This window comes from Promicromonospora sp. NPDC090134 (genome assembly GCF_044746965.1).
Classification (GTDB): domain Bacteria; phylum Actinomycetota; class Actinomycetes; order Actinomycetales; family Cellulomonadaceae; genus Promicromonospora.
Map to the genome: position 1 here is coordinate 56,079 of NZ_JBIVCZ010000015.1, position 55,960 is coordinate 112,038.

Sequence of the window (55,960 nt, forward strand, 5' to 3'; positions counted from 1 at the left end):
CGGCCACCGGCTTCGAGGAGGCCACGGGCGCGCAGGTGGAGGTGGTCCTGAAGAACTTCGAGGACATCCGCCCTGACTTCCTGGCCCAGGTGCCCACGGGCAAGGGCCCGGACATCACCGTCGGCGCCCACGACTGGCTGGGTGAGCTCACGACCAACGGCGTGGTGGCCCCGATCGAGCTCGGCGACACGGCCGACGCCTTCGAGCCGGTCTCCGTCTCGGCCTTCACGCAGGACGGCCAGGTCTACGGCCTGCCCTACGCCGTGGAGAACATCGCGCTGATCCGCAACACGGAGCTCGCGCCCGAGGCGCCCGCCACCTGGGACGACGCGATCGCGGCCGGCAAGGACGCCGGTACGAAGTACCCGCTGCTGATCCAGACCTCGACCGAGGGCGACCCCTACACGTTCTACCCGCTGCAGACGTCGTTCGGTGCCCCCGTGTTCGAGCAGAACGAGGACGGCTCGTACAAGCCGGAGCTCGCGCTGGGCGACGACGGCGGCACGGCGTTCGCCGAGTGGCTCGCGGAGCAGGGCGACGCCGGCAACCTGAGCACCGACGTCACCTACGACATCGCCGTGGCGGCCTTCGCCAAGGGCGAGTCGCCGTTCATCGTGGGCGGTCCGTGGATGCTGGAGCAGTTCGGCGACCTCGACCTGTCGATCGACCCGCTCCCGAGCGCCGGCGGCGAGCCCGCCCAGCCGTTCGTGGGCGTGGCCGGCTTCTACGTGAGCGCGCAGAGCGAGAACGCGCTGCTCGCCAACGACTTCCTGGTCAACTACATGGCCACGCCCGAGGCGCAGCTCGCGCTGTACGAGGCGGGCGACCGTCCGCCGGCCCTGATCGAGGCCGCCGACACCGCGTCCGAGGACCCGATCACCGCGGGCTTCCGCGCCGTCGGCGCCGACGCCGTCCCGATGCCGTCGCTGCCCGAGATGGGTGCCGTGTGGGCGTACTGGGGCGTGACCGAGGCCGCGATCATCTCCGGCAAGTCCGACCCGGCCAAGGCCTGGGACAAGATGGTCACCGACATCCAGGGCGAGATCGGTTGATGTACTCACCGGTGACCCGGGGCTCCGGCTGGAGCCCCGGGTTTCTCGTCAAGCTCGTCCTGATCGCCCTGGTCGACGCCCTGGGCGTCTACGCCGTGCTGGCCGCGTGGGGCGCCGAGTCCTGGGGCGTCCTCGCCGCGATGGTGGCGCTGCTGCTCGTGGCCAACTGGGCCTACTTCTCCAGGCGCGCGCTGCCGCTGAAGTACATCCTGCCGGGCCTGGCCTTCCTGCTCGTCTACCAGGTGTACGTGGTGGCCTACACCGGCTACGTCGCGTTCACCAACTACGGCGACGGGCACAACAGCACCAAGGAGCAGGCCGTCGAGGCCCTCCTGGTGCAGAACGAGCGCCGGGTCGAGGGCTCGCCCTCCTCGCCGCTGACGGTCGTGGCCGACGGCGACACGCTCGGCTTCGCCGTCGTCTCGCCCGACGGCGCCGTCCAGGCGGGCACCGCCGACCAGCCGCTGCAGTCCGTGGACGGCGCGACCGTCGACGCCGGCCGCGTCACGGCGCTGCCCGGCTACGACGTGCTGGAGTACGCCTCCGTCCTGGAGCGGCAGCAGGAGGTCACGGAGCTGCGCGTCCCCGTCTCGGACGACCCGAACGAGGGTTCGGTCCGCACGCAGGACGCCCGCACCGGCTACGTCTTCACGTCCACGCTCGAGTACGACGCGGCGTCCGACACGATGACCGACACGACCACCGGGGTGACGTACACCCCCAACGACGACGGCCAGTTCGAGGCCGCCGACGGCACCACGCTCCCCGTGGGCTGGCGCGTCCTGGTGGGGCTGGACAACTTCGTCACCGCGTTCGGCGACGACCGCTACGCCGGGCCGTTCGGCAAGATCCTGGTGTGGACGTTCGCGTTCGCCGTGCTCTCGGTCGCGTCCACGTTCCTGCTCGGCCTGTTCCTCGCGATCGCGTTCAACGACGCTCGCCTGCGCGGCCGCCGGATCTACCGGACGCTCGTGATCCTGCCGTACGCGATCCCGGGGTTCCTCGCGGCCCTGCTGTGGTCGGGCATGCTGAACCGGTCCTACGGGTTCGTCAACGAGGTGCTGCTGGGCGGGGCGTCGATCCCGTGGCTCACCGACCCGGTGCTCGCCAAGCTGGCGGTGCTGGGCGTGAACCTGTGGCTCGGCTTCCCGTACATGTTCCTGATCTGCACGGGCGCGCTGCAGTCGCTGCCGACCGACGTGCTGGAGGCCGCGAAGATCGACGGCGCCGGCCGCTGGCGCACGTGGCGGTCCATCACGCTGCCGCTGCTCCTGGTCGCGACGGCGCCGCTGCTCATCTCGTCGTTCGCGTTCAACTTCAACAACTTCACGCTGATCTACATGCTCACGGGCGGCGGCCCGCGGTTCGACGACGCCTCGGTGCCGCTGGGGCACACCGACATCCTCATCTCGATGGTGTACTCGGTCTCCGGGCTCGACGGCACGGCGGCCAAGGACTACGGCCTGGCCAGCGCCCTGTCGATCGTCATCTTCGTGGTGGTCGCGACCATCTCCGCCCTCGCGTTCCGGCGCACCCGATCGCTCGAGGAGATCGCCTGATGAACTCCAGGACAGCACACGTCGCCCGGCGTCCCGGACAGCGCGCCCGCTGGTTCTCCGAGATCGGCTGGCGCCACCTCGTGGGCATCCTCGCCGTGGCCTACGCGGGCTTCCCGCTGGTCTACGTCATCTCGGCCTCCCTGGCCGACGGCGGCACGCTCACCGGCTCGAACGAGCTGTTCGCGTCGGTGTCGGGGGCCAACTACGTGGCGCTCGGCGGCACGCGGTTCTGGACCTGGATGGCCAACACCCTGGTGGTGGCGGTCGCGACGGGCGCCGGGACGGTGCTCATGGGCGCGGCGGCCGCGTACGCCTTCTCGCGGTTCCGGTTCAGCGGACGGCGGGTGGGGCTCACCGCCCTGCTCGTGATCCAGATGTTCCCGCAGATGCTCGCCTTCGTGGCGATCTTCCTGCTGCTCATCTCGCTCGGGAACGTCGTGCCCGGCCTGGGCCTGGACTCCAAGCTCTCGCTGATCTGCGTGTACCTGGGCGGCGCGCTCGGCGTGAACACGTTCCTCATGTACGGGTTCTTCAACACCGTGCCGCGTGAGATCGACGAGGCCGCGAAGATCGACGGCGCCTCGCACGCCCAGATCTACTGGACCATCGTGCTGCGCCTGACCGCGCCGATCCTCGCCGTGGTGGGCCTGCTCAGCTTCATCAGCACGTTCGGCGAGTTCATCATCGCGCGCGTGCTGCTGCAGTCGGAGGACAACTGGACGCTCGCCGTGGGCCTCTACGGCTGGGTGTCGTCTCTCCAGGACGCCAACTGGGGCCTGTTCACCGCGGGCGCCGTCGTCTCGGCGCTGCCGGTGCTCGCGCTGTTCCTGTTCCTGCAGAAGTACATCGTGGGCGGGCTGACGGCGGGCTCCGTCAAGGGGTGACCAGCCGGCGGTGCAGGGCGATCGCCGACAGGTCCGTCAGCGAGGCGACCTGGTCCACCACCACGCGCAGGCGCGCGGCGTCGTCGGGCGCCGCGCGCCAGTCCGCGGCGAGCGGCGGCTCCAGCTCGTCCGGGCCGCGGTCGGCCAGCACACGCACCAGGTCGGTCAGGATCTCCCGCTCCCGCAGGTAGCGGGGCTCCTGGCCGCGCGGGGCCATCACGTAGGCCACCGCGATGCCCTTGAGCGCGAGGATCTCGTGCTCGGTCTCGTCGGGCACCACGAGCCGCGCGGCGTACCGCGTCAGCGCCCCGTCGCCGTACTCGGCGCGGGTGGCGTCGATCGCCGCGCCGATGAACCGGCCGATGAGCTGGCTCGTCATGTCCTTGAGCGAGGCCAGCGAGCCGCGCGAGCCGTCGAAGGCCCGCACCAGGTGGCCCTCGCCGCGCAGGTACTCCTGCAGCCGCCCGATCGCGGCGTCGACGGCGTCGGCCCGGTACCACTCGCCGTACCAGGACCGCACGAACTCGGCCACGCGCGCCCGCTCGTCGGCGTCCGCCATGAGGTCCAGGTCGATGCGGCCGGCCACCACGCCGTCCTCGACGTCGTGCACGGAGTAGCTGATGTCGTCGGCGAGGTCCATGACCTGCGCCTCCAGGCACTTCACGCCGTCCGGCGCGTCCTTGCGCAGCCACGTGAACACGGGCAGGTCGTCGGGGTAGACGCCGAACTTGCGGCTGGCCGTGCCGTCGGGCCGGGCGGGGCCGGCGCCGTACGCCCACGGGTACTTGACGCTCGCGTCGAGGCTGGCCCGGGTCAGGTTGAGGCCCGCGGGGACGCCGTCGAACCCGATCACCTTGGGCTCCAGCCGCGTGAGCAGGCGCAGGGTCTGGGCGTTGCCCTCGAAACCGCCGATCGGCTCGGCGATCTCGGCCAGCGCCGTCTCGCCGTTGTGCCCGAAGGGCGGGTGCCCCAGGTCGTGGGTGAGGCAGGCGGTGTCGACGACGTCGGGGTCGCAGCCCAGGGAGCGGCCCATGCCGCGGCCCACCTGGGCGACCTCCAGGGAGTGGGTCAGGCGGGTGCGCACGAAGTCGTCGTGCCCCGCGCCGAGCACCTGGGTCTTGGCGCCGAGCCGGCGCAGCGCGGAGGAGTGCACCACACGCCCGCGGTCGCGTTCGAAGGGGGTCCGGGCCTGCGACTTGGGCGGTTCGGTCACCCAGCGCTCGACGTCCTGCGCGCTGTACGACGGCGGGATGCTCTTCCCGAGGGCTTGCTCCACGCCCGCCACTCTAGTCACGCGGTCCGACATCCCGGAATCACGCGGTCCGCGGAGGTCCCGGGGGAGCGGCCGGTGCCGTCGCCGGCGGAGGCAGGTTCCTGCCTCCGCCGCGCAGCGCTACTTGTTGTTGCTGTACCAGCTCAGGCCACCGGGGAGGTTGATGGAGTGCTTCTTGGTCTTGGAGTTCCAGGTCCACGGACCCACCTTGAAGCTCATCGACGACAGGCCCCGCTGCGTGATGTTGAACTTGAGCGGTCCGAGCGCCAACCGCTTGCGATACCTGATTCCCATGATGCTTGTCTTCCTCCCTGAGTCGGGCAAAGCGTACCGAACCGCGCTAGTCCGGCAAACCAAACCAGGGAGTTGTCAGACGTACAGGTCCCTCGGGTGACCCGCACGTCTGACACGTCAGTCGCGGGCCGACATCCAGGCGTCGCTCGCGCGCTGGACGTCGTCCGGGGTGACCGACTCGGCGACCGTCACGAAGTACCAGCGGTGGCCGAACGGGCAGCGCACCGCGGCCTGTCGGAAGCCCTCGAACCAGTCGGCGGGCTCGGCCAGGCTGCTCGCGCCGGCCTCGATCGCGCGGGCGTACGCCGCGTCGGTGTCCTCGACCGGGATCGTGAAGCTCGCGTGCGTCGGTCCGCCCGGCTCGGGCGCCGCCGAGTCGGGCGGGAAGGCGCCCGCGACGGTGAAGGTCGACTCGCCCGCGGCGGACCGCAGGACCAGGTCGGAGTGGATCACGGCGTCGCCCGCCGTGATCACGTCGAGCGTCTCGGCCCCCAGCGCGGCCTCGTAGAAGGCGATGGCGGCGCGGGCGTCGGACACGGCGATGTTGGGGTGCAGGGCTGAGTTCCTCATGTGATCGATGCTGGCCCGGCCCGGATGTGCCAGTCTTGGAAGAATGCGACAGGTGTTCGACGGCGGCCCCGCCGTCACGCAGGCGCTCGAGACCGGCCCCACGCTCGGCATAGTGAACCCCACGGGGGCGCGCGACCGGTTCGCGCTGGCGCGCGTCGAGCCGGCCCCGGACCTCGCCGACCTCGTGGACTGGCACTGGGTGATCACCTGGGACCTGCCGCCCGGCGTCACGTTCACGCAGGCCGTGGTGCCCCACCCGGTGGGCCAGGTCGTCGCGGAGGACGTCGGGTTTCTCGCCTATGCCATGCCCGCCGTCGCCGTCGACCGGCGCACCCTGTCCGGCTCGGGCGGCGTCGTCGGCACCAAGCTGCGCCCCGGCGGCTACCGCGCCCTGCTGGGGCTCACCCACCCGGGCGAGCGCGGCGCCGTCGGGCCCGCCACGATCCTCGGCCCGACGGCGTCGCTCGCCTGCGAACAAGCCCTCGCCCAGGCGTCGGCCGGGCAGCCGGACGCCGCCGTCCGCACCGTCACCCCGCTGCTGCGGGCCGCGGCGGAGCGCACCCGCACGGCCCGCTCCGCGGCGGCGCTGACCGCCCTGCGCGAGGCGTTCGCCGTGATCGCCGACGCTGTCCCGGGAACGTCCGTCACGGCGCTCGCCGACCGGGTCGGCAGTACGCCGCGCTCCCTGCAGCGCCTGTTCGCCGACTGGGTGGGGGTGAGCCCCAAGTGGGTGCTGCAGCGGCACCGGGTGCACCTCGCCGCCGAGCTGCTGGGCCGCGACCCGGAGCTGGACCTGGCGGGGCTGGCCGCCGCCGTCGGCTACTACGACCAGGCGCACTTCACGGGAGACTTCGTCCGGGCCGTCGGCGTGCCGCCGGGGGAGTACGCCCGGACGTGCCGCGGGGGCGCCCGGCAGCGGGCATAGAATTCCGACGTGGCCGGGCTGATCAGACGCGAGGATGTGGACCAGGTCCGCGAGCGCGCGCGGATCGACGAGATCGTCTCGGCGCACGTGACCCTGAAGCCCGCGGGCGTGGGCGCGCTGGTGGGGCTGTGCCCCTTCCACGACGAGCGCAGCCCCAGCTTCAACGTGCGGCCCAGCGTGGGTCGGTACCACTGCTTCGGGTGCGGCGAGGGCGGCGACGTCATCGAGTTCGTCATGAAGATGGATGGGCTGAGCTTCACCGAGGCCATCGAGTACCTCGCGGGCAAGACCGGCGTGCAGCTGCGCTACGAGGAGGGCGGCGCCGCCCGCCCGCGCGAGGAGCCGGGCCGGCGTCAGCGGCTGCTGGACGCGCACCGCGTGGCCGCGGAGTTCTACGCCGAGCAGCTCATGGGGCCGGACGCGTCGGCGGCGCGCACGTTCCTCGCGGAGCGCAGCTTCGACCGGTCCGACGCCGAGCTGTTCGGTGTCGGGTTCGCGCCCAAGGGCTGGGACGCGTTGCAGCGGCACCTCCAGGGCCGGGGCTTCACGCAGGCGGAGCTGGTCGCGAGCGGGCTGATGTCCCAGGGGCATCGCGGCATCTACGACCGGTTCCGCGGCCGGGTCATGTGGCCCATCCGGGACGTGACGGGGGCCGTGATCGGGTTCGGCGCGCGGCGCCTGTTCGAGGACGACCAGGGCCCCAAGTACCTCAACACCCCCGAGACCAGCCTCTACAAGAAGTCGCACGTGCTGTACGGGATCGACCTCGCCAAGCGGGAGATCGCCAAGGGCAAGCGCGTGGTGGTGGTCGAGGGGTACACGGACGTCATGGCGGCGCACCTGTCGGGCGTGACGACGGCGGTCGCCACGTGTGGCACGGCCTTCGGCGCCGATCACGCCAAGGTGGTGCGGCGCCTGCTCGGCGACACGACGGCGGGTGGCGGCATGCAGCTCGCGTCCGGCGGGACCGTGGGCGGCGAGATCATCTTCACGTTCGACGGCGACGCCGCCGGGCAGAAGGCCGCCGAGCGCGCCTACGGCGAGGACCAGCGGTTCTTCGCGCAGACGTACGTGGCCGTCGCGGACGACGGCATGGACCCGTGCGACCTGCGCATGGCCAGGGGCCCGGAGGCGGTGCGCGCGCTGGTCGACGGCCGCAAGCCGCTGTTCGCCTTCGTGATCCAGGCCAAGATCAAGCAGTTCGACCTGAACACGGTGGAGGGCCGCGTGTCCGCCGTGCGGGCGGCGGCGCCCGAGATCGTGGGCATCCGCGACCGCAGCCAGCGCGACGGGTACATGCGCCAGGTCGCGGGCTGGATCGGCACGGAGATCGACGAGGTGCGCCGCGAGGTGGCCCGCGCGGCGTCGACGCCGTCCCAGCGGCGTCCGGCCGACGGCGCGCGGCCGGCCTCCGGCGCGACCCCGGTGGCCGACGGCGGCCGTCCGGCGTCGGGCGCCGCGCCGCGCCTGCCCGCCCCCGACCCGCGGGACCCCGTGGCGCGCGACGAGCGCCTCGCGCTCGTCGCGGTGCTGCAGTACCCGCAGCACGTGCCGGCGTCGTTCGACGACCTCGGCGAGGACGCGTTCGCGGTGCCGGCCTGGCGTGCGGTGCACGCCGCGATCCGGGCGGCCGGGGGAGCGGCCGCCGGGCGCGAGCTGTCCGCCGCGCAGTGGGTCGCCGCTGTGCTGGAGCAGTCGTCCGAGTCGGTGGCGATCGTCGTCACCCAGCTCTCCGTGGCGTCACTCCCGGAGGACCGGGAGGCGGCCGTCGCGGCGTTCGTGGAGGGCGTGGTGCGCCGCGTCGTCGACCTGGGTCTCAAGCGCCGGGTCGACGACGCGCGCAGCCGCCTGCAGCGGCTCGACCCCGCCGACGCCGAGACCTACAACTCCGCGTTCGCCGAGCTCCTGGCGATCGAGAGCGAGCGAAGGGCGCTCCGCGAGAGCGCGTAGGGCAGATCGTCAGGCCGCCTGCGGCGCCGGGTGGTCGCGGCCCAGCAGCTCGGCGTCCAGCGACACGGCGGCCATCTGGCCCGACGCCGCCGCCATGAGCACCGAGGCCAGCGGCCCCGGCATCGCCGACGTGTGCGCCATGTCGCCCGCCGCGAACACCCCGGGCAGGCTGGTGCGGGCCATCGCGTCGACCTCGACGGCGCCCGACGGCAGCAGGGTCAGGCCGAGCTGCTGCGCGAACGGCGCGCGCTGGCCGAACTCGGCGGCGACGAAGATGCCGCCCACCTCCTCGTCCGGGCCGTCGGCGAACCGGACGGTGGCGCCGTCCGCGCTGCGGACCAGCTCCTTGACGGGCTCGGGCCGCACGGCCACCCCGGCGTCGGCCAGCAGGGCGCGGGTGTCCGGGTCGAGGTCGCCGCCGTCGGCCAGGACGGTCAGGCGGTTCGCGATCCGCTCCAGCAGGAACGCGACCCGGGACACGTGCGGGCCGCTGCCGAGCACCGCGACCGGCTTGCCGCTCAGCTCGTGCCCGTGGCAGTAGGGGCAGACGGCCGCGACGGTGCCGAACAGGGGCTCCAGGCCGGGGACGGCGGGGAGGGTGTCACGCAGCCCGGTCGCGAGCACCACGGCGCGGGCCGGGACGGCGTCGGCGCCCAGCTCCACCCGGAACCCGTCGCCGTCCGGCACGACGGCGGTCGCGGCGTCCTCGCGAACGGTCACGGTCGCGTACGCGGCGAGCTCGGCGCGGGCCACGGCACGGAACTCGGCCGGGGGCCGGCCGTCGTTGGTCACCACGTTGTGCATGTGCTCGGCGGTGGCGTTGCGGTACTCGCCGGAGTCGAGGAGCAGCACGCGCCGGTGCATCCGGCCGAGCGTGAGCGCGGCCTGCAGGCCGGCGGGGCCGCCGCCGATCACGACGGCGTCGTAGGAGGTCAGGGGGTCTGTGGCGGACATGGCAGGGCTCCGTTTCCCGGTACGTCTTGCGGTACCACCCCAGGATGTGACTTCATGTCGACATGAAGTCAAGCGAGACCTGGTCGGTCGGCGAGACGGCCCGGCGGTTCGGCCTGGAGACCCACGTCCTGCGGTACTGGGAGGACGAGAACCTGCTGCGCCCGGTGCGCGACGGCGCCGGCCGCCGGCGTTACGGGCGCGACGACGTGGTGCGGGTGGGTGTCATCGTGCGCAGCAAGGCGGCGGGCATGACCCTGGAGCAGGTGCGCGTCATGCTCGACGCCGGGGCGGCCGACCGGCACCGCGTGCTGGAGGCGCACATCGCGGACCTCGACCGCCGGATGGCCGACATGGCGGCGTCCCGGGCGATGACCGAGCACGCGCTGCAGTGCCGGGCGCACGACATCGCCACCTGCCCCCGTTTCCGCGAGCACGTGCAGGACGTGCTCGACGGCGTGCGGGAGGGGTTCGTGGTCACGCGGACGGCGTGACCCGTCACGCGGGCTGCGTGAGCCTCGGGTTGTCGCGGGGGAGCAGCAGCACCGTCACGATCATCACCGCGGCGCAGGCCACGACGCACCAGAAGACCAGGTGCATGGCGTTCGCCAGCCCCGCCCCCTCGGGCGTGCCGTCCGCGCCGACGACGGTCAGGGCGTTGACGACCGCGCCGAGCGCGGCCACGCCGACGGCCTGCCCGATCGACCGGGCGAACATGTTGGTGGCGGTCACCGCGCCGCGCTCGCCCCAGCCCACGCTGTGCTGGGCGGCGAGCAGGGTGGGCACGGCCACCAGGCCCATGCCGAGCCCGATGACGAACACGGCGGCGGAGATCTGCCAGACGGCGGCGTCGGCGTCGAGCAGGAGCGTGAGCAGTGCCCCCGCCAGCACCACCACGGAGCCGATCGTGCTGGTCCAGCGGAACCCGATCGCCAGGTAGACGCGCCCCGACAGCGTGGCCGCGATGGGCCAGCCGAGCGTGAGCGCGGCCAGCGCGAACCCGGCCACCAGCGGCCCGACGCCGAGCACGCCCTGCGCGTAGATCGGGATGTAGGTGGACAGGCCGAGCGTGATGACGCCGACCATCAGCGACGCCGCCGTCGACGCGCCCACCACCCGGCGGCGCAGCAGCCGCAGGTCGAAGATCGGGTGGGCGGTGCGCCGGGCGGACACGGCGAACGCGACGAGCAGCGCCACGGCCGCGACGAAGATGACGATCGACTGCGCCGAGGCCCAGCCCCAGGCGTGGCCGCCCTCCAGCAGGCCAAGCACCAGCAGCGTGCTGCCGGCGGTGAGCAGCACGGCGCCCACGTAGTCGACGGGCTGGCGCTCGCCGTCGCGCTCCTTCTCGTGGAACTTGAGCCAGATCGCCAGGAGGGCCACGGCACCGATCGGCACGTTGACCCAGAAGATCCAGCGCCAGCTCACGAACTGGCTGAACACGCCGCCGAGGGTGGGGCCGAGCACCGAGGAGACGGCCCACACGCTGGCCATGTAGCCCTGCGTCTTGGCGCGCTCCGCGAGCGTGTAGATGTCGCTGGCGATCGTCATGGACATCGGCAGGATCGCGCCGGCGCCCAGGCCCTGCAGCACCCGGAACCAGATCAGGGCCGGCATGCTCCAGGCCACGGCGCACAGCACGGAGCCGAGCAGGAACAGTGCGATGCCCGCGAGGATCACGCGCTTGCGGCCGAACACGTCGGCCAGCCGCCCGTAGACCGGGACCGTCACGGCCTGGGCCAGCGTGTACGCGGAGAACAGCCACGGGACCTGCTCGAACGCGCCGAGCTCGCGCGCGATCGTGGTCGAGGCGGTCGCGAGGATCGTGGCGTCGAGCGCCACGAGCGCCGTGGCGAGCATGAGCGCGCCGAGGATCGGACCACGGTCGCCGCGCAGGCCGAGCCGCGTGTCGGTGGTGCCGGTGGACGTCGCGGTCATGCCTGGGGTTCCGGGGTGTGCTGCACGACACGTACAAGGTTGCCCGGGGCAGCCCCTATTCCCGATCGGTCGCGGTCTTATTCCCGACCTCGGCCTTGCCGGTTGCCCGGCCAGCCCTCCGGGAGCGGGTCGCGTCCGGCGTCGGGCACCACGTCGGCCAGGCGGCCGAGCGTCGCGAAGAACGCCCCGACGCCGGCCTCGCCGTCGCCGATCGCGGCCCGCAGTGCCCGGTCGAACTCGATCGCCGCCGACTTGAGCCGGCGGAAGAGCGCCTCTCCGTCGGCGGTGACCTCGATGCGCTGCACCCGGCGGTTGGTCTCCTGGCGGCTGCGCACGATCAACCCCTTGTCCTCCATGCCGCGCAGGTGGTGCGTGAGCGTGGCCTCCCGGATGCCGACGGCGTGGGCGAGCTCGCGCTGGGTGGCGGGCGTGCCCTGGTGCAGGGCGAGCAGGATGTGCCAGACCTGCCAGCTCGCGCCCTGCTCGGAGAGCTGCGCGTCGAACGCGCGCATGACGCGGTGCACGGACTGCCACATGGCCACCGCGACCGGCACGGGGCCGGCCTGGCCCGGGTTCACCCCCGCAGCGGGGCCGTCTGGATCGCCGCCGGGCCGTCCGCTTGGTTGCATGGACGCAGGATAGTTCGGCCGTCCCCGAAATGCATTGACGCCTAATCCTTAGATGCCTAACGTTTTGTCACCTGGAAGATCCGGTACCGACACGGAGGCTCGACGATGGCCACGCAGGACACCCCCAGCACCACCGGCACCACCAGCACCACCGCACACCTCTCGCCCGAGGCGCTCGCCGGCGCCCTGGCCCCGCTCGCGACCGCGCTCGGCGACCGCCTGCTCACCCCGGCGTCCGACGGGTTCGCCGACGCCGCTGCCGTCTTCATGGGCGGCTCCGAGCGGACCCCGGCCGCGGTGGCGCGCGTGCGCGACACCGACGAGGTCGCGACGGCGCTCGCGGCCGCGCACCGGGCCAGCCTGCCGGTCGCAGTGCGCGCCGGCGGCCATAACCTCGCCCGGCACAGCCTGCTCAACGGCGGGCTGGTGCTGGACCTGCGCCTCATGGACGGCGTCGAGATCGACCAGGACGCCGGCGTCGGGCGGGCGCAGGGCGGCGTCCTCGCGGGCGACTACATCACGGCGGCCGGCGAGCACGGCCTGGCCACCGGGTTTGGCGACACCGGCGGCGTCGGCCTCGCGGGCATCGCGCTCGGTGGCGGCATCGGCTACCTCAGCCGGGCCCACGGGCTAACCGTCGACAACGTGCTGGGCGCCGAGGTGGTCCTCGCGGACGGCCGGGTCGTCCGGGCCGACGCCGACGAGAACCCCGACCTCTACTGGGCGCTGCGGGGCGGCGGCGGCAACTTCGGCGTCGTGACCCGGCTGGACCTGCGGCTGCGCGAGCTGCCGGTGGTCACCGGCGGCATGTTCGTCTGGCCCGCCGAGCCCGGCACGCTCGCGGGCGTGCTGGCGGCGCTGGCCCAGGCGCCTGCGGAGCTCTCGGGCATGGTCAACGTCCTGGTCGCCCCGCCCCTGCCGATGCTGCCCGCGGAGGCGCACGGCAAGCCGATCGTCATGGCGCTGGTGTGCTTCGCCGGCCCGGCCGACCAGGCCGAGGCGGTCTACGCGCCGCTCCGTGCCCTCGCGCCCCTGCACGACAGCGTGGGGGAGATCGCCTACCCGGAGATGTTCGCGGGCGGTGGCGGCCCGGAGGGCGGCATGCCGGGCGACGCCCGGACCGGGTTCCTCGGGGACGGCGCCTGGGCGCCCGACCTGGCCTGGGCGACGGCGGCCGTCGAGGCCGTGCTCGGGGCGCCGCGCGGAGTCGCGGCGGTCAACCTGCGGCCCATGGGCGGCGCGATCGCGAGCACCGACGCGGCGGACACGGCGTTCGCGCACCGCGACGCCGCCTGGATGGTCACGGTGCAGGGTATGACGCCGGAGCTCGACGGCCTCGCGGGGCTGCACACGTGGGTCAGCTCCACGGCCGACACGCTCGGCGTCGGCGGCCGCGGCTACGTGAACTTCATGTCCACGGCCACGGAGGAGGACGTCCGCAACGCCTACCCCGAGGCGACGCTCGCCCGGCTGCGCGAGGTCAAGCGTGCCTACGACCCGGGCAACCTGTTCGCGTCGAACCACAACGTGCGGCCGTGAGACGAGTCGGACGCTCAGGTCACCCGAGGGACCTGAGCGTCTGACATGTCGAGGGTGGTCAGGTCAGCGGGTCACGGGACCGTGTAGCCCGCCGTCCGGAACATCTCGTACCACTCGGCGCGCGTGAGCGGGATGTCCGAGCCGAGCGCGGCGCCCGCGACCCGCTCCGGGTTGGTGGTGCCGAGCACCACCTGCATCTGCGCCGGGTGGCGCGTGATCCAGGCGGTGGCGATCGCGATGGCCGGCACGTCGTACTTCTTGGCCAGCCGGTCGATCACCGCGTTCAGCTCGGGGTAGTCGGGCGAGCCGAGGAACACGCCGTTGAAGAACCCGGCCTGGAACGGCGACCAGGCCTGCACGGTGATGTCGTGCAGGCGGCAGTAGTCGAGCGTGCCGGAGTCGCGGCTGATCGACTGGTCCAGGCCCTGCATGTTCGCGGCCACGCCCTGCGCCACGAGCGGCGCGTGTGTCACGGAGAGCTGGAGCTGGTTGGCCACGAGCGGCTGCGTCACGGACGTGCGCAGCAGCTCGATCTGGCCCGGCGTGTGGTTCGAGACGCCGAACGCGCGCACCTTGCCCGACGTCGACAGGTCGTCGAACGCCCGCGCCACCTCGTCCGGCTCCACGAGGGCGTCGGGGCGGTGCAGCAGCAGGATGTCGATGTAGTCGGTGCCCAGCGCTTCCAGGGAGCCCTCGACGGACTCGACGAGGTGCTCGTACGAGTAGTCGAAGTACGGCCCCTCGCGCACGATGCCGGCCTTGGTCTGGAGCACGATCTGCTCGCGCTCCGACGAGGTGAGCTGCATGGCCTCGGCGAACCGGGTCTCGCAGCCGTGCAGGGCCGAGCCGTAGACGTCGGCATGGTCGAAGAACGAGATGCCGGCGTCCCGGGCCGTCTTGACCAGGGTGCGCACCTCCTCGTCGGTCTTCTCCTGGATGCGCATGAGGCCCAGGACCACGTTGGGGACGGTGAGGTCCGTACCGGGCAGGGTGAAGGTCTTCACGGGTTTCTCTCCTGTGGGGTGTGAGTGGTACGGGCGGCTCAGGCCGCGGAGAGCCGGGCTACCTCGTCGGCGGTGAGCTCAAGCTCCGCCGCCTTGGCGGAGTCTGTGATGCTGGTGGGCCGCGACGCCCCGGGGATCGGCACGACGACGTGCGTCAGTGCGAGCTCCCACGCGAGCGTCACCTGGAACGGGGAGACGCCGTGCGCGTCGGCGACCTCCTGGAAGGCGGAGAACTCCGCGCCGAGCTCGCCCGAGCGGGCCAGGGAGATACCTCCCAGCGGGCTCCACGGAAGGAATGCGATGCCCAGCTCGGTGCACAGGTCCAGCTCGGGCAGCGAGGAGCGGAACCGCGGCGAGAACTGGTTCTGCACGGATGCCAGGCGTCCACCCAGGATGTCGTTCGCCTCGCGGATCTGGGCGGGGTTCGCGTTGGAGATGCCGGCCATCTCGATGACGCCCTCGTCGAGCAGGTCGCGGATCGCGCCCACCGAGTCGCCGTAGGGCACGTTCGGGTCGGGCCGGTGGAACTGGTAGAGGCCGATGGCCTCGACCCCGAGCCGCTTGGCCGAGGCCTTGGCGGCCTCCTTGAGGTACTCGGGACGGCCGTCCCTGGTCCAGGAACCGTCGCCGGGGCGCAGGTGTCCGCCCTTGGTGGCGACCAGCACGCCGGAGGTGTCGCCGCCGTAGGACCGCAGGGCCTCGGCGATGAGCGCTTCGTTGTGTCCCACCTCGTCAGCGAACTGGTGGTAGGCGTCGGCGGTGTCGATGAGGGTGACGCCGGCGTCGAGGGCCGCGTGGATCGTGGCGATCGAGCGGTCGCGGTCGGGACGACCCTCGATGGACATCGGCATTCCGCCGAGACCGATCGCGGAGACGGCGCGGCCACCGATGGTGCGGTGCTGCATGAGTTACTCCCTGTGTCGCAATGGGTTCGGAACCGAGCCTAGGAAGCGATAACCTAGAAGTCCAACAACTCTTCATCATCATTCCTAGAACTGGGACTGCTTAATGGAACTGCGTCAGATGGAATACCTGGTTGCGCTCGCGGACGAGCGCCAGTTCACCCGTGCCGCCGAGGTCACCCGTGTCTCCCAGTCCGGGCTGTCCGCCGCCATCCGTAACCTCGAGGTCGAGCTGGGCACCAAGCTGTTCACCAGGACCACCCGGCGGGTCGAGCCCACCGAGGCGGGCCTGGCGCTGCTGCCTTTCGCCCGTTCCATGCTCTCCTCCGCGACGGAAGCTCGCGATGCGGTGGTCCAGGTCTCTCGTGAGCTCGCGGGCACGCTGCGGGTCGGCTCGGAGCAGTGCCTCGGCGTCGTCGACGTGGCTACGCTGCTGGAACGCTTCCACCGGCGCTACCCGCGCGTGGAGATCGCGTTCCAGCAGGCGGGCTCGCACGAGCTGCTCGCGGGGGTGCGCGACGGCGAGCTGGACGCCGCGTTCGTGGCCACCGCCGACCACGTGGGCGTGCTGCCCCGGACCGTCCTGGGTCAGGAGCCGGTCGTGCTCCTCTGCCCGCCGGACCACCCGCTCGCGTCCCGCGCGACCGTGGACCGGGCCGACCTGGCCGGCGAGAGCTTCATCGACTTCCACCCGTCCTGGGCGGTGCGCCAGATGAACGACGACGCGTTCGCCGCCCGGGGCGTGCGCCGGAGGGTGCGGTTCACCGTCAACGACGTGCACACGCTGCTCGACCTGGTCGACCGCTGCCTCGGCGTCGCGCTCGTGCCGCGGCACGTCGCAGCCAAGCCGCAGGCCGTCCGCCTGGTCGCGATCCCGGTCGCGCCGGACGGCGCCGCGGACTGGATCGTCTCGCTGGTCACGACCCCGGACCGCGCGGACTCCCCGGCCCCGCACCTGGCGGAGCTCCTGTCCGAGGCCCCGGCCGGCACTCCTTTTCCGGTCGGCTGACGCAGTCCGCACTGTGCAGTCGCGAGGCTCGCCGAACGTAGGGTTGGTCGCTCTGTCAGCGCCGGGAGAGCGACCAACCCTACGTTCGACGGATCAGGCGCAGCCCACCGTCAGGCTCAGCCAGTCGGCGCGGTCGTTGTAGCCGCCGTCACCCGCGTCGCCGACGCGGAGGGACAGGTCGCGGACTCCTGTGACGTCCAGGTCGAACGGGATCGCCGTGCCGCGCTCCACCAGGCCGCTGCTCCAGATGGTCTCCCCGTCGCCGACGACGTCGAACGTCGCCGTGCCTCCCTCGGGGCCGACCGTGCCGACCACGTCGTCGATGCTGACGCTCCCGGTCAGCGCGGTGCACGCGCCCCCGAGGTAGTACCGGACGTGCGACGGGGTGGCGACGCCGATCCCCGTCTCGTGCACGACGCCGGCCACCGTGAGCGGCGAGCCGCCGCCCACGCTCCGGTCGACCGTCGGCTCCATCCAGCCGCTGCTCGCGCTCACCCACGGGTGTCGCGAGAGCACGACGTCGCTGCCGGACGGCGCCGCGGGCGCGACCGTCACGCGGGACGGCGGCGTGGTGACCCGCCCGGAGCCGGACGAGACGGACGCCGTGACGTCGTAGCCGCCGGTCTCCGTCCCGGCCGGGACCGACACCGTGAACGCCGCGGCCGCCGAACCGCCCGGCCGCACCACCCGCGGCGCCGGCCCGGATGCCGCGACGGTCCAGCCCTCGGGAACGGCCAACGAGACGCGCGGGTCGCGCACGGCCGTGCCGCCGTCGTTGTGCAGCGTCACCTCGGCGGTCAGCCGGTCGCCGGCCGCGGCCAGCAGGTCGGTGGTGGGCGCCACGGCGTCGGCCCCGACGGACGTGAAGGCGGGCGGGGCGGCGACCAGGCGCGGGACGCCGTCGTGCCGGGTGGGCGTGACCCGCAGCAGCGCGGCGCCGTGCGCCGGGACCGCGGCCCGGACCGTGCCCGACGACTGGGTGCGGGCGTCCGTCCAGGTGTCCAGCACCTCGAACGAGGCGCCGCGCAAGCCCAGGTCACGGGCGGTCGTGGCCACCTCGGCGGGCCGGTCCCCGCGGTTCAGCAGCGCGACGGCGACCGAGCCGTCCGCGAGCGGCTTGGCCCACGTCTCCGTGGTGCCGGCCGCGCCGACGCGGGTGCCCTGGATGCCGAGCCGGTCCTGGTCGATCGCCAGCACGTCCTCGTCCAGCAGGATGTCCATCGACTCCTGGCTGAGCGTGCGCGGGTCGCTGGAGATGACCAGCGGCGCGGCCGCGACGGTCCACAGCGACATCTGCGTGCGGAACTCCTCGGTGGTCATGCCGAGCTCCGGGCCCAGGTAGTCCGGGTCGCTGAACCGTCCCGGCCCGGCGACCTCCGGGTGCCGGGCGTTCGCGTCGAAGTTGCGCAGCACGTCCTTGAACTGGATCTGCCCCACGAACCCGACGTCGGTGTAGGTGCGCCACGACTCCGCGATGTCGGGCGCGTAGGTCCACGACCACGTGGACTGCTGCTCCTGCGGATAGTCGCCCCAGTCCGGCGACGTCACGGGGTTGCACAGGTTGAAGATCATGGGCCGGCCGGAGCTGTTGTCCCGCAGCGCCTGCGCGAACGCGGTGAACGCCTCCTGCGGGTCCAGGTCGGCGGTGATGCCGCACAGGAAGTCGACCTTGACGGCGTCGTAGCCCCACTCCGCGAAGGTGTCGGCGTCGGTCTGGTAGTGGCCGCCGCTGCCCAGGCCGCACGTGCCCGGGATGTACGGCCCGGCGTCGGTGTAGATGCCGGCGCGCAGGCCGCGGTCGTGGATCTCGTCGGCCAGGGCGGCCATGCCGTCGGGGAACCGCGCGGGGTCGCCCTGCAGGCGGCCGTCCGCGCCGCGCGGCACGTCGGCCTGCCAGCCGCCGTCGAGCCACACGATGTCGTAGCCCGCGTCCGCGAGCCCGGACGAGACCAGGAAGTCGGCCACGTCCAGCACCTCGTCGGCGCTGAAGTCACCGCCGAGGCCGTAGTAGGTGTTCCAGCCCTGGTAGGGCGTGGGGCTGGGGCTGGGGCTGTCGGACGCCGGGGCGGGCGTGGCGGGCGCCGCCGCGGCGCCGCCGGCCAGAGCCGTCGTGACCAGCGTGGTCGAGATGAGGGCGGCACAGGCTCTCGCCGCCCAGGAACGTACGGTGAACATCCAGGGTCTCCTGACGTCGTCGTCGGCTCGGCCGGGGCCGAGGGGAGGGACCCGCCCAGCAAACCCTGGGCCGAGGGCCCGACGGAATGCAGAGGACGACGCACCCACCTGGACGATCCGACGCGAACGACGGCGCTCAGCGGTCGTGCAGCCCCCGTCGGAAGTCCGTCGGGCTGCACGAGTGCACGCTGCGGAACTGCCGGGAGAAGTAGAACGGGTCGGGGTAGCCCACCGAGCGCGCGATGTCGGCGACGGGCAGCTCCGTGGTGATGAGCAGCTCGCACGCCCGGGCCATCCGCAGCCGCTTGACGTACTCGACCACGCCACCGCCGGTCGCGGCCCGGAAACGTGCGGAGAAGTGTGACGTGCTCAGCCCGAACCGGCGGGCCAGAGCCGCCACCTCGACGACGGCGTCCAGGTGCGTGCGCAGGTACTCCTGCGCGGCCCGGACCGGTTCGCCCCGCACCGGGCTGCCCGCGGCGGCGTCGGCCCCGATCTGCGCGAGCACCGACCACGCGGCGCCCGCGCAGCGCAGCAGGCTGGGGTAGGTCTCGTCGGTCTCCAGGGCGTCGACGACGCGTTCGAGGTCGGCGACGACGCGGACCAGGTCGTGCACCTCGACGACAGCGACGTCGTCCGGCCCGGCGTGCCCGGCCAGGTGCTGCTCGAACTCGGCGGCGTCCTCGCCTCGGACGTGCATCCACCAGATCGTCCATGGGTCGTCGTCGTCCGCCCAGTACTCGTGGGGCACGCCCGCGGGGATGACCAGCGCGTGAGCAGCGCCGATACGGTGCAGGCCGCCCGGGGTGCGGCACCAGCCGCGCCCGGCGGAGGACACGATGACGATGGTCCCGACGGCGCCCTGCCGGCGCACCCGCCCGTGGTTCGTGGCGTGCGGAAAATAGCCCGCGTCCGTGACCAGCAGGCGCGAGGTGGGGCCCGCCTTCGACGTCGCGCGGACCACGGTGGTCGGCAGCACGCGCAGGCGCTGCCCGGGGAAGCCGTCACGGATGCGCACCCCTGGAGGGTAGCGCCGTCCGCCCGCCCGCGTCAGGGGGCCGCCGGCCGCCCGGAAATAGTCGGATCGTCCAGGCAGTTAAGTCGATACGTCGCTTCCCGCGGCACCCGGGAGGTTCGTAGCGTCGGACCCATGCTCGATGTGGAGTCCGTGCTCGACCTTCCCGCCCGGCCCGACGACCTGGCCGGCCGGGCCTCGGCCGCCTGGGAGGCGCCGCTCACCCTGACCACCTACGAACCCCTGCCGCCCGACCGGTTCCCGGCGTACCTGGACCGGCGCGTCTACCAGGGGTCGTCCGGCCGCGTGTACCCCCTGCCGTTCCACCACCAGATCGCCGACGAGCCCCACCCGCGCGAGTGGCGGGCGGTGCACCTGGAGAACGAGTGGCTGCGCGTGGTGGTGCTGCCGGAGCTGGGCGGACGCATCCACGTGGCCCGCGAGCGGGGCAGCGGCCGGGACTTCTTCTGGACCAACCCGGTGATCAAGCCCGCGCTGGTGGGCCTCGCGGGGCCGTGGGTGGCGGGCGGCGTGGAGCTCAACTGGCCGCAGCACCACCGCCCGGCCACCTACCTGCCGGTGGACGTCGAGATCGAGGAGGAGCCGGACGGCGCCGTCGTCGTCTGGTGCTCCGACCACGACCCGTTCACCCGGATGAAGGGCATGCACGGCGTGCGGCTGCGCCCCGACAGCGCGCTGCTGGAGCTGACGGTGCGGCTCTACAACCGCAGCGAGCTGCCGCAGTCGTTCCTGTGGTGGGCCAACGTGGCGGCCAAGGTCGACGACGACTACCAGTCCTTCTTCCCGCACGACGTGACGTACGTGGCCGACCACGCGCGGCGCGCGATCACGGCGTTCCCGCACGCGGACCGCCCCTACTACGGGGTGGACTACCCGGCGCTCGCGGACCGGGGCGGCGACCGGCTCGACTGGTACCGCAACATCCCGGTGCCCACCTCGTACATGTGCCTGGCCAGCGACGAGGAGTTCTTCGGCGGGTACGACCACGCGGCGGGCCTCGGGTTCGTGCACGTCGCCGACCGCGCGCTCTCGCCCGGCAAGAAGCAGTGGACCTGGGGCAACGCCCCGTTCGGCCACGCCTGGGACGCCAACCTGGCCGACGACGGCTCGCACTACGTCGAGCTCATGGCCGGCGTGTTCACCGACAACCAGCCCGACTTCGCGTACCTGGCCCCGGGCGAGACCAAGGTCTTCTCCCAGTACTGGTACCCGTTCCGCGACGTCGGCCCGGTGGACCGGGCCACGCTCGACGCCGCGGTCCGGCTGGAGCGGTCGGACGTGACGGCGCGCGTCGGCGTCGTCGTGCCGCGCCCCCTGGACGATCTGACGGTCACGCTCTCGGCAGACGGCGCGGTGCTGACCACCGACGTCGTCGCCGCGGACCCGACCCGCCCGGCCCTGCTGACGCACGACGTGCCCGCCGGCACGGGCCCGCTCACGGTGACGGTGACCCACGGGGACCGGACCCTGGTGACATGGACGGAGACCCCGGCCGGCGTTCCCCGTGACGAGGCCGAGCCCGACCCCGCCGAGGAGCCGCCCGCCCCCGGCGAGGTCGGCACCGTCGAGGAGCTGGCGCTCATCGCGGCACACCTGGACCTGTACCGGCACGCCACGCGTTCGCCCGAGCCGTACTGGCGCGCAGCCCTGGACCGGGACCCGGGGCACGTGGACAGCCTGGTGGGCCTGGCCCGGCGCGCCCACGTGGCGGGCGAAGCCGAGCAGGCGCGCGACCATCTGGAGCGCGCCGTCGCGCGGCTGACCCGCCTGCACCGCAGCCCTCGCGACACCACGGCGGTCTACCTGCTCGGCCTGGTCCGCGAGGAGCTCGGCGACGACGCGGGTGCTTACGACGCCTACGCGCAGGCCGGCTGGTCGCGGGCGTGGCGGGCCCCCGCGGGCTACCGCATGGCGCGGCTCGACGCGCGCGCCGGACGGTACGAGGCCGCCCTGGCCCGGCTGGCCGACGTGCGCCGCACCGAGCCCGACCACCTCCAGGCGCTCGCCCTGACCGTGGTGTGCCACGGGCGGCTGCGGCAGCACGCCGACGCGGCGGCCACCCTCGCCGCCGCTCGCACCCTCGACCCCCTCGACGCCTGGCTGCGGCACCTGGACGGCCGGCCCGCGAGCGGCGACGCCCAGACCCTCCTCGACGTCGCGATCGAGCTGGCCGGGGTGGGGGAGCACGACGCCGCCCTCGCCTGCCTGGAGGAGGCGGAGGCCCGCGAGGGCCACCGGCCCGCCGGGCAGACCGCCGTCCGGCCGCTGCTCGCCTACCACCGCGCGCACGTGCTGCGGCTGGCCGGGCGCACGGACGAGGCCGACGCGGAGCGGGCGCGGGCCCGCGGGGTGGACGCCGCGTGGTGCTTCCCGGGCCGCCTCGCGGACGCCGCGGTGCTGCGGGAAGCGGCCGACGCCGACCCGGACGACGCCCGCGCGCGGTCGCTCCTGGGGCACTGGACCTACGCCGCCGGACGCCGGGCCGACGCCCTGATGCTGTGGCGGGCGGCGGTCGCCCTCGACCCGTCCGACGCCGTGGCCTGGCGCAACATCGGCCTGGCCGCCGTCAACCACGAGCGGGACCTGGCCGCCGCCCAGGAGGCGTACGCCGCCGCGCTCGTGGCCGCTCCGGACGACGCCCGGCTGCGCTACGAGCGCGACCAGCTCGCGGCGCTGACGGGGGAGCCCACCGCGGCCCGCCTCGCCGCGCTGCTCGGGCCGGGCGGGGCGGGCGGGCAGGGTCGGCCGTCGGCCCTCGACCGCGACGACCTCGCCGTCGAGGCCCTGCACCTCATGGTCACGGAGGGCCGGGCCGCCGAGGCCCTGGCGATCCTCGGCGGCCGCCGCCTCCACCCGTGGGAGGGCGGCGAGGGTCAGGCCCTGCTCGCCTGGGACCGCGCGCAGACCCACCGCGCGCTGGACGCGCTCGCGGAGGGCAGGGCCGCGGACGCCGTCGGGCATGTGCGGGCGGCCCTCGCGCCGCCGCCCACCCTGGGCGAGGCGCGGCACCCGCTGGCCAGCACCGCGAACCTGCACCTGCTGCTGGGCGACGCGCTCGCGGCGGCCGGCACGGAAGAAGCCCGGGACGCCTGGCGCACCGCGGCGACCCAGCGCGGCGACTTCGTCGAGATGAGCACGCAGGAGCACGGCGAGCAGACCTTCTGGACGGTCCTCGCCCTGCGCCGCAGCGGCGACGTCACGAGCGCGGACGAGCTGACGGCGGCGCTGCGCGCCTACCGCGACACGTACGCCGTCGAGGTGCCGCGCGTGGACTACTTCGCCACCTCGCTGCCCGACCTCCTGCTGTTCGAGGAGGACCCGCTGCGGGCCCGCGACCGGCGCGTGCTCGTGCTGGACGCGCAGCTCGCGCTGCTGGCCGGCGACACCGCGACGGCCGAGGCCCTGCTGCAGCGGTCGGAGCTGGCGGCGTCCCGCCACGCGGCCGACCTGCGGCACGCCGTCGCCCGCCATCCCGCGCTGCTGGGCGGGAGCACCACGACCGCCGACCCGAAGGAATACTCGGCATGACCACCCTGCTCACGACCCCGGACCGCCCGCGCGTGGTGACCCTGTGGGACTTCACCTGGTACACGCGCACCGGCCCGGGCGAGCCGTTCGAGGACCTCGACCGCGCCTTCGCACAGGCCCTGGAGCGCGGCTACGACACCATCCGGATCTGCGCCATGCCGTTCCTGCTGTTCCGGTCCGGCCTGGACACCTCCGCGCTGGAGCTGGGCCCGCTCGGCGGCGAGTTCGGGCAGCGCACCCGCTGGTACGACGTGCGCCGCGAGACGACGATCGACGCCCGCGCGCACCTGCTGGAGCTGTTCCGGGCGGCGGACCGGCACGACGTCGGCGTCATCGCGTCGTCCTGGGAGTACCAGCAGTCGCCGTCGTTCGCCGCGACGCCGCAGTGGTACGAGACGCTGCACGCCGTGGACCCGGAGCGGCGGGCGGAGGTGCTCGCCGACGCCCACGCCGACCTGGTGGACCTGCTGGAGGCGGAGGGCCTGGCCCACCGCCTGCTGCTCACCGAGCTCCACAACGAGGTGCAGATCGGCTACCTCGCCGACGGGCTGGGCGTGGGCCGCGGGGACGATGCCGTCCGCGCCCTGACGCCCCGGCTGGAGCGCGGCATCGCACGGTTCCGCGAGCGGCACCCGGCCCGGCCCGTCACGGTGAACTACGCGGGCGTGCCGGTCGGGGCGCTGAGCGCCCTGCCCGCCGACCTCGACGCCCTGGTGGTGCACCCGTACGTGTACGGCGTGCTGCAGGAGCTGGTCGACACGTTCGGGCTGCGCGGCCCCGTCGAGGACTTCGACGAGGACAAGGCCCGAGAGCTGCTGCGTCCCGACGCGCCGGGCCTGGCCGCCTGGACGGTGCCGCCGGGGCAGGAGTGGCGCACGCGGGCCACGATCATGTCCCTGCCCGAGCTGTACGTGCACGACTGGTGCGACCCGCAGGCGTGGGACCGCTGGCTGTACGACCGGTGGGGCACGCACCGCCTGGCGATGCTCCAGAAGCTGACGCTGTGGCTGGAGGTGGCGGCCGACGCCGCCGCCGGCCGGGGCATCCCGCTGATCCTCGGCGAGGGTTACGTGGGCTACACCCCGCTGCACGGCCGGTTCGAGGAGGACCCGGTCGGGGCGGAGATCTGCCGGCACGCGCTGCGGGAGGCGCGCCGGCTCGGCGCGTGGGGCGCCGTCGTCTGCTCCAATGCCGCACCACAGCACCCGATGTGGTCCGATGTCGCGCTGCAGCGGGAGTGTGCGGCGATCCTTTCGGGCGCGGACCTACCCGCGCCCGTGATCTGAGCGGTACCAGGTGCGCCAACGAGGGCGCACGGAGGAGGAACAAGGATGTCCAAGCGAACGATCACGCGCCGCGAGCTGCTCGCGGGCGGTATGACGCTGGGTGCGGCGAGCCTGCTGGCCGCGTGCGTGGGGACGACCTCGGGCGGGGGCGGGGGAGGCGGTGCGAGCACCGGCGCGATCACCCTGCAGAACTCGATCCAGGACGCCGACCCGAAGGCCGCCCTGGAGGCCCTGGTCAAGGCGTTCCCGGACGGTGAGGTCACGCTGAACTCGGTGGCCACCGAGCAGTTCCGGGCGCAGCTGACGAACTACCTGCGCTCCGGCGACTCGCCCGAGGTGCTGAGCTGGTACGCCGGCTCGGTCGCCCGCTCCTACGCTGAGGAGGGCCTGCTGCTCGACGTGTCGTCCCTGTGGCAGGGCGACGGTCCGTGTGCCGGGTACTCGGACGCGCTGCGCAGCCTGTCGTCCGACGCGTCGGGCAAGCAGATCTTCGTGCCCACGAGCTACTACTGGTGGGGCGTCTTCTACAAGAAGTCGGCGTTCGAGAAGTGGGGCGTCGAGGCCCCGACGTCGTGGGACGAGTTCCACGCGCTGTGCGAGAACCTCAGCGGCCAGGGCATCGTGCCGCTGACCAACGGCCTGTCGTCCACGCCGTGGATGGCCTCGGGCTGGTTCGACTACCTGAACCTCCGGGTCAACGGCGCGCAGTACCACCGCGAGCTGCTGGCCGGCGAGCACGCCTTCAACGACCCCGAGGTCGTGGCCGTCATGGAGGAGTACAAGCGGCTCATCCCGTACTTCGACAGGAACGCGGCGTCCTACACCGCCCAGGACGCCGCCACGCCCGTGGCCCAGGACAAGTCGGCGATGTACCTCAGCGGCACGTTCGTCACCACGTACTTCCCCGAGGACCAGCGCGACGACATCGACTTCTTCTCGGTCCCGGTCATCAACGACTCGGTGCCCACCGCCGAGGAGGCGCCGACCGACGGGTTCTTCGCGTCCGCCAACAGCGACAACCACGAGGGCGCGCTCGACCTGCTGGCCTACCTCGCCTCGACGACGTCGCAGCAGCAGTACATCGAGCAGTCGAAGTCGGCCAACCTGCCCACCTCGCCCGACGTCGACACGTCCTCCTTCAGCCCGCTGGTGCAGAAGGGCATCGAGCTGCTGAACAACACGCAGGAGATCACGCAGTTCTTCAACCGCGACTCCTCGGACGCCCTCCAGGCCACCGCCGACACCGCCCTGACCAAGTTCCTCGCCGACCCGGGCTCCATGAAGAAGACCCTCGACGAGTGGCAGAAGGCGGCCGAGGGGGTCTTCGCGTCGTGAGCGCGCAGCCGTCCACCACGACCCGCCGCCGGAACCGGTTCGCGCGCGTCCCGCTGCTCGTCTGGGTGTTCCTGCTGGTCCCGTTCGTGGTCGAGCTGTTCTGGGTGTTCTGGCCGGCGGCCAACTCGTTCTCGCTCGCCCTGACCCGCTGGGACGGCATCGGCCTGGCCGAGCCCGTGGGCCTGCAGAACTTCCGCGACCTGGCCGCCGACCCGATCTTCCTGACCGCCCTGCGCAACAACGTGATCTGGGTGCTCGGGTTCGGCGGCCTGTCCGTGGTGGGCGGCCTGGTCCTCGCCGTCACCCTGAACAAGCCCGGCCCCCTGGTCGGGCTGTACCGCAGCGCCATCTACCTGCCGATGGTCGTCTCGCTCGCCGTCAGCGGCCTCTTCTGGCGCGTCATGTACGCGCCCGAGGGGCCCATCAACGGCACGCTCGGCCTGCTCGGTCTCGAGTCCCTGGAGCGCCAGTGGCTCGCCGACCCCGCCGTCGCCCTGTGGGCCGTGCTGATCGCCGCCGTCTGGCGCCAGGTCGGCTACATCATGGTGCTCTACCTGGCCGGCCTCAAGGGCACCGACGGCACGCTGGAGGAGGCCGCCGCCGTCGACGGAGCCAACGCCTGGCAGCGGTTCTGGCGCATCGTCATGCCACAGCTGCGCGGCGTGAACACCGTCGTCTTCGCCGTGACCGTCATCGACTCGCTGCGCACCTTCGACATCGTCTGGGCGATGACCCGCGGCGGCCCCTACAACGAGACCCAGCTCCTGAGCACCTACATGTTCCAGCAGGCCTTCACCGCAGGGAACCTCGGCTACGCCTCGGCCATCGCCGTGGTCATCTTCGCCCTCGCGATCGGCTTCATCATCACCTACCTCGCCCGCCAGGCCCGGACGGAGGACTGACATGTCAGCACTCGCCCCACCCGCCGCCACCGGCGCGCCCGCGGTGGCCCGCCCCCGGCCCGCCGCCCGGCGTCGTCGGCCGCGCCCCGCCCGCTCGCCGTGGCTGCACGTCGCGATGGTCCCGGTCACGCTGCTGTGGCTGAGCCCCATCGTGTTCGTGCTGTTCGTCGCGATCCGCTCCTACGACGACATCGCCGGCCGCGGCCTCGGTGCCCTCCCGGCGTCGTTCAGCCTCGACGGCTTCGCCACCGCCCTGACCGAGGGCGGCGTGCTCCGCTCGCTCGGCAACAGTGCGCTGGTCACCGTGTGCGCGGTGGTCCTCTCCCTGGCGCTGTCGTCGTTCGCCGCGTACGCCCTGAGCCGGTTCGACATCCCCGGACGCCGCACCATCCTGCTCACCATGCTCGCCGGCAACCTCCTGCCACCGCAGATCCTGCTCGTGCCGGTCGCGTCCATCACCGACGCCGTCGGCATCGCCGACACCCTCACCGCACTCGTCATCGTGCAGGTCGGGTTCGGCATCGGCTTCTACACGTTCGTGCTGCACGGGTTCATGCGCGGCCTGCCGGGCGAGGTCTTCGAGGCAGCACGGCTCGACGGCGCCGGCCCCGGCGGCATCTTCTGGCGCATCGTGCTGCCCCTGTCACGGCCGTCGCTGGCGGCGCTCGCGGCCCTGGCCACCACCTGGATCTTCAACGACCTGATCTGGGCGATGACGGTGCTGCGCAGCGAGGCCAAGTTCCCGATCACCGCCGCCCTGCTCAACCTGCAGGGCGGGTTCGCGAGCGCCTGGAACGTGGTGGCGGCAGGCTCGTTGATAGCGGCCGTGCCGACGGCGATCGTGTTCTTCCTGTTCCAGAAGCAGTTCGTGTCCGGACTTCTCGTAGGAGCCAACAAGTGACCTGGATTCTTCCGACCCGTTCGGGTCAGTACGTCGTGGGCGAGGCGCCGCGCGGGGCCGGGCTGGTCGCCGTCGGCTGGGGGCCCGGTGCCGACGGGGCGGTGCCGCCCGTGGCGGCGACGTCGTCCTTCGAGGCGGACCTGGACCTGCTCCCGCTGGAGGCCACGGCGCTCGGCACGCGCAACGTGCACGGCGCGGAGCTCGTGGTCCGGCGCGCGGACGGCGTCCGGGGCGCGCGCCTCGCCCGTTCGGGCGAGGTCACGCTCACGCGGGACGACGACGGCGGCACGCACCTGGTCTGCCCGCTCGCCGACGAGGTGCTGGGCCTCGCCGTGACCCTGCACATCAGGACCCATCCGGCCCACGACGTCGTGGAGAAGTGGGCCGAGCTGCGCAACGACTCGGCCCACGCGATCGACGTGCTGCGTGGCTGGGGCGGGGCGTTCGCCGTGCCGACGTCGGGCGGGGCGGACGTCGCCCTGCTCGGCGGGGCGTGGTCGCGGGAGTTCACGCCGTTCCGCGCCGGTCTGGAGGCGGGCACGCTCAGCATCGGCAGCCGGCAGGGCATCACGTCGCACACGTACGCGCCGGTCGTGACGGTGGTTCCCGCCGGAACGGACGGGGTGATCCACTCCGCCGGAACGGACGCCCCCGTCCGGTACGGCGTCGCGCTCGCCTACAGCGGCTCGTGGCGCATGGCGCTCGACGCCGTCCCGTTCGCCGACCACGTCCGCGTCTCCGCCGGGCCGGACGACGAGTCGGGCGTCCTCACAGTGGAACCGGGCGCCGCGCTGACCACCCCGGTCCTGGCCGGGGTGCGCGTCGAGGGCGACGCCGACGACCTGGCACAGGCCTGGCACGACTACGAGGCGACCCTGGCCCGCACGCGCGGACCCGAGCACCGGCCCGTGGTCTACAACTCGTGGTTCGCCACCACGTTCGACGTCCGCGTGGAGCACCAGCTCCGGCTCGCCGAGGCGGCCGCGCAGGTGGGCGCGGAGGTCTTCGTGGTCGACGACGGCTGGTTCCGCGGGCGCACCACCGACCGGGCGGCGCTGGGCGACTGGGAGGTCGACACCGAGCGGATCCCGGGCGGGCTCGGGCCGCTGGCCGAGGGCGTCAAGGCGCTCGGCATGCGGTTCGGCCTGTGGGTCGAGCCGGAGGCCGTGAGCCCCGACAGCGACCTGCACCGCGCGCACCCGGAGTGGGCGCACCACGTGGACGGGCGCCCCCTGGAGACGCTGCGCCACCAGTACATGCTGAACCTCGGCCTGCCGGAGGTGGAGGAGTGGGTGCTCGGCACGCTGCGCCGCCTGCTGACCGACACGGACATCAGCTACCTCAAGTGGGACATGAACCGCTCCATCGCCGATGGTGGGCGCACCGCCCCGGGTGGCGACGACTGGTCCTGGCGGCACACCCAGGCCTACTACCGCGTGCTCGACGCCCTGCGCGCCGAGTTCCCGCACGTCACCGTCGAGGCGTGCGCGGGCGGCGGCGGCCGGATCGACCACGCCGTCCTCGCCCGCACCGACGTGGTCTGGCCCAGCGACGAGACGGGGCCGCGCGACCGGCTGGCGATCCAGCACGGGTTCCTGGGCGTGCTGCCCGCGTGGACCATGAGCTCGTGGGTCACCGACCTGCCCGACCAGCTCGACCCCGACCGGCAGGACGGCCCGGCGAGCCTGGAGTTCCGGTTCGTCGTCGCGATGGCCGGGGTGCTCGGCATCGGCGCGGACCTCCTGGCCTGGGACGACGCGACCCGCGAGCGGGCGGCGTCGTTCGTGGACCTGTACCGCTCGATCCGGCCGGTGGTGCACACGGGGCGGGTCCGGCGGCACGGGGCGCCGGCCGACCCGGCGTGCGCGGTGCAGTACACGGGCCCGGACACCGTGGTGGTGCTGGCCTGGCGGCGTCCGGGCGCGGGCCTCACGGTGCGGCTGCGCGACCTGGACCCGGACGCGGCGTACCGGGTGCGGGGCGAGGACGAGGTGCGGACCGGCAAGGCGCTCGCGGCCGGCGGGCTCCCGATCGGCTGGACCTGGCAGGACTGCGACGTCGTGCTGCTGGACCGGGTGTGAGCGCGCGGCCGCTGACCGTCCGGACCGACCCGGCCCTGGGCGGCCGCTGGACCTCGTTGGCCACGCCCGAGCGCGAGTGGCTCTGGCGCAACCCGCGGGTCCCGGCCGCCCGGCGGGCCGCCGTCGTGCCGGGCGACCCGTTCGTCGACGCGGGCGGCGGGGAGGAGTGCTTCCCCACGATCAACGGCCCGAGCGACCACGGCGAGGTATGGTCCAGGCCCTGGTCGGCCGGCGGCGACGGCGCGGCGCGGGTCCGGGCCGGGAACCTCACCCTGAGCCGCCGCCTCCGAGCCGACGCCGGCACGGTCCGCGCCGACTACACGATTGCCGGCCCGACCGGCGCGACTCTGCTGCACGCCGTGCACCTGCTGCTCGACCTCGGCCCGGACGCCCGCCTGGAGGTGCCCGGACGGCCCGACACCCTCGTGGTCGAGTGGCCGGAGCCGGGTGCGACGACGCCCACCACCTGGCCCGACGGCAGGGGGGTGCCGCTCGACGTCCTCGGCCCGGACGACGGGACCGCCCGCTGCGCCGTCGTCGCGACCGACCGGCTCGACGTCGTGGACGGCGCCGACCGGCTCTCGCTGCGCTGGGGCGTCGGGCCGGGTCACGCCGCCCCGGTGTCGCTGGTGGTGTGGCGCAACCTGGGCGCCTGGCCCGACGACGGCCCGTACCGGTCGGTCGGCGTCGAACCGCTGCTCGGCGCCGAGACCAACCTCGACCGCGCCACCCCGGACCGGCTGGCCCGCCTGGACGAGCGCGGCCGGCTGGACTGGTGGCTGGAGGTACAGGCCTCGGCCACGGCCCACGTCACCTAGGCTGACGGGGTGGCCCTGCTGGGCACGAAGCTGCACATTCCCACGGCGCGGCGGCAACTCGTCCCTCGCCCGCGGCTCACTGCCCGGATGCCGATGGGGGCGGAGCAGCTGCCTCGGCTGATCCTCGTGTCCGCGCCCCCCGGCTTCGGCAAGACGACCCTGTTGAGCCAGTGGCTCGACCAGTGGCGGACGGTCCGGCCTGCCGAGACCCGTCGGGTCGCCTGGCTCTCGCTCGACGCCGAGGACAGTGCCCCGCAGCGCTTCCTGGCCCTCTTGATCGGCGCGATCCAGGTCGTCGAACCTCATGTGGGGGTCGATGCGGCCGCACTCCTCCGGGCCGGCGGCGCCACTGTCGCTCCCGGTGTCCTGGTGAGCCTGATCAACGACCTCGACAGCCTCGACGGAACTCTCGTGCTCGCGCTCGACGACTATCACCTGGTCCGGTCCGCCGAGGTCCACGAGGCGGTGACGTTCCTGCTCGACCACCTTCCCGATCATCTGCCGGTGGCGATGGCGACCCGCTCCGACCCGCCCCTGCCCCTGGCACGGCTGCGGAGTCGTGGGCAGCTCACCGAGGTGCGCGCCGCCGACCTGCGCTTCACCGCAGCCGAGACGCGGGAGTTCCTCAACCGGGCGATGGGACTGGATCTCGCCGAGGCCGATGTGGACGCGCTGGAAGAACGCACCGAGGGTTGGATCGTCGGACTCCAGCTCGCCGCGCTCTCCTTGCGCGACATCCCGGAGCGCGGTGACGCCGCAGCCTTCATCGAGGCGTTCACCGGCAGCAACCGGTTCGTCATCGACTACCTCGCCGACGAGGTGCTGGCGCGCCAGCCCGCCGAGGTCCGCGACTTCCTGCTCGGCACCGCCGTCCTCGACCGGCTCACCGGGCCCTTGTGCGACGCCGTCACCCGCGGCACAGACGGCGCGAGGACGCTGGAAGACCTGGAGCGCGGCAACCTGTTCCTGGTCCCGCTCGACGCCGAGCGTTCCTGGTACCGCTACCACCACCTGTTCGCCGACACGCTGCGCGCTCGCCTGCGCGCGGAGTCCCCTGACGAGGTGCCGGGCCTGCACCGGCGGGCCGGCGACTGGTTCGCCGCCCACGGACTCGTGGAGGACGCGGTCCGGCACGCGCTCGCCGGTGCGGACTTCGACCGTGCCGCCCACCTGATGGAGGAAGCGCTGCCGGAGCTGCGCCGGACCCGTCAGGACGGCCTGCTGCTGGGTTGGGTCCGGGCGCTGCCGGAGTCCGTGGTCCGGCGCAGCCCCGCCCTGAGCATCCTCGCAGGTTGGTCGCTGATGGTGTCGGGGGACCTCGACACGGCAGAGCGCCGGCTCGACGACGCCGAGGAAGCGCTGGCGGCCGGCGCAGTGGACGAGGATCTCGCCGCGGCGTGGGCGGACACCGATGATCTGCGGACCGCGCCGGCGACGGTCGCGGTCTACCGCGCATCGCTGGCCCAGGCGCGCGGTGATGTTACCGGCACCGTGCGCCATGCCCGGCGCGCGGCGGATCTCGCCCGACCCGAGGACCACTTCATCCGCGGAGCCGCCGGCGGGTTTCTCGGTCTGGCTGCTTGGGCGGCCGGCGACGTCGGGGAGGCGCTGTCGACGTTCTCCGCCGCTGTCCGCAGCCTGCACGCCGCGGGAAACCTCGTGGACGAGCTGGACAGCACGGTGGTGCTCGCCGACCTGTGGGTCGCCTCGGGCAGGCCCAGCCGTGCCCGCCGGCTGTGCGAGCAGGCCCTGCGGACGGCCACCACGAGCGGGCAACCGTACCTGAGGGCTACCGCCGACCTGCATGTCGCCCTGGCCGAGCTCGACCGCGAGGCCGACGAGCTGGCCGGCGCGGAGGGGCATCTCGAGACCGCGCGGATCCTGGGCGAGCGGACGTCGATCACCGAGAACCGGCACCGGTGGTTCGTCGCGATGTCGCAGGTGCGCGCCGCCGGTGGTGACTTCGACGCCGCGCTACGCCTGCTCGACCAGGCCGAGGCGCTCTACCGGCACGGCTTCTACCCCGACGTGCGCCCGATCGCCGCGATGAGGGCCCGCGTCGAGATCGCGGCAGGGGACCTGGCGTCGGCCGCTCGCTGGGCCGAGGACCGGGGAGTCGGCGTCGGTGACGACCCGGACCACCTGCGGGAGTACGAGCACCTGACCCTGGCGCGGCTCCTGCTCGCCCAACAGGGCGACGACCAGCACGATGCCCACCCCGGCGCTGCGTCTCCGACGGTGGTGCTGGGGTTGCTCGACCGGCTGCACGCCGCGGCCACCGACGCCGCGCGCGACGGCAGCGTGCTCGAGATCCGGGTGCTGCAGGCCCTCGCCCACCAGGCCGACCGAGACCTGCCGGCGGCACTGGCCGCACTGGGCCGCGCCCTGGGTGCGGCGCCGGAACCGGACAGCTACGTGCGGCTGTACCTGGACGAGGGCGCGCCGATGAGAGCCCTGCTGGCCGAGACCGCGAGCGCCACCGGCCCCATCGCCGGCGCGGAGCACGGGGAAGCGGTGCGGAGACGGGCCCGCCGACTTCTCCGGCGGACCCAGCCTGCCCGGACGAGCGGATCGGCCGGGTCCCGGCAGGTTCCGGTGGATAAGTTGAGCCGGCGCGAGCGCGAAGTGCTCCGGCTGCTCGACACCGAGCTGACCGGACCGGAGATCGCCCGCGAGCTCTACATCACGCTCAACACCCTGCGAACCCACACCAAGCGCATCTTCACCAAGCTCGACGCGGGGACCCGGGCCGTCGCCGTGCACCGTGCTCGCGAACGCGGGCTGCTGTGAGATCGCTCGACGTCCCGGTGTCACATCGTCGGTCACATCATGTGGTGACGCCCGGTCTCCGGGTCGGTTCCTAGGTTCGAGTCATCCCCGCGGCACCCTCCGCGGACCGACTCGAACAGGATCCGGACATGACCATCACCCGCTCCACCCTCATCCGGTCAGCCGCCGTCGCCGCAGTCGCCGCGGGGCTGATCTTCATCGGCGTGCAGATCGACCACCCCCACTCGGACGTCGACGCGGTCGCCACCACGGAGTGGGTCGTACGCAACTCACTGAAAGTGCTGATGGCCGCCTTGGCCCTGGCGGGCATCACCGGCATGTACCTGCGCCAGGTGAAGCAGGTCGGTCTTCTGGGCCTGCTCGGGTACCTGGTCTTCGGCGTCGGTTATCTCACCGTCATGTGCGTCGCCTTCGTCAGCGCGTACGTCCTGCCCTCGATCGCCGGGACCGACCCCGGCTACGTCGACGACGTCCTCGCCGCGGCCACCAACGGCAGCGCTACCGGTGACATCGGCCTGATGCAGGCCGCGCTCAACGTCTCGGGCATCACCTTCCTGGGTGGCGGCCTCATCTTCGGCATCGCGCTGTTCCGGGCACGCGTCCTCGCCCGATGGGCGGCCGCGCTCCTCGCCGTCGCCAGCGTCCTCACCGTCACGCTTGCCTTCCTGCCCGACGCCCTCTACCGGTTCCTGGCCTTTCCCAACTCCGTCGCCATGATCGGCCTCGGTTGCTCGCTCTGGCTCACCACGCGCACCAGGAGCACCACGCTGTCGGCCGGTGTCGGCGATCCGCCCCTCACCGCGGCGGGTTCGCGATGAGCCGACGACCCGTCGCGCCCGTCTGCTACGAGCTCCGGGTCGAGGGCCACCTCGACGAGCACTGGTCGACCTGGTTCGACGGGTTGGCCCTCGTCCGCGAGGACGACGGCACGACCGTCCTGCGCGGGTTGGTGGCCGACCAGGCCGCACTGCACGGCCATCTCGCGAAGGTGCGCGATCTCGGCGCGACGTTGATCTCGGTGAAATCTTCCACTGTAAGAATTTCGTCGCTACGATCGTCGGCGGTACTCAGCGACGCGGCCGCAACGGGGTGGCCGGGGAGAGGCCGTGCCGAACGAAGGAGTTCCATGCCGACGACGCCTGCGACATCCGTACAGCTCTACTCGGTCCGAGACGCGGTTGCTGACGACCTGGACGGCGCCGTGGCGCGCCTGGCCGAGATCGGCCTGCGGCACGTGGAGCCGTACGCCTTCCACGAGCGCACCGACGACTACCTGCGGGCGTTCGCGGCGACGGGCGTGACCGCGCCGTCGGGCCATGCGCCCGTGCTCGCCGCCGAGAACCCCGAGACGATCTTCGACGCCGCCGGGGCGCTGGGGATGGCGACCGTGATCGACCCGTTCCTGCCCGCCGAGGAGTGGCAGACCGCCGACCAGGTGGCCCGGCTCGCGGAGCGCATGAACGGGCTGGCGGCGCTCGCCGCGCAGCGGGGGCTGGAGTTCGGGTACCACAACCACGCCTGGGAGCTGGGCACCCGCCTCGACGGCCGGCACGCCCTGGAGGTGTTCGCGGAGCACCTGGCGCCCGAGGTGGTGCTGGAGGTGGACACGTACTGGGCGACCGTCGGGGGAGCGGACGTGCCGGCGCTGCTCGCGGCCCTGGGCGACCGCGTGCGGCTGATCCACGTCAAGGACGGCACGCTGGACGGCGACGTCGACCGGCAGCAGCCGGCCGGCTCGGGCGACGTGGACGTGCCCGCCGTCCTGGCGGCAGCCCCGCAGGCGACCCGCGTGATCGAGTTCGACGCCTACGGCGGGGACGTGTTCGAGGGGATCGCGGAGTCCCTGGCCTGGCTGACGGAGCACGACCGATGAGCGGGCCGGGCGTGGCGGGCGTCGGCATCATCGGGGCGGGCAACATCTCGACCCAGTACCTGGAGAACCTGACGCGGTTCGCCGACGTCGAGGTCCGGTTCGTCGCGGACCTCGACCTCGCGCGCGCGGCGGCGCGGGCGCAGGAGTACGGCGTGCCGGCGTCGGGCAGCGTCGACGAGCTGCTGGCCCGCGACGACGTCGACGTCGTCGTGAACCTCACCGTCCCCGCGGTGCACACCGAGGTGGGGCACCGGATCCTGGCCGCCGGCAAGCACGTGTGGAGCGAGAAGCCGGTCGCCCTCGACGCCGACGCCGCGGCCGCGCTGCTGGCGGACGCCGAGGCACGCGGCCTGCGCGTCGCGTGCGCCCCGGACACCGTGCTGGGCGCCGGCATCCAGACGGCGCTGCGGGCGATCGCGCGCGGCGACATCGGCGAGCCGCTGACGGCGACCACGATGTTCCACGTGCCCGGGCCCGAGTCGTGGCACCCGAGCCCCGACTTCCTGTTCGCACAGGGGGGCGGCCCGCTGTTCGACATGGGGCCGTACTACGTGACCACGCTCGTCCACGTCCTCGGCTCCGCCACCCGGGTCCAGGCCGTGGCCTCCACCTCCCGCCAGACCCGCACCATCGGGAGCGGCCCCCGGGCGGGCGAGGTGTTCCCCGTCGAGGTGCCGACCCATCACGCCGCGATCATCGAGTTCGGCGAGGGCCGATCGGCGCAGTCGACGTTCTCGTTCCAGCACGCGCTGCCCCGCAGCGGGTTCGTCGAGGTCAACGGCACGGAGGGCACGATCGTGCTGCCCGACCCGAACGGGTTCGACGGCGCCTCGTCCCTGTGGCGCTACGGCTCCGACGAGCCGACGGCGCTCCCGGCGTCCGGACCCGAGTTCGGGCGCGGGGCCGGCGTCGTCGACCTGGTGCGCTCGATCCGCGACGGCGGCACGGAACGGGCGTCGGGCGCGGTGGCGGCGCACGTCCTGGACATCCTGCTCGGGATCCGGGACGCCGCCGCGGCCGGGCAGCCCGTGAAGATCACGTCGGCCGTGTCACGCGTCGCGCCGCTGCCGGAAGGCTGGGACCCGGCGGTGGCGACCGGGTAGAGGACCCCTTGCGACGGGCAGCCCACTGTCAGCGCTCGCTGCCCGGCAGCAGCCGTTCCAGCAGCTCCAGCGACCGGCGCACGTCCACGGCCTCCGGGTCCAGCAACCACTGGAGCTGGAGGCCGTCGGACGCCGCCGCGACCAGCGCGGCGGCGTCGTCCGGGTCGATGTCGGCGGCGATCGCGCCGGAGGCCTGCCCGGCCCGGACCCGTTCGGCCAGGTCGGCGCGGACCCTCCGGAACCGGGCCTGCACGAACTCGCGGGTGTCCGGGTGCTGCTCCGCCTGGAGCGCGTCCGTGGTGAGCGTCGCGTACAGCTCGACGAGGCCGGGGATGGACGCGTTGCGCTCGGCGCTGCGCTCCATCAGGGCGACCGCCGAGACCTCCTCCGGGGCCGCGCGCTCGCCGCCCCGCGCCTCGTGCGCCCGGTAGACCTCGACGAGCAGCTCGTCGCGGTGCGCGAAGTAGTAGCGCAGCGCGGCGTGCGAGACGCCGATCGCCTCGCCGATGGCCCGCAGGGACGCGCCCACGCCGCGCTCGGCGAAGACGGCGATGGCGCTCGTGAGGATCTGGGCGCGCCGTTCCGGAGCCTTCCGGTACGACCGTGCCTGCGCTCCCGCGTCGCCGTTCACCATGGGGGCCATCGTACGAACGGCCGCCAGGAATTCCCTGGGCGGGAGCGGGTGGAATGCGGTGCCCGTCCGCGGGGTTGCCGAGCGTATGACTACCTTCGGCATCATCGGAGCAGGACACATCGGCAGCCAGGTCGCCCGCGTGGCGATCGCGCAGGGCAACGAGGTGGTGATCGCCAACTCGCGCGGCCCCGAGACGCTCGCCGACCTCGTCGAGGAGCTCGGGCCCAAGGCCCGCGCCGCGACCGCGCAGGAGGCGGCGGAGGCCGCCGACGTCGCCGTGATCTCGGTGCCGCTGAAGGCCTACCGCGACATCCCGGTGGAGCCGCTGGCGGGCAAGGTCGTGCTCGACACCAACAACTACTACTGGGAGCGCGACGGCCACATCGAGGCCCTGGACCGCGGCGAGGCGACCACGGCCGGCCTGCTCCAGGAGCACCTGCCGACGTCGAAGGTCGCGAAGGCGTTCAACCAGATCACGGCGCCGACGATCACCACCGACGGGACGCCGGCCGGCACCCCCAACCGCCGCGCCCTGGCCACGGCGAGCGACTTCCCCGAGGCCGTCGAGCTCGTGACGCGGCTCTACGACGAGGCGGGCTTCGACACCGTCAGCGCCGGCCCGCTCAGCGAGTCCTGGCGCTTCGAGCGTGACCGCCCCGCCTACGTCTCCCGGCAGAACGCCGAGGAGCTCCGGGAGAACATGACCAAGGCGCAGCGCGTCCTGGGCTGAGCCGGGGCACCCTCAGGACCGCGCGGTCCCCTCGGCCGAGCGGAGCACCGCGGTCTTCGGGTAGTGCTCGGGGTCCCGCGGGCCGTCGGGGAACTCGAACAGGTCGATCATGAGCTGCAGGGGGTAGGCCAGGACCTGGACCGACGTCCAGACGCTCTCGTCGTCGACGAGCAGGCGGACGCCCCCGGCGTCCCACCGGGCGGCGTAGGCGTGCCGGGCGGTGGCGTCGATCGGGAGCCGGACGTCGGCCAGGTCGGTCTCCAGCCGCGGGTCGTGGTGCGCCTTGATGCCGAGCCGCACCGTGGAGCCGCCGGGCCCCACGCGGTCGCCGAAGAGCTCGGCCAGGCAGATCTCGCCGGAGTCCTGCGGCGAGCTCTCCTCGAACCCGACCAGCCAGATCCCCACCATGCAGGTGGGGTCGGGTGAGGCGGTCACGACCACCTCCACCTCGCCGGCCGACGGCGTCCACAACCGCCGAGCGGGCGTCGGGGTCCGGACGACCAGTCCGTCCGATCGGTGCCGGTGCTGGCCCCGCGTGGCGTTCGCGGGACCGGCCCAGCTGCCGGTCTGAAGGTTCGAGACCCGCATCTCGCCGTCCTCGGGCCGCCAGGCCGGCTGGTCGTGGTCGATCCGCAGCCGCAGGCCCCCGGGCACGAAGTCGTACCGCGCCGCGGACCGCTCGGGCGTGGTCCAGTGCGGCAGGTAGTGGTCCACCCACTGCGTGCCGTCGAGCGCCGGCCCCTCGAACGTGTCGTCGAGGCGACCTGCGGGGCGTGCCGGGCCGGCGTCGTCGGTGCCGTGCATGGGACCAGTCTCGTTCCTCGGCTACTGTCGCCGCATGCCCACCAGCCCCGACGACCCCTGGTCCGCCGTCGCCGACGACTGGGGCCGGTACTGGGGCACCTTCGCCCGGCCCGTGTGGGAGCCGCTGGTGCGCACCGCCGGGATCGGGCCCGGCTCCCGGGTGCTCGACGTCGGCTGCGGCAGCGGCGAGCTGCTGGAACACCTCCAGGACCTGGGCGCGCGGGCGAGCGGCGTCGACCCGGCGACCCGGATGGTCGAGCTCGCGCGGGCGCGCGCCGTGGGCGCGGACGTGCGCCTCGGCGAGGCCGAGCACCTCCCGTTCGACGACGGCGCCTTCGACGCCGTGCTCGCCGTGAACGCGGTCCAGTTCGCCGACGACGTCGACGACGCCCTGGCCGAGATCGCCCGCGTGCTGACGCCGGGCGGCGTCGTCGGCCTGGCCGGCTGGGCCGACCGGACCCGGAACGACCTCGACGCGATCAACGTGGCGCTCGCGGAGGCCGACGACGAGGAGCCGCCCGAGGACAGCCCGCTGCGCCTGCAGGGCGGGCTCGCCGCCGTGCTCGCCGACGCGGGCTGGGCGGTGCTCGACCACGGCGTGGTGCCGGTCCCGTGGACCGCCCGGGAGGCGAACGACCTGGTGCGCGGCATCCTGTTCGGCGAGGGCGACGCGACGGTCGCCGAGCTCGCGCCCGTGGTGGTCGAGGCCGCCGCGCCGTTCCGCCGTCCCGACGGCAGCTACCGCCTGCTGAACGCCTTCCGCTGGGCGGTAGCCCGGCGTCCCTGACCGGCGTCGGTAGGGTGGGGCCACGTGAGCCTCCCGACCGACCCGGACCAGCCCGTCCTGCGTGTGCCCGGGATCCGGGCCCTGGTCTGGATGTCGCTGTTCGGCTTCGCAGGCTATGCGCTCCTGCTGCCGACGGCGCCCCTGTGGGCCACTCACGGCGGCGCCGACGAGGGCGGCGCGGGGCTGGTGAACGCCGTCCTCATGCTCGCCACCGTCACCTTCCAGACGACCGTGCCCTGGGCGCTGCGCCGGCTCGGCTGGCGCACGACGCTGGTGGCCGGGGTGCTGCTGCTCGGGCTGCCGTCCCTGGCGTTCCTGCTCACCGACGAGCTCGGGTGGATCCTCGCGGCGTCCGCGGTGCGGGGTGCCGGGTTCGCGGTGGTGACCGTGTGCGGCGCGACCGCGATCGCCGAGCTGGTCGACGTCTCCCGGCGGGGCCGCGCGATCGGCGTCTACGGCCTCGCGGTCGCCGCTCCCCAGGTGTTCCTCACGCCGAGCGCCGCCTGGGTCGCCGAGTCCGTCGACTTCCGGGTCGTGTTCGTCCTCGGCGCCCTGCCCGCGCTCGCCGTGCCGTTCGCCGTGGCCCTCGGACGGCGGCTGGACCTGCTCACCGCCGGCCACGCCGACGGCGCCGCGCCGCAGGTGCTCGACGGCGCGGCACCCAGCCGCGCGCGCATGCTGCTCGCGCTGGCCATGCCCTCCCTCGTGCTGCTCGCCGTGACCACGCCCGGGGGAGCGCTGCTCACGTTCGCGCCCCAGCTCGGCTACGGCGCGCTCGTCGCGATGGCCGGGCTGCTCGGCCTCACCGTCGCGGCGGCCCTGTCCCGCTGGCTGGTCGGCGGCCTGGCCGACCGGTACGGGCCGCGCCGGTTCGTCCCGCCCCTGCTGGCGCTCTGTGCGGCGGGCCTCGTGCTGTGCGCCTGGTCGCTCACCGGCACGGGCCCCGGCGCCGCGGGGCTGATCGCGGGGATGACCGTCGTCGGCGTCTCCTACGGCAGCCTGCAGAACCTCACGCTGGTCAGCGCGTTCGCGGCCGTGCCCGACCGGGAGCGCAGCGTCGCCAGCGCCGTCTGGAACATCGGCTTCGACACCGGCACCGGGCTCGGCTCGCTCGTGGTCGGCTTCATCGCGGCCGGCACGAGCTTCGCGGTCGGGCTCCTGACGACCGCGGTGCTGTGCGCCGTCGTCGCCGTCGTCACCCTGGTGGCCGCCAGGACCGCCGGCCGGCGGCACGCCTAGGAGCACCAGGGTGCGGACCAGGGCCGCACCCTGGTCCGCCGCCCGGCCCGCCGGGCGAGGGTGGGCGGCATGATCGACAAAGGACTGCCCGGCGACGCCGTCGGGCCCGGGCGGCCGGTGGGCCGCCGAATCGTGCTGGCGATGCTCGGCCTGGGCGCCGCGGGCGTGGCCGTGGGACCCGCGGTGCGGGACGGGGTGCGCGGCGCCTTGTCCCGGCTCGCGCCGGCGGCGGTGCCGGACGACCGCGGCTTCCGCTACTTCAGCGTGGTCGGCTCCGTGCCGCGCCAGGACGCGACGAGCTACCGGCTCACCGTCGGCGGGCTGGTGGACCGGCCTGCCACGTACACGCTCGACCAGCTCGCGGCGCTGCCCCAGCACACGGTGGTGCACGACGCCGTCTGCACGGACGGCTGGCAGGTGGACGACGTGCCGTTCACCGGCGTGCTGCTGCGTGACCTCCTGGACGCCGCCGGCGTGCGGGACGAGGGCGCCGCGGTGCGGTTCACCTGCTTCGACGGCGCCTACTCCGAGAGCCTCACGCTGGAGCAGGCGCGCCGGGCGGACGTCGTCGTCGCGCTGCGCATGTTCGACGAGCCCGTGCCGCACGACAGCGGCGGCCCGGTGCGGCTCTTCGTGGCGCCGATGTACTTCTACAAGTCGGCCAAGTGGCTCTCCGGGATCGAGGTCACCAGCCAGGTCCAGCAGGGGTACTGGGAGGACTACGGCTACCCCGTGGACGGCTGGCTGCCCGGCGAGGAGCCGGTCGGTGCCTGAGCGCGTGCTCCGCTTCAGCCCCGCCGAGCGGGCCGTCCACCGGGCGACCGGGCTGCTGTTCCTGGTCTGCCTGCTCACCGCGGTGGCGCTCTACGTGGCGCCGGTCGCGCAGCTCGTGGGCCGGCGGCTCCTCGTCGAGACCCTGCACGAGTGGTCCGGGCTCCTGCTGCCCGTGCCGGCCCTGCTCGGCCTGTGGTCCGGCCCGTTCCGGGCGGACCTGCGCCGCCTCGACGACTTCGCCGAGCACGACCGACGGTGGCTCGCAAGCCTCCGCTCACCCGACCCGCGCCGCGGCCGGTTCGCGGGCAAGTTCAACGCCGGCCAGAAGGTCTGGGCCTCCTGGCTCGCCGGCGCCGTCCTGGTCATGCTCGGCACCGGTCTGCTGCTGTGGTTCAAGTTCGCGCTCGACTTCGTCCCGCGGGCCGGCGTCGTGCTCGTGCACGACGTCGTCGCCTACGCCCTCGTGGTCGTCGTCGCCGGCCACGTGCTCAAGGCGATCGCCGACCCGGAGGCCCGGCGCGGGATGCGCACCGGGTCCGTCCGGCGGTCGTGGGCGGCGCGGGAGCACGCGCTCTGGGTCGGTCAGAACTCGTCGCCCTCGTCGCTCCAGGCCTCCCAGGCCGCGGACGACGCCGCGTAGGCGGCCACCGCGCCGAGGATCGCGGCGCTCACGGCGCTGCCCAGGGCCGTCCCGGGCGCGTCGGTGCCGAGCGCCTGGGCGAGCGCGCCCCGCCGCCGGCCCTCGACCCGCGCCGCCGCCCGACCCAGGGCGGCGGCGGACGGGTCGGCGGGTGGCTCGTCGGTGCGGGAGAGCCGGTCGAACACGGCCTCCCGCTCCGCCGGGGTGAGCCGCTCGAAGGCGGCGACGTGCACCTGCTCGACGGTGTGCGGCGGGGCGGAGCTCAGCAGCCGCTCGGAGCGGTCGAGCGCCCCGGCGTCGTCAGACCTGCTCATCGTCGACTCCTTCGGGGGTGTCGGCGGGCGTGTCGGCGGGGACGATGCGGTAACCCTGCTCCGCGAGGGTGCGGGTCATGTGCTTGGCGTACCACTCGGGCCAGCCCTCGTCGTACACGCCGCCCAGCTCCTCCTGCTCGTGCACGCCGTGCGCCGTGGCCGCCTGCCTGAGCAGGTCGAGCAAGATCTCGTTGGACCTCGGGTCCGGGGTGGTGCTCATCGGCCCGGGAGGCGGTCGATGATCTGCTGGAGTACCCACTCGTTGCCGTCCGGGTCGGCGAACGACGCGAACGACGCGTAGCTGTCGTGGTCCGGGTGCGGCCCCGGCACGCGGTTCGCAGTGCCGGCCCAGTGGAACACGCCGTCCTGGTCGTGCCAGACCTCGCTGACGTCGGCGCCGTGCTCGACGAGCTCGGCGCGTGCGGCGGCGAGGTCGGTGACCACGAGGTGCAGGCCCCGCACGGAGCCCGGCGCTGCGTCGGTGAGGTGCTCGCCGAAGATGATCGACGTGGCGGACCCGGGCGGGGTGAGCTGCACGACGCGCAGGCCGCGCTCGGTGGCGAAGTCGGCGTCGAGACGCCAGCCGAGCCCTGCGTAGAAGTCCTTGGCGCGGTCCACGTCGGCGACGGGCAGGACGACGACCTCGAGCTTGAGTTCCATGGTGTTCTCCGGTTCTGGGGTGCTGGTGGGGTGGGCGGTGGGGGTCACTTGGCCTGCAGCGGGCCCGCGAAGGACTTGCTGAGGGAGGCGGGACCGACGAGGGGCAGCAGGGCAGCGAGCAGCTTGCGCTGGAAGGTCTGGGGCCGGCGGGTCAGCTCGACGTCGATGCGGCTGCCGTCCCCGGCGGGGGTGACCTGGAAGACCCAGCCGCCGCCGGGTCCGAACACCTTCGAGTCCAGTGTCGTGATGTCGACGCGGCCGCGCTCGTCGTCCCACTCGTAGCGGGCCCTCTCCCAGGCGGCGGCGGTGCCCTCGGTGACCTCGGCCCAGTTGTCGCCCTGGGCGTGGACGGTGAGGTGGTCGGCGTCGATCGTGGGCCAGGCCTCGGCGCGGGCCGGGCTGAAGTCGGTCAGGACCCGCATGGCGGCTTCGGGGGCGAGCGTGGAGTCGAGGTGAAAACGGACGGCGGTCATGGTCGGGCTCCTCAGATTGTGTAACCACTTTGAGCGGTTACTGCGACGACCAGAACTGTGGCACACCATCTGTAACCCGTCAAACTGGTTACGAGGACTTGTGCGTCACACCGGTCACCGGTCAGAATGGTTACGTGAACCACGCCTTCCCCTGCGGAACGCTCGCGCTCGACTTCCTCGGCACGCTGCGCGCCCGCCGCAACCCGGTCCCCGCGGAGAAGCTCGGCACGCCCGAGCTCCTCGACGACTGGTTCGTCGAGTCGGGGATGTTCGACGCCGCCCCGCACGCCGACAAGGCAGACCTGACGGCGGCCCTGGAGCTGCGCGAGTCGCTCTACGCGCTCGTCGAGGACCGGCTGGGTGGGCGCGCGGCGCTGGCTGCCCTGGCCGAGGCGGGCCCGGGCGGCCCCGGCGCGCCGGTCACGTCGGGCGGTCCTGTAGCGACCGCCCCGCACGCCGACCCTGCCCCGCACGCCGACCCTGCCGCGCTCGCCGCCCCTGCCGCGCTCGCGGCGGCGGTCGCCGTCCTGAACCGGTACGCCGCCGCGCCGCCCGTCGTCGTGCAGCTGGGTGTGGACGGCGCCGGCTCTGCCGGCGGCATCGAGAACGCCGCCACCCGTCGCTCCGGCTCGGCCGCGCAGGGGCTCGCGGCCGTGGCTCGCGAGGCCGTCGAGATCCTGGGCGGGCCCGACGCCGCGCTGCTACGCGAGTGCGGCCGACCCGAGTGCACCCAGGTCTACCTGGACCGGTCGCGCGGGCACCGTCGCGAGTGGTGCGCCATGCGAACGTGCGGCAACCGGGTCAAGGTCTCGGCCTACCGATCGAGGCACCGCACGGCCCCGGCCCCGACGCCGTCGGCGACGTCGACGACCCACGCCTGACCCCGCCCCGCGCCGGCCCACCCCACCCCACCCCGCCCCCGCCGCCCCACGCCGAAGGTGCGCTTCTACCCAGTCATTGGGCCCGAAATCGGCCGTGTTCCGGGCCCAATGACTGGGTAGAAGCGCACCTCTGACCTGGGCCGTCAGGGGCCGCTTGACGCCCCGCCCGCGCCGGTGCAACACTGACGCCCATCGCCGGAAACGTTTCCAGCAGAATCGCGGCTGCGAACTGGAAACGTTTCCAAGCGAGCCAGGTAACCCAGCAGGACCTCACGACGAAGTGGAGTGACAGTGTCGTCATCACGCGCCACCCTCATCCAGGTGGCCGAGCGCGCCGGGGTGTCGCTGGCGTCGACCTCGCGGGCGCTGCACGGCACGGGCGCGAGCCAGAAGATGGTGGACCGCGTCCGCGCCGCCGCCGCCGAGCTCGGCTACAGCCCGGACGCGATCGGCCGGTCGCTGCGCATGAAGCGGACCTTCCAGGTCGCGTTCGCCGTCGCCGACATCGGCAACCCCGTCTACGTCGAGATGCTCACCGCCATCCACGAGGTGCTCGCGCCGCACGGGTACCGCGTGGTCGTCATGTCCACGGGGCACACGGTCGCCTCCACGGTCGACCTGGTCCGCAGCCTCGGCAGCGGGTTCGTCGACGGCCTGATCGTCAGCCCCCTGCGCACGGACGACGCGCTCGTCGAGGCGATCCGCGAGGCGCCGGTCCCCGTCGTCGTCATCGGCCGCTCACTGGAGCAGCAGGGCATCGACTCCGTCTCCACGGACTCCGCCGCGGGCCTCGGCCAGGCCGTCGCCCACCTCCTGGAGATCGGCCGCCGCCGGATCGGCTTCGTCAACGGCCCGCTCGACACCACCCCGGGCGCCGCCCGCCAGCGCGGGTTCGACGCCGCGACGAGCGGCCCGGCGTTCACTGGGGACCACGCCGAGACGGAGCGGGCGGACGACTTCACCGTCGCCGCCGGGCTCGCCGCCGCGCGCCGGCTGCTGTCCCGCACCCCCGTGACGGGGCCGTTCGACGCCGTCGTCGCGGCCAACGACCTGCTCGCCATCGGCGTCGTCCGCGCCGCCCGGGAGCTGGGGCTCTCGGTACCGGGCGCGCTCGCCGTCACCGGCATGGACGACACGGAGATCGGCCGCGTCTTCCAGCCGAGCCTGACCAGCGTCTCGCTCGGGTCCGCGGAGCGTGGGGCTGCCGCCGCCCGGCTCGTCCTGGACCGGGTGGACGACGTCGCCGAGCCCGCCCAGCAGATCGCCATCGGGCCGCGCCTGTTCGTGCGCGAGTCCACCGCCCAGGAAGAGAGTGCTCGATGACCGTCCTCGCCTCGCCCCGGCCGCCGTCGCCGCCCCGGTCCGGGCGCCGTCGCGGCCCCACGGGCATGGACCGCGCCCGGCGCCGCGAGGCCGCCGCGCTGGTGATGCCGTCGCTGCTGCCCATCCTCGTGCTCTCCGTCGCGCCGCTGCTCATGGGCGTGCTGCTCGCTTTCACGGACGCCGAGCTCGTGCGGCGCCCCGACTACCAGTTCGTCGGCGTCGACAACTTCGTGCGGCTCGCGGGCAACTCGTTCTTCTGGGACTCGTTCCGCATCGGCATGGTGTGGGCGGTCTCGGTGACGCTGCTCCAGCTCGTCGCCGCGCTGGGCCTCGCGCTGCTGCTCAACTCGGGGCTGCGCCTCCAGGGGCTCACGCGGGTGCTGGCCCTGATCCCGTGGGCGATGCCGCCCGTGGTCGTGGCGATCATGTGGAAGATGATCTACTCGCCGAACGCGGGGCCGCTCAACGCGTTCCTCGGTTCGCTGGGCCTGCCGGACGACATCAACTGGCTCGCGGACTTCTCGACCGCGCTGCCCGCCGTCATCGTCGTCGGCGTCTGGGTGGGCATGCCCCAGACCACGGTGACGCTCCTCGCCGGGCTGCAGCAGATCCCGGCCGAGCTGCACGAGGCCGCCGCGATGGACGGCGCCGGGGCCTGGCGCCGCTTCTGGGCGGTCACGCTGCCGAGCCTGCGGCCGATCGTCGCGTCGATCACGTCGCTGAACTTCATCTGGAACTTCAACTCGTTCTCCCTGGTCTACGTGCTGACCGAGGGCGGGCCGGGCGGCCGCACCATGCTGCCGATGCTGTTCACCTACCTGGAGGCGTTCAAGAACCGGAACATCGGTTACGCCGCCGCGATGGGCGTGGTGCTCGTCGTGGTGGTCGTGCTCCTCCTCGCGCTCTACCTGCGGTCGCAGTTCCGCGACGACCGCGCCGAGAAGAAGGGCTGAGCCGATGCGCGTCCTCGTCCGCCCCGCCCAGTACGTGGCGCTGGCCTGTTACATCATCTTCCTGGGCTTCCCGCTGCTGTGGCTGCTGTCGGCCTCGGTGAAGTCGTCCGGCGAGCTCAACTCGCTGGTCGTGAACCTGCTGCCGCAGGAGTGGCACTGGGAGAACTACTCGCAGGCCCTGGCCCGGCAGGGCCTGGTGCACTCCGCGGCCAACAGCGCGATCGTCGCGCTCGCGTCGACCGCGCTCGTCATCCTCGTCGCGCTGCCGGCCTCGTACGTGCTGGCCCGGCTCAAGGGCGCGATCCGCACGGCCGGCGTCGGCTGGATCCTGGTGAGCCAGGTGTTCCCGGTGATCCTCGTGATCCTGCCGCTGTTCCTGATCCTGCGGACGATCGGTCTGACGGACAGCCTCGTCGGGCTCACGCTCGTGCACACCACGTACACGCTGCCGTTCGCGCTGTGGATGCTGCAGGGCTACGTGGCCGCGATCCCCGTGGAGCTCGAGGAGGCCGGGGCGATGGACGGCGGCAGCCGCCTGGTGGTGCTGCGCCGGATCGTCGTCCCGCTGCTCGCCCCCGGCGTCGTCGCCACGGCGATGTTCAGCTTCGTCTCCTCCTGGAACGAGTTCTTCTTCGCTCTCGTGCTGCTCCAGTCGCCCGAGAACTACACCCTGCCGATCACCCTGTCGACGTTCATCGGCGGCGAGGGCAAGGTCGCGCTCGGCCCCCTGGCGGCGGGCTCCGTGCTCGCCGCGATACCCAGCATCGTCTTCTTCTCGATCATGCAGAAGAAGCTCACCGGCGGCCTCATGGCCGGGGCGGTCAAGGGATGACCAGCCCCCACGGCCACACCAGCACCACCTATCCGAAAGGCAGACCCATGAAGTCTCGTGGAGTGTTCATCGCTGCATGCCTCACGACCAGCACCCTCCTGCTCGCCGCCTGCGGCAGCGGGGACGCCGCCGACGACGGCCCGGTCACGCTGAAGTTCCAGGCCCTGTCCGACCAGCCGGCCGCCATCGCCGCGACCGAGTCGATCGTCGAGGACTGGAACACGGCCAACCCCGACGTCCAGGTCGAGATCGTCCCGGCGGGCTGGGACGGCGTCTACGACAAGCTCATCACCCAGTTCAACGGCGGCGCCGCGCCCGACGTCATCCACTACGAGGCGGCGAGCATCGTGTCGTTCGCCCGCGACGGCTACCTCGCCGACCTGACCGACCTCATGTCGGACGAGCGCCGCGCGGACATCCCCGAGGGTGTGCTCGACTCCGTGACCGTCGACGACCAGGTGATCGCCTACCCGACCGAGCTGCAGTCGTACGTGGTGTTCGCCAACCGCGCGCTGCTGGAGGACGCCGGGGTGGAGATCCCGACCGGCGAGACCATGACCTGGGACGAGCTGCGCGAGATCGCCAGGGCGACCACGAAGGGCGACGTCTACGGCCTCGGCTGGGGCCTCTCCAGCCCGACGGCGGCGTTCATGGCGCTGGCCCCCGGGTTCGGCGGCACGTACATCGAGGGCACGGGCGAGGACGCCGACCTGACCGTCGGCGAGGGCGAGATGGCCCTGCCCGAGCTGGTGCACGCCATGGCCTACGACGACGAGTCGATCCTGCCGGTGACCCTGACCCAGTCGGGTTCGGAGGCCATCGCCTCCTTCTACGCCGGGCAGACGGCGATGACCGTGCAGGGCTCCTACCAGGCCGCGAACATCGCCAAGGACGCGCCGAAGGACCTCGACTGGGTGGCGCTGCCCCCGCTGGCCGGCCCCGAGGGCCCGCAGCAGGCGGCCAACCCCCAGACGCTGTCGGTCAACATCGACTCCGAGCACGTCGAGGAGTCGGCGGAGTTCATCGAGTTCTTCACGCAGACCGAGCACCTCGCCGCGCTGAACGAGGCGGACGCCCTGATCCCGGCGACGACGTCGGCCCAGGAGGCCCTGACGGAGAAGCTGGGTGACGAGAACGGCTGGAGCACGATCCTGGCCTCCGGCCAGAACTTCACGGCCGCTCCCTACCTCTTCGCCGACTCCTACGCCCAGTGGAAGGACACCGTGGCGACGCCCGCCTACCAGCGCTACCTGGCGCAGGAGACGGACGAGACGGAGCTCGCCGACCAGCTCACGAGCGGCTGGGACGAGATCACGCAGTAACTGACGCAAGCGACGTAGGAACGAACAAGGAGCGTAGCCGTGAGCTGGTTAGAGGACCGGTCGGTGGCCGTGATCACCGGTGCCGCAGTGGGGGACGCCCTCGGTGGAGCGACCGAGGGCTGGACACCGGAACAGATCGAGGAGCGGCACGGGGGCCGCGTGCGCGGCATCGTCGGGCCCTGGTACCCCAACTGGCGCGACGCGCGCCCCATCGCCCCGTACCACAAGGGCGACGGGCACATCACGGACGACACCCTCATGACCAGGGCGCTGGTGGAGGTGTACGCCAAGCGGCGTGCGCACCTCGACGCCTACGCGATGGCCGAGGACCTGGTGCCGCTGATGATCGGGGAGCCCCGGTGGATCCCCGAGCTCGAGTCGACGGCGCTGCTGCTCCAGCGGGTGTTCCTCGCCGAGAAGTGGCTGGTCGCCCGGCTGCACTACGGGCACGTGGACCCGCGCGAGGCGGGCGTGGGCAACGTGGTCAACTGCGGGGCGGCGATGTATGCGGCCCCGGTCGGCCTGGTGAACGCGGGCGACGCCCGCGCCGCCTACGCCGAGGCGATCGACCTCACGGGCGCCCACCAGTCGAGCTACGGCCGCGAGGCGGCCGGGGTCTTCGCGGCGATGGTCGCGGCCTCGGTCGCCCCGGGCGCCACGCTGGACGACGTCGTGGCCGCCGCGCTCGACGTGGCGCACGACGGGACGGCGGACGCGCTCCGGGCCGTGGTCGACGCGGTGTCCGGCTGGCCGAAGCCGCCCACGACCGACGACGAGGAGCGCAAGCTCGCGCGCCTCGTCCGTGAGGTCGTGGCCCCGTACGACTCCGTGGGCGCGGAGTACCGGCAGATGTCGATGGACGCCCGCCGGCCCTCGCGGACCAAGTCGATCGAGGAGCTGCCGGTGGCGCTCGGTCTCCTGCTCGGGCACCACGGCGACTACCGCGGCTCCGTGCTGGCCGCCGTGAACTACGGGCGCGACGCCGACTCGATCGCCGTCATGGCGGGCGCGGTGGCCGCCGGGCTCGGCGGGAGCGGCGTGGTGCCCGCCGAGTGGCTCGACGAGATCGAGACCGCCAGCAAGATGGACGTCCGGGAGACCGGACGGCTCATGGCGGACGCCGCCGGCGACATCCTGCGGGCCGACCGCGAGCGGGCGCTGGCCCGCCTGACGTCGCTCGACGCCGTCGGGGCGGGTGAGCCCGCGTGAGGCTGACCTGGGCCCAGCCCGAGGACCTGCTGGCGCACGAGCTCGTGCAGTCGGCGGCCGAGGGCAAGGACGTCGCCGACGTCCGCGACCGCTGGGTCGCGGCGGGCGGCGACCCGACGCCGGCCGTGAGCGGCGCCGGGCCCGTCCCCGCCACCCCGGCCCTCCGGGCGCTGGCCCGGACCCTGCTCGACGAGCTCGACGCCCGGCCGTCGGCGTCGTCGGCCCCGGACACGTGGGCCGACGTCGAGGCCCTGCTCCCGCCCGCCCCGGCGCTGCCCCGTCGCCCGGCCGGCGGCGACGCCGCCTACGCCGCCCGCGTCCAGGGCGCCTGGACCGGCCGGGCAGCGGGCTGCCTGCTCGGCAAGCCCGTCGAGAAGATCCCGCGGGCCGGGATCGAGGAGATCCTGCGCGCGACCGGCCGGTGGCCGCTGGACGGCTGGTTCACCGCCGTCGGCCTGCCCGACGACGTCGCGGCGCGCTGGCCGTGGAACCGCCGGTCGGCGCCGACGTCGCTGGAGGAGAACATCTCCGGCATGCCGGAGGACGACGACCTCAACTACCCGATCCTGGCCCTCGCGCTCCTGGAGCGGCACGGCCGCGGGTTCACCACCGACGACGTGGCGCAGCTCTGGCTGGACAACCTGCCCGCCGGGCGCACCTTCACCGCTGAACGCGCGGCGTACCGCAACATCCTCGACGCGGTGCCGGTGCCCGGGACGGCCACGCACCACAACCCGTTCCGCGAGTGGATCGGCGCGCTCATCCGCACCGACCTGCTCGGCTGGGTCTCGCCCGGCGACGTCCGCGGGGCGGCCCGGCTGGCCTGGGCCGACGCCCGGCTCAGCCACACCGGCGACGGCGTCCACGGGGCGATGTGGGCGGCCGGGCTGGCCGCGGCCGCGATGGTCGCCGTCGACGTCGACCAGGTGCTCGACGCCGCGGACGCCGTCGTACCGCCCGGGAGCGGGCTGGCCGCCGCCGTGGCGCTCGGCCGGTCCCTGGGCCGGGACAACGACGGGAGCGAGGCGGGCGTGCGCGCCGGGCTCGACCGTGTCCACGCCGAGTACGGGCACCTGCACTGGGTGCACACCCTGAACAACGCGGCCGTCATCGCGTTCGCGCTGTCCGCGGGCCGGGGCGCGTTCGGGCCCAGCGTCTCGATCGCCGTCACGGCGGGCTGGGACACGGACTCGGCGGCGGCGACCGTGGGCGGGGTCGTGGGGGCTCTCCTCGGTGTCGACGGTATCGGCGAGCGGTGGACCGCGCCGCTGGACGGGCGCATCGCGACCTCCCTGCCGGGCGGGGAGCAGCGCATCGCCGACCTCGCGGCGCGTACCGTGGCGCTGGTGGAGCCGGCCGGAGGTGCCGCATGACCGGGCACGTGGTGGTGGTCGGGTCGGCCAACGTCGACCTGGTGGTGGACGTGCCCCGGCACCCCGCCGGCGGCGAGACCATCCTGGGCGGCGACCTGCGCCGCACGCCGGGCGGCAAGGGCGCCAACCAGGCCGTCGCCGCGGCGCGCGCCGGGGGAGCGGACACCACGTTCGTGGGGGCGCTGGGCCAGGACGAGTCCGGCGAGCTGCTGCTCGCCTCGCTCGACGGGGCGGGCGTGCGCACCGACGTCGTCGAGCGGGTCGACGCCCCGACCGGCACCGCCCTGATCACCGTCTCACCCGACGGCGAGAACGCCATCGTCGTGGCGCCCGGCGCCAACTCGCACGTGCGGGTCGGCGCGGCGCAGGCCGCGCGGATCGCCGCGGCCGACGTCGTCCTGGCGCAGCTCGAGATCCCGCTCGACACCGTGATCGCGGCCGCCCGGGAGCGTCGCGAGGGCGCGCTGTTCGTGCTCAACGCTGCGCCGTCGCGGGACCTGCCCGACGCCCTGTGGGACCAGCTCGACGTGCTCGTGGTCAACGAGCACGAGGCGGCGGACCTGGCGGGGCCGGGCTCCGGCGCGACCCCCGAGGACCTCGCGGCGGCCCTGCTGACCCGTGTCCCCGCGGTGGTCGTGACCCTGGGCGCGGCGGGCAGCCTGGTGGCCCGGCGCGGCGCGGCGCCCGCCGTGGTCCCGGCCGCCGAGGTCGCGGCGGTCGACACGACCGGCGCGGGTGACACGTACTGCGGCGTCCTGGCCGCGGCGCTGGCCGGCTCAGGGCCGGCCGTGCCGGGCCTGCTGCAGGCGGCCCGCCTGGCCGGCGCCGCCGGGGCGCTCGCCGTCACGCGGCCCGGAGCGCAGGACGCCGTGCCCGACGCGGCCGCCGTCGTCGCGCTGGCAGAAACACTCGGAAAGGCATCATGCGCTACACGTTCGACCCCCTGGTCCCGCGGCCGATCGACCGGCCCACCGAGGTCGTGGCCGGGGCGCTGACCCCGGGGGCGAGCGAGGCGCTCGACCAGGCCAAGATCTTCTCCGGGCCCGCCGACCCGGCCGACCGCCCGGCGTGGCGCGAGACGCTGCGGGCCTGGCGGTCCGACGCCTGCTCCCGGCACGGCTACACCGGCGCCGCGTACGCGCGGCCCGAGGCCGCGTGGGCGGCGCGGTGCAGCACGGTGGCTCAGGTCTGGCTGTGGGACGAGCTGCTCTACTCGTTCGAGGAGGGTCGGTTCACGCCGGAGCGGTTCCTCGCCGACGCCCGGGAGCGGTTCGGCGGCCTGGACGCCGTCGTCCTGTGGCACGCCTACCCGGTGATCGGGCTGGACGACCGCAACCAGTGGGACTTCTACCGCGACGTGCCCGGGCTGGCGTCGCTCGTGGCGACGTTCCACGACGCAGGCCTGCACGTCTTCGTCGACTACAACCCGTGGGACGTCGGCACGCGGCGCGGGGCGGACGACCTCACGGAGCTCGCCGCGGTCGTGCGCGAGCTCGGGGCGGACGGCGTCTTCCTGGACACCCTGAAGAAGGCCGAGCCCGAGCTGGTCGCGCGCCTGGAGGCGGCGCGGCCCGGGATCGTGCTGGAGGGCGAGTCCAAGCTGCCGGTCGAGCGCATCGAGGACCACTCGTCCTCGTGGGCGCAGTTCTTCGCCGACTCCCCGGTGCCGGGCGTGCTGCGCGCGCACTGGTACGAGCGTCGGCACATGCAGCACCACGTGCGGCGCTGGCACCGCGACCACTCCGAGGAGCTCCAGTCCGCGTGGCTGAACGGCGTGGGCGTGATGGTGTGGGAGGTCGTGTTCGGGGTGTGGGTCGGCTGGTCCCGGCGGGACGCCGCGACCGTGCGCCGCCTCGTGACGGTCCAGCGGGCCGCCGGCGACCTGCTGCTCGACGGCGAGTGGACGCCGCTGGCGCCCCTGGCCCCGGAGGCGGAGGCCGCGGGCGTGTACGCGTCGCGGTGGGAGCTGGACGGCGTGACCCTGTGGACGCTGGTGAACCGGGGCGAGGCCGACTACGCGGGGCCGGTGCTGGAGAACGGGGCGGACGCCGTCGTCCCGGCCCGCGGGATCGCCGCGCTCTTCCACGTCGCGCCCGACGCCGAGGAGCCCGCCTGGCTGCCGGGCCTGCAGGACGCCCTGCGCGGGATGCCGCACGACGCCGACGCCGGGTTCCCGCACCGGATCGCGCGGCGCGTCGGCGGGTCAGACGCACAGGTCGCTCCGGTGACCTACACGTCCGTCGGGTCGGCTCCGTCGTCGGGCACGCCCGAGCCGGACGCCGTCGTCGTCCCCGCGGGCGACTACGTGCTCACCGTGCGCTACCGCGCCCGGGAGACCGGGATGTACCAGGGTGCGCCGTACGTGGACGAGTGGAAGCCGCTGCCGCCGCGCCTGCACGACGCGCGGACGCTGCAGCGCGACGGCGTCCTCGCGACGCCGGTCGCGGTCGCGGAGACCGAGGTGACGAACGCGCAGTTCGCGGAGTTCCTCGACGCGACGAGCTACGCGCCCGCCGAGCCGCACCGGTTCCTGGCCCACTGGTCCGACGGGAGCCCGGCCGCGGGCACCGAGGACGAGCCGGTCACCTACGTCGACCTCGACGACGCCCGTGCGTACTGCGCCTGGCGCGGCGGGCGGCTGCCCACGGAGGACGAGTGGCAGCTCGCGGGGGAGCGCCGTCCGGCGTCCTTCGGGGTGGAGCGGCCCGGCGTCGGCGTCTGGAGCTGGACCGAGAGCGAGCACAGCGACGGCCGCACCCGGTTCGTCATGCTCAAGGGCGGCAGCGACTACCGCGCCGCGGACTCCGACTGGTACGTCGAGGGCGGGCGGCACGCGCCCGACTACTCGGTGAAGCTGCTGCTCCCGGGGCTCGGGCTCGCCCGGAGCGCCACCGTGGGGTTCCGTTGCGCGTGGGAGGTGTCGGCATGAGCGTGTCGCGTGATCCCGCCGGCGGCGCCCTGGCCGGCCTGCGTGTCGTCGACGCGTCCACGCTGTTCGCGGGGCCGATGGCGGCGATGCACCTGGGTGACCTGGGTGCTTCCGTCGTGAAGGTCGAGCATCCCGCGAAGCCGGACCCCTCGCGCACGCACGGGGCCGCGAAAGACGGCGTCAACCTCTGGTGGAAGACGCTGGGGCGCAACAAGCGCACCATCACCGCGAACCTGGGCTCGGTTGGTGGGCGCGAGGTGTTCCTCGCGCTGGCCGAGCGGGCCGACGTCGTGATCGAGAACTTCAGGCCCGGCACGCTCGAACGCTGGGGGCTGGGCTACGAGGAGCTGTCGGCGCGCAACCCGCGGCTGGTGCTCGCGCGGGTCTCGGGCTTCGGCCAGACCGGCCCGTACCGGACGCGCCCGGGATTCGGCACGCTCGCGGAGGCGATGAGCGGGTTCGCGGCGATGACCGGCGAGGCCGACGGTCCGCCCACGCTGCCGCCCTTCGGCCTGGCCGACGGCGTCGCGTCGCTCGCCACCGCGTTCGCGATCATGACGGCGCTCTCGGCGCGCGACCGGACCGGGCGCGGGCAGGTCGTGGACACCGCGATCGTCGAGCCGATCCTCGCGATGCTCGGGCCGCAGATCACGCGCTGGGACCAGCTCGGGACCGTGCAGGCGCGCACCGGCAACCGGTCGAGCAACAACGCGCCGCGCAACACCTACCGCACCAGCGACGGGCACTGGGTGGCCGTCTCCACATCGGCGCAGTCGATCGCGGAGCGGGTGGTGCGGCTGGTCGGGCGGCCCGAGCTGGTGGAGGAGCCCTGGTTCGCCCGCGGCGTGGACCGGGCGCGGCACGCGGACGAGCTCGACGACGCCGTCGGCGGCTGGATCGCGGCGCGCACGCGGGACGAGGTGATCGCGGCGTTCGAGGAGGCCCAGGCCGCCGTCGCCCCCGTGTACGACGCGCGGGACATCGTGGCCGACCCCCAGTTCCAGGCCCTCGGGACCATCCACGAGATCGAGGACCCCGAGCTGGGGCCGATGCTCATGCAGGGGCCGCTGTTCCGGCTCTCGGAGAACGACGGCGTCATCCAGTTCACGGGCCGGCCCCACGGCGCGGACACGGACGAGGTGCTGGGGGAGCTCGGCTTCTCCGCCGAGCGCGTGGCGGAGCTGCGGGAGGAGGGGGCGGTATGACGCCGCTGACCCTGCTCTACGTGCCGGCCGACCGGCCCGACCGGATGGCCAAGGCGCTCGCCTCGGACGCCGACGCGGTGCTCGTCGACCTCGAGGACGCGGTCGCGCCGTCGCACAAGGCGGAGGCGCGGAACAACGCGGCCCGGCTGCTGGTGGGCCTGCCGGACCGGCTCGTCCAGGTGCGGATCAACCACCGCAGCAGCCCGTGGCACGCCGACGACGTCGCCGTGCTCGCCGCCCTGCCGATCGCCGTCGGCGCCCGGGTGCCCAAGGTGGAGTCCGCCGCGGAGGTGCGGGACCTCGCGGCCGCGCTGCCCGGCCGGGCGCTGCACCTGCTGGTCGAGACGGCGCTCGGCGTCGAGCGGGCCTTCGAGCTGACGACGGCGTCGCCGCAGGTGCGGTCGATCGGCCTGGGGGAGGCGGACCTGCGCTCCGACCTGCGGGTCGACGGCGAGGACGGGCTGCTCTGGGCGCGCAGCCGCGTGGTGGTCGCGGCCCGGGCGGCGGGGCTGGTGCCGCCGGTGATGTCGGCGTTCACGAACGTGCGGGACCTGGACGGGCTGGCGGCGTC

The 55,960-nt window shown here is 73.6% G+C and carries 51 protein-coding genes (2 of these 51 only partly in view); 35 read left to right on the forward strand and 16 right to left on the reverse strand.

All coding sequences use genetic code 11. The features are described 5' to 3' along the window. The 3 genes in view from ACIPN7_RS28130 to ACIPN7_RS28140 are tightly spaced (each overlapping or abutting the next) and all read left to right on the forward strand, a layout consistent with a single transcriptional unit that may run on beyond the window. On the forward strand, positions 1–1,052 hold the 3' portion of the coding sequence (locus ACIPN7_RS28130) for an extracellular solute-binding protein (RefSeq protein ID WP_400550226.1). 172 nt of this gene lie to the left of the window's left edge; the window shows 1,052 of its 1,224 coding nt (coding positions 173–1,224); its start codon lies off the left edge, out of view; the stop codon is at positions 1,050–1,052. Beyond that, positions 1,052–2,611 carry an ABC transporter permease subunit gene (locus ACIPN7_RS28135; RefSeq protein ID WP_400550228.1) on the forward strand — a complete coding sequence of 520 codons (1,560 nt, stop codon included), beginning with the start codon at positions 1,052–1,054 and terminating at the stop codon, positions 2,609–2,611. Before ACIPN7_RS28130 ends, ACIPN7_RS28135 begins: the two co-directional genes overlap by 1 nt. Next, complete coding sequence (locus ACIPN7_RS28140) at positions 2,611–3,495, forward strand: sugar ABC transporter permease (RefSeq protein WP_400550230.1); 885 nt, start codon at positions 2,611–2,613, stop codon at positions 3,493–3,495. The genes ACIPN7_RS28135 and ACIPN7_RS28140 overlap by 1 nt, the downstream gene beginning before the upstream one ends. On the opposite strand, the gene ACIPN7_RS28145 is transcribed toward ACIPN7_RS28140, so the two are convergent. The 3 genes from ACIPN7_RS28145 to ACIPN7_RS28155 form a co-directional block, all read right to left on the reverse strand. Beyond that, positions 3,485–4,780, reverse strand: coding sequence for a deoxyguanosinetriphosphate triphosphohydrolase (locus ACIPN7_RS28145; protein WP_400550328.1), 1,296 nt, complete (start codon positions 4,778–4,780; stop codon positions 3,485–3,487). The genes ACIPN7_RS28140 and ACIPN7_RS28145 overlap by 11 nt on opposite strands. Before the next feature lie 108 nt (positions 4,781–4,888). Continuing rightward, positions 4,889–5,062, reverse strand: coding sequence for a DUF4236 domain-containing protein (locus ACIPN7_RS28150; protein ID WP_285107395.1), 174 nt, complete (start codon positions 5,060–5,062; stop codon positions 4,889–4,891). Positions 5,063–5,179: 117 nt separating this feature from the next. Further along, a complete protein-coding gene (locus ACIPN7_RS28155; protein ID WP_377232328.1) occupies positions 5,180–5,632 on the reverse strand; it encodes a VOC family protein in 453 nt (150 codons plus the stop codon). Positions 5,633–5,675: 43 nt separating this feature from the next. Here ACIPN7_RS28155 and ACIPN7_RS28160 point away from each other — a divergent pair, with 43 nt between their 5' ends. Then, positions 5,676–6,557, forward strand: a complete 882-nt coding sequence (locus tag ACIPN7_RS28160; protein WP_400550233.1) for a helix-turn-helix domain-containing protein — start codon at positions 5,676–5,678, stop codon at positions 6,555–6,557. A gap of 9 nt (positions 6,558–6,566) precedes the next feature. Further along, complete coding sequence (gene dnaG, locus ACIPN7_RS28165) at positions 6,567–8,507, forward strand: DNA primase (protein ID WP_400550235.1); 1,941 nt, start codon at positions 6,567–6,569, stop codon at positions 8,505–8,507. 9 nt (positions 8,508–8,516) lie between these two features. Here dnaG and ACIPN7_RS28170 read toward each other — a convergent pair whose 3' ends face one another. Further along, the gene (locus ACIPN7_RS28170) at positions 8,517–9,461 is read right to left on the reverse strand and encodes an NAD(P)/FAD-dependent oxidoreductase (protein WP_400550237.1); all 945 of its coding nucleotides are present in this window, start codon (positions 9,459–9,461) and stop codon (positions 8,517–8,519) included. A gap of 62 nt (positions 9,462–9,523) precedes the next feature. On the opposite strand from ACIPN7_RS28170, the gene ACIPN7_RS28175 reads away from it, so the two are divergent. Then, positions 9,524–9,952, forward strand: coding sequence for a MerR family transcriptional regulator (locus tag ACIPN7_RS28175; RefSeq protein ID WP_400550239.1), 429 nt, complete (start codon positions 9,524–9,526; stop codon positions 9,950–9,952). A 4-nt stretch (positions 9,953–9,956) separates the two neighbouring features. Here the strand turns inward: ACIPN7_RS28175 and ACIPN7_RS28180 are convergent, their stop codons facing one another. Together ACIPN7_RS28180 and ACIPN7_RS28185 are read right to left on the reverse strand one after the other, a co-directional pair. Continuing rightward, complete coding sequence (locus tag ACIPN7_RS28180) at positions 9,957–11,396, reverse strand: MDR family MFS transporter (protein WP_400550241.1); 1,440 nt, start codon at positions 11,394–11,396, stop codon at positions 9,957–9,959. A gap of 77 nt (positions 11,397–11,473) precedes the next feature. Then, on the reverse strand, positions 11,474–12,025 hold the full coding sequence (locus ACIPN7_RS28185; protein ID WP_400550243.1) for a MarR family winged helix-turn-helix transcriptional regulator: 552 nt from the start codon (positions 12,023–12,025) through the stop codon (positions 11,474–11,476). A gap of 105 nt (positions 12,026–12,130) precedes the next feature. Here ACIPN7_RS28185 and ACIPN7_RS28190 point away from each other — a divergent pair, with 105 nt between their 5' ends. Then, complete coding sequence (locus ACIPN7_RS28190) at positions 12,131–13,564, forward strand: FAD-binding oxidoreductase (protein WP_400550245.1); 1,434 nt, start codon at positions 12,131–12,133, stop codon at positions 13,562–13,564. A 71-nt stretch (positions 13,565–13,635) separates the two neighbouring features. Here the strand turns inward: ACIPN7_RS28190 and ACIPN7_RS28195 are convergent, their stop codons facing one another. Further along, on the reverse strand, positions 13,636–14,568 hold the full coding sequence (locus tag ACIPN7_RS28195) for an aldo/keto reductase family oxidoreductase (RefSeq protein WP_400550247.1): 933 nt from the start codon (positions 14,566–14,568) through the stop codon (positions 13,636–13,638). Positions 14,569–14,606: 38 nt separating this feature from the next. Then, positions 14,607–15,473: an aldo/keto reductase gene (locus tag ACIPN7_RS28200; RefSeq protein ID WP_400550249.1), complete on the reverse strand. Its 867-nt coding sequence runs from the start codon at positions 15,471–15,473 to the stop codon at positions 14,607–14,609. A gap of 118 nt (positions 15,474–15,591) precedes the next feature. Here ACIPN7_RS28200 and ACIPN7_RS28205 point away from each other — a divergent pair, with 118 nt between their 5' ends. Beyond that, positions 15,592–16,479 carry a LysR family transcriptional regulator gene (locus tag ACIPN7_RS28205; RefSeq protein ID WP_400550251.1) on the forward strand — a complete coding sequence of 296 codons (888 nt, stop codon included), beginning with the start codon at positions 15,592–15,594 and terminating at the stop codon, positions 16,477–16,479. 93 nt (positions 16,480–16,572) lie between these two features. On the opposite strand, the gene ACIPN7_RS28210 is transcribed toward ACIPN7_RS28205, so the two are convergent. Both ACIPN7_RS28210 and ACIPN7_RS28215 read right to left on the reverse strand, forming a co-directional pair. Further along, positions 16,573–18,654, reverse strand: a complete 2,082-nt coding sequence (locus ACIPN7_RS28210; protein ID WP_400550253.1) for an NPCBM/NEW2 domain-containing protein — start codon at positions 18,652–18,654, stop codon at positions 16,573–16,575. Positions 18,655–18,790: 136 nt separating this feature from the next. Next, positions 18,791–19,672: a helix-turn-helix domain-containing protein gene (locus ACIPN7_RS28215; RefSeq protein WP_400550255.1), complete on the reverse strand. Its 882-nt coding sequence runs from the start codon at positions 19,670–19,672 to the stop codon at positions 18,791–18,793. A 132-nt stretch (positions 19,673–19,804) separates the two neighbouring features. Between ACIPN7_RS28215 and ACIPN7_RS28220 the strand changes: the two genes are divergently transcribed. From ACIPN7_RS28220 to ACIPN7_RS28270, 11 genes are all read left to right on the forward strand, one after another. Beyond that, on the forward strand, positions 19,805–23,218 hold the full coding sequence (locus tag ACIPN7_RS28220) for a DUF5107 domain-containing protein (RefSeq protein ID WP_400550257.1): 3,414 nt from the start codon (positions 19,805–19,807) through the stop codon (positions 23,216–23,218). After that, on the forward strand, positions 23,215–24,504 hold the full coding sequence (locus ACIPN7_RS28225; protein ID WP_400550259.1) for a cellulase-like family protein: 1,290 nt from the start codon (positions 23,215–23,217) through the stop codon (positions 24,502–24,504). Before ACIPN7_RS28220 ends, ACIPN7_RS28225 begins: the two co-directional genes overlap by 4 nt. 45 nt (positions 24,505–24,549) lie before the next feature. Next, a complete protein-coding gene (locus ACIPN7_RS28230) occupies positions 24,550–25,839 on the forward strand; it encodes an ABC transporter substrate-binding protein (protein WP_400550261.1) in 1,290 nt (429 codons plus the stop codon). Then, positions 25,836–26,741, forward strand: a complete 906-nt coding sequence (locus tag ACIPN7_RS28235; RefSeq protein ID WP_400550263.1) for a carbohydrate ABC transporter permease — start codon at positions 25,836–25,838, stop codon at positions 26,739–26,741. The genes ACIPN7_RS28230 and ACIPN7_RS28235 overlap by 4 nt, the downstream gene beginning before the upstream one ends. A 1-nt stretch (position 26,742) precedes the next feature. Then, positions 26,743–27,642, forward strand: a complete 900-nt coding sequence (locus tag ACIPN7_RS28240) for a carbohydrate ABC transporter permease (protein ID WP_400550265.1) — start codon at positions 26,743–26,745, stop codon at positions 27,640–27,642. After that, positions 27,639–29,723: an alpha-galactosidase gene (locus ACIPN7_RS28245; RefSeq protein WP_400550267.1), complete on the forward strand. Its 2,085-nt coding sequence runs from the start codon at positions 27,639–27,641 to the stop codon at positions 29,721–29,723. Before ACIPN7_RS28240 ends, ACIPN7_RS28245 begins: the two co-directional genes overlap by 4 nt. Continuing rightward, positions 29,720–30,541 carry a hypothetical protein gene (locus ACIPN7_RS28250; RefSeq protein ID WP_400550269.1) on the forward strand — a complete coding sequence of 274 codons (822 nt, stop codon included), beginning with the start codon at positions 29,720–29,722 and terminating at the stop codon, positions 30,539–30,541. The genes ACIPN7_RS28245 and ACIPN7_RS28250 overlap by 4 nt, the downstream gene beginning before the upstream one ends. A 9-nt stretch (positions 30,542–30,550) precedes the next feature. After that, positions 30,551–33,331, forward strand: coding sequence for a LuxR C-terminal-related transcriptional regulator (locus ACIPN7_RS28255; RefSeq protein WP_400550271.1), 2,781 nt, complete (start codon positions 30,551–30,553; stop codon positions 33,329–33,331). Positions 33,332–33,459: 128 nt separating this feature from the next. Further along, a complete protein-coding gene (locus ACIPN7_RS28260; protein ID WP_400550273.1) occupies positions 33,460–34,149 on the forward strand; it encodes a hypothetical protein in 690 nt (229 codons plus the stop codon). A gap of 308 nt (positions 34,150–34,457) precedes the next feature. Continuing rightward, a complete protein-coding gene (locus ACIPN7_RS28265) occupies positions 34,458–35,204 on the forward strand; it encodes a sugar phosphate isomerase/epimerase family protein (protein ID WP_400550275.1) in 747 nt (248 codons plus the stop codon). Beyond that, positions 35,201–36,307 carry a Gfo/Idh/MocA family protein gene (locus ACIPN7_RS28270; RefSeq protein ID WP_400550277.1) on the forward strand — a complete coding sequence of 369 codons (1,107 nt, stop codon included), beginning with the start codon at positions 35,201–35,203 and terminating at the stop codon, positions 36,305–36,307. The genes ACIPN7_RS28265 and ACIPN7_RS28270 overlap by 4 nt, the downstream gene beginning before the upstream one ends. 28 nt (positions 36,308–36,335) lie before the next feature. On the opposite strand, the gene ACIPN7_RS28275 is transcribed toward ACIPN7_RS28270, so the two are convergent. Next, positions 36,336–36,941, reverse strand: a complete 606-nt coding sequence (locus tag ACIPN7_RS28275; protein ID WP_400550279.1) for a TetR family transcriptional regulator C-terminal domain-containing protein — start codon at positions 36,939–36,941, stop codon at positions 36,336–36,338. Between ACIPN7_RS28275 and ACIPN7_RS28280 the strand changes: the two genes are divergently transcribed. Then, a complete protein-coding gene (locus ACIPN7_RS28280) occupies positions 36,859–37,671 on the forward strand; it encodes an NAD(P)-binding domain-containing protein (RefSeq protein WP_400550281.1) in 813 nt (270 codons plus the stop codon). The two genes, ACIPN7_RS28275 and ACIPN7_RS28280, sit on opposite strands and share 83 nt — an antisense overlap. 12 nt (positions 37,672–37,683) lie before the next feature. On the opposite strand, the gene ACIPN7_RS28285 is transcribed toward ACIPN7_RS28280, so the two are convergent. Next, positions 37,684–38,475, reverse strand: a complete 792-nt coding sequence (locus ACIPN7_RS28285; RefSeq protein ID WP_400550282.1) for a glycoside hydrolase family 16 protein — start codon at positions 38,473–38,475, stop codon at positions 37,684–37,686. 34 nt (positions 38,476–38,509) lie between these two features. Here ACIPN7_RS28285 and ACIPN7_RS28290 point away from each other — a divergent pair, with 34 nt between their 5' ends. From ACIPN7_RS28290 to ACIPN7_RS28305, 4 genes are all read left to right on the forward strand, one after another. Then, a complete protein-coding gene (locus ACIPN7_RS28290; protein WP_400550284.1) occupies positions 38,510–39,262 on the forward strand; it encodes a class I SAM-dependent methyltransferase in 753 nt (250 codons plus the stop codon). A 24-nt stretch (positions 39,263–39,286) separates the two neighbouring features. Then, positions 39,287–40,501, forward strand: a complete 1,215-nt coding sequence (locus tag ACIPN7_RS28295; protein ID WP_400550286.1) for an MFS transporter — start codon at positions 39,287–39,289, stop codon at positions 40,499–40,501. 69 nt (positions 40,502–40,570) lie between these two features. Then, positions 40,571–41,275 carry a molybdopterin-dependent oxidoreductase gene (locus ACIPN7_RS28300; protein WP_400550288.1) on the forward strand — a complete coding sequence of 235 codons (705 nt, stop codon included), beginning with the start codon at positions 40,571–40,573 and terminating at the stop codon, positions 41,273–41,275. Next, on the forward strand, positions 41,268–41,915 hold the full coding sequence (locus tag ACIPN7_RS28305) for a cytochrome b/b6 domain-containing protein (RefSeq protein WP_400550290.1): 648 nt from the start codon (positions 41,268–41,270) through the stop codon (positions 41,913–41,915). The genes ACIPN7_RS28300 and ACIPN7_RS28305 overlap by 8 nt, the downstream gene beginning before the upstream one ends. Here the strand turns inward: ACIPN7_RS28305 and ACIPN7_RS28310 are convergent. From ACIPN7_RS28310 to ACIPN7_RS28325, 4 genes are read right to left on the reverse strand one after another with little or no spacing between them, the layout of a single operon-like run. Further along, entirely contained in the window at positions 41,858–42,229 is a 372-nt protein-coding gene (locus ACIPN7_RS28310; RefSeq protein WP_400550292.1) for a hypothetical protein, read from the reverse strand. The genes ACIPN7_RS28305 and ACIPN7_RS28310 overlap by 58 nt on opposite strands. Next, positions 42,216–42,449, reverse strand: a complete 234-nt coding sequence (locus tag ACIPN7_RS28315; RefSeq protein WP_400550294.1) for a hypothetical protein — start codon at positions 42,447–42,449, stop codon at positions 42,216–42,218. The genes ACIPN7_RS28310 and ACIPN7_RS28315 overlap by 14 nt, the downstream gene beginning before the upstream one ends. After that, positions 42,446–42,889: a VOC family protein gene (locus tag ACIPN7_RS28320; protein WP_400550296.1), complete on the reverse strand. Its 444-nt coding sequence runs from the start codon at positions 42,887–42,889 to the stop codon at positions 42,446–42,448. The genes ACIPN7_RS28315 and ACIPN7_RS28320 overlap by 4 nt, the downstream gene beginning before the upstream one ends. Before the next feature lie 44 nt (positions 42,890–42,933). Beyond that, positions 42,934–43,362, reverse strand: a complete 429-nt coding sequence (locus ACIPN7_RS28325; RefSeq protein ID WP_400550298.1) for a hypothetical protein — start codon at positions 43,360–43,362, stop codon at positions 42,934–42,936. Between the two features lie 134 nt (positions 43,363–43,496). Here ACIPN7_RS28325 and ACIPN7_RS28330 point away from each other — a divergent pair, with 134 nt between their 5' ends. The 11 genes from ACIPN7_RS28330 to ACIPN7_RS28380 form a co-directional block, all read left to right on the forward strand. Next, a complete protein-coding gene (locus ACIPN7_RS28330; RefSeq protein WP_400550300.1) occupies positions 43,497–44,243 on the forward strand; it encodes a CGNR zinc finger domain-containing protein in 747 nt (248 codons plus the stop codon). Between the two features lie 291 nt (positions 44,244–44,534). Further along, a complete protein-coding gene (locus tag ACIPN7_RS28335) occupies positions 44,535–45,566 on the forward strand; it encodes a LacI family DNA-binding transcriptional regulator (protein WP_400550302.1) in 1,032 nt (343 codons plus the stop codon). Next, positions 45,563–46,519 carry a carbohydrate ABC transporter permease gene (locus tag ACIPN7_RS28340; protein ID WP_400550304.1) on the forward strand — a complete coding sequence of 319 codons (957 nt, stop codon included), beginning with the start codon at positions 45,563–45,565 and terminating at the stop codon, positions 46,517–46,519. Before ACIPN7_RS28335 ends, ACIPN7_RS28340 begins: the two co-directional genes overlap by 4 nt. 4 nt (positions 46,520–46,523) lie before the next feature. Beyond that, positions 46,524–47,351: a carbohydrate ABC transporter permease gene (locus ACIPN7_RS28345; RefSeq protein WP_400550306.1), complete on the forward strand. Its 828-nt coding sequence runs from the start codon at positions 46,524–46,526 to the stop codon at positions 47,349–47,351. 47 nt (positions 47,352–47,398) lie between these two features. Further along, entirely contained in the window at positions 47,399–48,673 is a 1,275-nt protein-coding gene (locus ACIPN7_RS28350) for an ABC transporter substrate-binding protein (protein WP_400550308.1), read from the forward strand. A gap of 39 nt (positions 48,674–48,712) precedes the next feature. Continuing rightward, entirely contained in the window at positions 48,713–49,882 is a 1,170-nt protein-coding gene (locus ACIPN7_RS28355) for an ADP-ribosylglycohydrolase family protein (protein ID WP_400550310.1), read from the forward strand. After that, a complete protein-coding gene (locus tag ACIPN7_RS28360) occupies positions 49,879–51,255 on the forward strand; it encodes an ADP-ribosylglycohydrolase family protein (protein ID WP_400550312.1) in 1,377 nt (458 codons plus the stop codon). The genes ACIPN7_RS28355 and ACIPN7_RS28360 overlap by 4 nt, the downstream gene beginning before the upstream one ends. Next, entirely contained in the window at positions 51,252–52,250 is a 999-nt protein-coding gene (locus ACIPN7_RS28365) for a ribokinase (protein ID WP_400550314.1), read from the forward strand. The genes ACIPN7_RS28360 and ACIPN7_RS28365 overlap by 4 nt, the downstream gene beginning before the upstream one ends. Continuing rightward, a complete protein-coding gene (locus tag ACIPN7_RS28370) occupies positions 52,178–54,184 on the forward strand; it encodes a formylglycine-generating enzyme family protein (RefSeq protein ID WP_400550316.1) in 2,007 nt (668 codons plus the stop codon). Before ACIPN7_RS28365 ends, ACIPN7_RS28370 begins: the two co-directional genes overlap by 73 nt. Then, entirely contained in the window at positions 54,181–55,389 is a 1,209-nt protein-coding gene (locus tag ACIPN7_RS28375; RefSeq protein WP_400550318.1) for a CaiB/BaiF CoA transferase family protein, read from the forward strand. The genes ACIPN7_RS28370 and ACIPN7_RS28375 overlap by 4 nt, the downstream gene beginning before the upstream one ends. After that, positions 55,386–55,960 carry the 5' portion of an HpcH/HpaI aldolase/citrate lyase family protein gene (locus ACIPN7_RS28380; RefSeq protein ID WP_400550320.1) on the forward strand. The gene runs 247 nt beyond the window's last position, so 575 of the gene's 822 nt are visible here — the first part of the coding sequence; it begins with the start codon at positions 55,386–55,388; the stop codon falls past the right edge of the window. The genes ACIPN7_RS28375 and ACIPN7_RS28380 overlap by 4 nt, the downstream gene beginning before the upstream one ends.

What these genes read in the sequence shown, in the direction of transcription:
- ACIPN7_RS28320 (WP_400550296.1), bottom strand. Translation starts at nt 42,889, where the DNA reads ATGGAACTCAAGCTCGAGGTCGTCGTCCTGCCCGTCGCCGACGTGGAC.
- ACIPN7_RS28240 (WP_400550265.1), top strand. Translation starts at nt 26,743, where the DNA reads ATGTCAGCACTCGCCCCACCCGCCGCCACCGGCGCGCCCGCGGTGGCC.
- ACIPN7_RS28260 (WP_400550273.1), top strand. Translation starts at nt 33,460, where the DNA reads ATGACCATCACCCGCTCCACCCTCATCCGGTCAGCCGCCGTCGCCGCA.
- ACIPN7_RS28175 (WP_400550239.1), top strand. Translation starts at nt 9,524, where the DNA reads ATGAAGTCAAGCGAGACCTGGTCGGTCGGCGAGACGGCCCGGCGGTTC.
- ACIPN7_RS28160 (WP_400550233.1), top strand. Translation starts at nt 5,676, where the DNA reads ATGCGACAGGTGTTCGACGGCGGCCCCGCCGTCACGCAGGCGCTCGAG.
- ACIPN7_RS28225 (WP_400550259.1), top strand. Translation starts at nt 23,215, where the DNA reads ATGACCACCCTGCTCACGACCCCGGACCGCCCGCGCGTGGTGACCCTG.
- ACIPN7_RS28200 (WP_400550249.1), bottom strand. Translation starts at nt 15,473, where the DNA reads ATGCAGCACCGCACCATCGGTGGCCGCGCCGTCTCCGCGATCGGTCTC.
- ACIPN7_RS28140 (WP_400550230.1), top strand. Translation starts at nt 2,611, where the DNA reads ATGAACTCCAGGACAGCACACGTCGCCCGGCGTCCCGGACAGCGCGCC.
- ACIPN7_RS28370 (WP_400550316.1), top strand. Translation starts at nt 52,178, where the DNA reads ATGCGCTACACGTTCGACCCCCTGGTCCCGCGGCCGATCGACCGGCCC.
- ACIPN7_RS28345 (WP_400550306.1), top strand. Translation starts at nt 46,524, where the DNA reads ATGCGCGTCCTCGTCCGCCCCGCCCAGTACGTGGCGCTGGCCTGTTAC.
- ACIPN7_RS28375 (WP_400550318.1), top strand. Translation starts at nt 54,181, where the DNA reads ATGAGCGTGTCGCGTGATCCCGCCGGCGGCGCCCTGGCCGGCCTGCGT.
- ACIPN7_RS28170 (WP_400550237.1), bottom strand. Translation starts at nt 9,461, where the DNA reads ATGTCCGCCACAGACCCCCTGACCTCCTACGACGCCGTCGTGATCGGC.
- ACIPN7_RS28350 (WP_400550308.1), top strand. Translation starts at nt 47,399, where the DNA reads ATGAAGTCTCGTGGAGTGTTCATCGCTGCATGCCTCACGACCAGCACC.
- ACIPN7_RS28270 (WP_400550277.1), top strand. Translation starts at nt 35,201, where the DNA reads ATGAGCGGGCCGGGCGTGGCGGGCGTCGGCATCATCGGGGCGGGCAAC.
- ACIPN7_RS28310 (WP_400550292.1), bottom strand. Translation starts at nt 42,229, where the DNA reads ATGAGCAGGTCTGACGACGCCGGGGCGCTCGACCGCTCCGAGCGGCTG.
- ACIPN7_RS28300 (WP_400550288.1), top strand. Translation starts at nt 40,571, where the DNA reads ATGATCGACAAAGGACTGCCCGGCGACGCCGTCGGGCCCGGGCGGCCG.
- ACIPN7_RS28155 (WP_377232328.1), bottom strand. Translation starts at nt 5,632, where the DNA reads ATGAGGAACTCAGCCCTGCACCCCAACATCGCCGTGTCCGACGCCCGC.
- ACIPN7_RS28285 (WP_400550282.1), bottom strand. Translation starts at nt 38,475, where the DNA reads ATGCACGGCACCGACGACGCCGGCCCGGCACGCCCCGCAGGTCGCCTC.
- ACIPN7_RS28340 (WP_400550304.1), top strand. Translation starts at nt 45,563, where the DNA reads ATGACCGTCCTCGCCTCGCCCCGGCCGCCGTCGCCGCCCCGGTCCGGG.
- ACIPN7_RS28190 (WP_400550245.1), top strand. Translation starts at nt 12,131, where the DNA reads ATGGCCACGCAGGACACCCCCAGCACCACCGGCACCACCAGCACCACC.
- ACIPN7_RS28135 (WP_400550228.1), top strand. Translation starts at nt 1,052, where the DNA reads ATGTACTCACCGGTGACCCGGGGCTCCGGCTGGAGCCCCGGGTTTCTC.
- ACIPN7_RS28230 (WP_400550261.1), top strand. Translation starts at nt 24,550, where the DNA reads ATGTCCAAGCGAACGATCACGCGCCGCGAGCTGCTCGCGGGCGGTATG.
- ACIPN7_RS28150 (WP_285107395.1), bottom strand. Translation starts at nt 5,062, where the DNA reads ATGGGAATCAGGTATCGCAAGCGGTTGGCGCTCGGACCGCTCAAGTTC.
- ACIPN7_RS28265 (WP_400550275.1), top strand. Translation starts at nt 34,458, where the DNA reads ATGCCGACGACGCCTGCGACATCCGTACAGCTCTACTCGGTCCGAGAC.
- ACIPN7_RS28220 (WP_400550257.1), top strand. Translation starts at nt 19,805, where the DNA reads ATGCTCGATGTGGAGTCCGTGCTCGACCTTCCCGCCCGGCCCGACGAC.
- ACIPN7_RS28185 (WP_400550243.1), bottom strand. Translation starts at nt 12,025, where the DNA reads ATGCAACCAAGCGGACGGCCCGGCGGCGATCCAGACGGCCCCGCTGCG.
- ACIPN7_RS28210 (WP_400550253.1), bottom strand. Translation starts at nt 18,654, where the DNA reads ATGTTCACCGTACGTTCCTGGGCGGCGAGAGCCTGTGCCGCCCTCATC.
- ACIPN7_RS28180 (WP_400550241.1), bottom strand. Translation starts at nt 11,396, where the DNA reads ATGACCGCGACGTCCACCGGCACCACCGACACGCGGCTCGGCCTGCGC.
- ACIPN7_RS28315 (WP_400550294.1), bottom strand. Translation starts at nt 42,449, where the DNA reads ATGAGCACCACCCCGGACCCGAGGTCCAACGAGATCTTGCTCGACCTG.
- ACIPN7_RS28365 (WP_400550314.1), top strand. Translation starts at nt 51,252, where the DNA reads ATGACCGGGCACGTGGTGGTGGTCGGGTCGGCCAACGTCGACCTGGTG.
- ACIPN7_RS28205 (WP_400550251.1), top strand. Translation starts at nt 15,592, where the DNA reads ATGGAATACCTGGTTGCGCTCGCGGACGAGCGCCAGTTCACCCGTGCC.
- ACIPN7_RS28290 (WP_400550284.1), top strand. Translation starts at nt 38,510, where the DNA reads ATGCCCACCAGCCCCGACGACCCCTGGTCCGCCGTCGCCGACGACTGG.
- ACIPN7_RS28275 (WP_400550279.1), bottom strand. Translation starts at nt 36,941, where the DNA reads ATGGTGAACGGCGACGCGGGAGCGCAGGCACGGTCGTACCGGAAGGCT.
- ACIPN7_RS28280 (WP_400550281.1), top strand. Translation starts at nt 36,859, where the DNA reads ATGGCGCTCGTGAGGATCTGGGCGCGCCGTTCCGGAGCCTTCCGGTAC.
- ACIPN7_RS28325 (WP_400550298.1), bottom strand. Translation starts at nt 43,362, where the DNA reads ATGACCGCCGTCCGTTTTCACCTCGACTCCACGCTCGCCCCCGAAGCC.